General features: G+C 63.5%; 52 protein-coding genes (2 of these 52 only partly in view). 32 read left to right on the forward strand and 20 right to left on the reverse strand.

The features are described 5' to 3' along the window. From FKM97_RS13715 to fabZ, 10 genes are all read left to right on the forward strand, one after another. A protein-coding gene (locus FKM97_RS13715) for a 30S ribosomal protein S2 (protein ID WP_144292962.1) crosses the window boundary here: on the forward strand, nucleotides 1-584 show its 3' portion. It extends 436 nt beyond the left edge of the window; 584 of the gene's 1020 nt are visible here — the last part of the coding sequence; its start codon lies off the left edge, out of view; it ends in the stop codon at nucleotides 582-584. Between the two features lie 67 nt (nucleotides 585-651). Further along, nucleotides 652-1575: a translation elongation factor Ts gene (gene tsf, locus FKM97_RS13720; RefSeq protein WP_144292963.1), complete on the forward strand. Its 924-nt coding sequence runs from the start codon at nucleotides 652-654 to the stop codon at nucleotides 1573-1575. A 38-nt stretch (nucleotides 1576-1613) separates the two neighbouring features. Then, the gene (pyrH, locus tag FKM97_RS13725) at nucleotides 1614-2360 is read left to right on the forward strand and encodes a UMP kinase (RefSeq protein ID WP_144292964.1); all 747 of its coding nucleotides are present in this window, start codon (nucleotides 1614-1616) and stop codon (nucleotides 2358-2360) included. A 29-nt stretch (nucleotides 2361-2389) separates the two neighbouring features. Continuing rightward, nucleotides 2390-2938: a ribosome recycling factor gene (gene frr, locus FKM97_RS13730; protein WP_144293067.1), complete on the forward strand. Its 549-nt coding sequence runs from the start codon at nucleotides 2390-2392 to the stop codon at nucleotides 2936-2938. Nucleotides 2939-2985: 47 nt separating this feature from the next. Next, complete coding sequence (locus tag FKM97_RS13735) at nucleotides 2986-3759, forward strand: isoprenyl transferase (RefSeq protein ID WP_144292965.1); 774 nt, start codon at nucleotides 2986-2988, stop codon at nucleotides 3757-3759. 17 nt (nucleotides 3760-3776) lie between these two features. Next, entirely contained in the window at nucleotides 3777-4622 is an 846-nt protein-coding gene (locus FKM97_RS13740) for a phosphatidate cytidylyltransferase (protein WP_170240908.1), read from the forward strand. Nucleotides 4623-4676: 54 nt separating this feature from the next. Continuing rightward, nucleotides 4677-5894 carry a 1-deoxy-D-xylulose-5-phosphate reductoisomerase gene (gene dxr / locus FKM97_RS13745; protein WP_428977911.1) on the forward strand — a complete coding sequence of 406 codons (1218 nt, stop codon included), beginning with the start codon at nucleotides 4677-4679 and terminating at the stop codon, nucleotides 5892-5894. A 64-nt stretch (nucleotides 5895-5958) separates the two neighbouring features. Next, on the forward strand, nucleotides 5959-7107 hold the full coding sequence (rseP, locus tag FKM97_RS13750; protein ID WP_144292968.1) for an RIP metalloprotease RseP: 1149 nt from the start codon (nucleotides 5959-5961) through the stop codon (nucleotides 7105-7107). 132 nt (nucleotides 7108-7239) lie between these two features. Further along, complete coding sequence (gene bamA / locus FKM97_RS13755; RefSeq protein WP_246105076.1) at nucleotides 7240-9558, forward strand: outer membrane protein assembly factor BamA; 2319 nt, start codon at nucleotides 7240-7242, stop codon at nucleotides 9556-9558. A 122-nt stretch (nucleotides 9559-9680) separates the two neighbouring features. Continuing rightward, nucleotides 9681-10157 carry a 3-hydroxyacyl-ACP dehydratase FabZ gene (gene fabZ, locus FKM97_RS13760; protein WP_144292969.1) on the forward strand — a complete coding sequence of 159 codons (477 nt, stop codon included), beginning with the start codon at nucleotides 9681-9683 and terminating at the stop codon, nucleotides 10155-10157. Between the two features lie 73 nt (nucleotides 10158-10230). Here the strand turns inward: fabZ and gltA are convergent, their stop codons facing one another. Continuing rightward, nucleotides 10231-11535 (reverse strand): citrate synthase, encoded by a 1305-nt coding sequence (gltA, locus tag FKM97_RS13765; protein WP_144292970.1) that lies wholly within the window; start codon nucleotides 11533-11535, stop codon nucleotides 10231-10233. Between the two features lie 174 nt (nucleotides 11536-11709). Further along, on the reverse strand, nucleotides 11710-13137 hold the full coding sequence (gltX, locus tag FKM97_RS13770; protein ID WP_144292971.1) for a glutamate--tRNA ligase: 1428 nt from the start codon (nucleotides 13135-13137) through the stop codon (nucleotides 11710-11712). A 139-nt stretch (nucleotides 13138-13276) separates the two neighbouring features. On the opposite strand from gltX, the gene FKM97_RS13775 reads away from it, so the two are divergent. Further along, entirely contained in the window at nucleotides 13277-15502 is a 2226-nt protein-coding gene (locus FKM97_RS13775) for a ComEC/Rec2 family competence protein (RefSeq protein WP_144292972.1), read from the forward strand. Between the two features lie 921 nt (nucleotides 15503-16423). On the opposite strand, the gene lexA is transcribed toward FKM97_RS13775, so the two are convergent. The 4 genes from lexA to FKM97_RS13795 all read right to left on the reverse strand — a co-directional run bounded on the left by lexA (nucleotide 16424) and on the right by FKM97_RS13795 (nucleotide 19861). Then, nucleotides 16424-17131: a transcriptional repressor LexA gene (lexA, locus tag FKM97_RS13780; RefSeq protein ID WP_144292973.1), complete on the reverse strand. Its 708-nt coding sequence runs from the start codon at nucleotides 17129-17131 to the stop codon at nucleotides 16424-16426. A gap of 208 nt (nucleotides 17132-17339) precedes the next feature. Further along, the gene (locus FKM97_RS13785; RefSeq protein WP_144292974.1) at nucleotides 17340-17693 is read right to left on the reverse strand and encodes a YggT family protein; all 354 of its coding nucleotides are present in this window, start codon (nucleotides 17691-17693) and stop codon (nucleotides 17340-17342) included. A gap of 71 nt (nucleotides 17694-17764) precedes the next feature. Further along, nucleotides 17765-19591, reverse strand: coding sequence for a sodium:solute symporter family protein (locus FKM97_RS13790; protein WP_144292975.1), 1827 nt, complete (start codon nucleotides 19589-19591; stop codon nucleotides 17765-17767). Between the two features lie 12 nt (nucleotides 19592-19603). Next, nucleotides 19604-19861: a DUF4212 domain-containing protein gene (locus tag FKM97_RS13795; RefSeq protein ID WP_144292976.1), complete on the reverse strand. Its 258-nt coding sequence runs from the start codon at nucleotides 19859-19861 to the stop codon at nucleotides 19604-19606. Between the two features lie 163 nt (nucleotides 19862-20024). Here FKM97_RS13795 and FKM97_RS13800 point away from each other — a divergent pair, with 163 nt between their 5' ends. Continuing rightward, nucleotides 20025-20690, forward strand: a complete 666-nt coding sequence (locus tag FKM97_RS13800) for a hypothetical protein (RefSeq protein WP_144292977.1) — start codon at nucleotides 20025-20027, stop codon at nucleotides 20688-20690. A gap of 11 nt (nucleotides 20691-20701) precedes the next feature. Here the strand turns inward: FKM97_RS13800 and FKM97_RS13805 are convergent, their stop codons facing one another. Genes FKM97_RS13805 through FKM97_RS13835 form a run of 7 tightly spaced genes read right to left on the reverse strand, consistent with a single transcriptional unit; the run spans nucleotide 20702 to nucleotide 28287 of the window. Further along, nucleotides 20702-21907, reverse strand: coding sequence for a molybdopterin molybdotransferase MoeA (locus FKM97_RS13805; protein ID WP_144292978.1), 1206 nt, complete (start codon nucleotides 21905-21907; stop codon nucleotides 20702-20704). 1 nt (nucleotide 21908) lies between these two features. Next, a complete protein-coding gene (gene moaC, locus FKM97_RS13810; RefSeq protein ID WP_144292979.1) occupies nucleotides 21909-22394 on the reverse strand; it encodes a cyclic pyranopterin monophosphate synthase MoaC in 486 nt (161 codons plus the stop codon). Then, entirely contained in the window at nucleotides 22391-23209 is an 819-nt protein-coding gene (gene trpC / locus FKM97_RS13815) for an indole-3-glycerol phosphate synthase TrpC (protein WP_144292980.1), read from the reverse strand. The genes moaC and trpC overlap by 4 nt, the downstream gene beginning before the upstream one ends. A gap of 10 nt (nucleotides 23210-23219) precedes the next feature. Further along, entirely contained in the window at nucleotides 23220-24236 is a 1017-nt protein-coding gene (trpD, locus tag FKM97_RS13820) for an anthranilate phosphoribosyltransferase (RefSeq protein WP_144292981.1), read from the reverse strand. Beyond that, complete coding sequence (locus tag FKM97_RS13825) at nucleotides 24233-24817, reverse strand: anthranilate synthase component II (protein WP_144292982.1); 585 nt, start codon at nucleotides 24815-24817, stop codon at nucleotides 24233-24235. The genes trpD and FKM97_RS13825 overlap by 4 nt, the downstream gene beginning before the upstream one ends. A 30-nt stretch (nucleotides 24818-24847) precedes the next feature. Then, nucleotides 24848-26368 (reverse strand): anthranilate synthase component I, encoded by a 1521-nt coding sequence (gene trpE / locus FKM97_RS13830; RefSeq protein ID WP_144292983.1) that lies wholly within the window; start codon nucleotides 26366-26368, stop codon nucleotides 24848-24850. Between the two features lie 35 nt (nucleotides 26369-26403). Next, nucleotides 26404-28287, reverse strand: coding sequence for a SurA N-terminal domain-containing protein (locus tag FKM97_RS13835; protein ID WP_170240909.1), 1884 nt, complete (start codon nucleotides 28285-28287; stop codon nucleotides 26404-26406). Between the two features lie 232 nt (nucleotides 28288-28519). Here FKM97_RS13835 and tpiA point away from each other — a divergent pair, with 232 nt between their 5' ends. The 11 genes from tpiA to FKM97_RS13890 all read left to right on the forward strand — a co-directional run bounded on the left by tpiA (nucleotide 28520) and on the right by FKM97_RS13890 (nucleotide 40980). Beyond that, a complete protein-coding gene (tpiA, locus tag FKM97_RS13840) occupies nucleotides 28520-29284 on the forward strand; it encodes a triose-phosphate isomerase (RefSeq protein WP_144292985.1) in 765 nt (254 codons plus the stop codon). 131 nt (nucleotides 29285-29415) lie between these two features. After that, a complete protein-coding gene (secG, locus tag FKM97_RS13845) occupies nucleotides 29416-29940 on the forward strand; it encodes a preprotein translocase subunit SecG (RefSeq protein WP_144292986.1) in 525 nt (174 codons plus the stop codon). 88 nt (nucleotides 29941-30028) lie between these two features. Continuing rightward, a complete protein-coding gene (gene pyrG, locus FKM97_RS13850) occupies nucleotides 30029-31657 on the forward strand; it encodes a CTP synthase (protein ID WP_144292987.1) in 1629 nt (542 codons plus the stop codon). A 142-nt stretch (nucleotides 31658-31799) separates the two neighbouring features. Then, the gene (locus FKM97_RS13855) at nucleotides 31800-34142 is read left to right on the forward strand and encodes a mechanosensitive ion channel domain-containing protein (protein WP_170240910.1); all 2343 of its coding nucleotides are present in this window, start codon (nucleotides 31800-31802) and stop codon (nucleotides 34140-34142) included. A 16-nt stretch (nucleotides 34143-34158) separates the two neighbouring features. Next, nucleotides 34159-35031 (forward strand): VOC family protein, encoded by an 873-nt coding sequence (locus FKM97_RS13860; RefSeq protein WP_144292989.1) that lies wholly within the window; start codon nucleotides 34159-34161, stop codon nucleotides 35029-35031. Continuing rightward, the gene (kdsA, locus tag FKM97_RS13865; protein WP_144292990.1) at nucleotides 35028-35873 is read left to right on the forward strand and encodes a 3-deoxy-8-phosphooctulonate synthase; all 846 of its coding nucleotides are present in this window, start codon (nucleotides 35028-35030) and stop codon (nucleotides 35871-35873) included. The genes FKM97_RS13860 and kdsA overlap by 4 nt, the downstream gene beginning before the upstream one ends. Nucleotides 35874-35957: 84 nt before the next feature. Further along, on the forward strand, nucleotides 35958-37262 hold the full coding sequence (gene serS / locus FKM97_RS13870) for a serine--tRNA ligase (protein ID WP_144292991.1): 1305 nt from the start codon (nucleotides 35958-35960) through the stop codon (nucleotides 37260-37262). Between the two features lie 28 nt (nucleotides 37263-37290). Next, a complete protein-coding gene (gene surE, locus FKM97_RS13875) occupies nucleotides 37291-38073 on the forward strand; it encodes a 5'/3'-nucleotidase SurE (protein ID WP_144293069.1) in 783 nt (260 codons plus the stop codon). A gap of 61 nt (nucleotides 38074-38134) precedes the next feature. Beyond that, nucleotides 38135-38845 (forward strand): protein-L-isoaspartate(D-aspartate) O-methyltransferase, encoded by a 711-nt coding sequence (locus tag FKM97_RS13880; RefSeq protein ID WP_144292992.1) that lies wholly within the window; start codon nucleotides 38135-38137, stop codon nucleotides 38843-38845. Between the two features lie 143 nt (nucleotides 38846-38988). Continuing rightward, nucleotides 38989-40314, forward strand: a complete 1326-nt coding sequence (locus FKM97_RS13885; RefSeq protein ID WP_144292993.1) for a peptidoglycan DD-metalloendopeptidase family protein — start codon at nucleotides 38989-38991, stop codon at nucleotides 40312-40314. A gap of 3 nt (nucleotides 40315-40317) precedes the next feature. Further along, on the forward strand, nucleotides 40318-40980 hold the full coding sequence (locus FKM97_RS13890; RefSeq protein WP_144292994.1) for a glutathione S-transferase family protein: 663 nt from the start codon (nucleotides 40318-40320) through the stop codon (nucleotides 40978-40980). Here FKM97_RS13890 and FKM97_RS13895 read toward each other — a convergent pair. Beyond that, nucleotides 40977-42950: a copper amine oxidase gene (locus FKM97_RS13895; RefSeq protein WP_144292995.1), complete on the reverse strand. Its 1974-nt coding sequence runs from the start codon at nucleotides 42948-42950 to the stop codon at nucleotides 40977-40979. The two genes, FKM97_RS13890 and FKM97_RS13895, sit on opposite strands and share 4 nt — an antisense overlap. An 87-nt stretch (nucleotides 42951-43037) precedes the next feature. Beyond that, nucleotides 43038-43673, reverse strand: a complete 636-nt coding sequence (locus FKM97_RS13900; RefSeq protein WP_144293070.1) for a peroxiredoxin — start codon at nucleotides 43671-43673, stop codon at nucleotides 43038-43040. Nucleotides 43674-43835: 162 nt separating this feature from the next. On the opposite strand from FKM97_RS13900, the gene FKM97_RS13905 reads away from it, so the two are divergent. Next, on the forward strand, nucleotides 43836-44804 hold the full coding sequence (locus FKM97_RS13905) for an endonuclease/exonuclease/phosphatase family protein (protein ID WP_144292996.1): 969 nt from the start codon (nucleotides 43836-43838) through the stop codon (nucleotides 44802-44804). A gap of 84 nt (nucleotides 44805-44888) precedes the next feature. Continuing rightward, complete coding sequence (locus FKM97_RS13910; RefSeq protein ID WP_144292997.1) at nucleotides 44889-45182, forward strand: hypothetical protein; 294 nt, start codon at nucleotides 44889-44891, stop codon at nucleotides 45180-45182. Here FKM97_RS13910 and FKM97_RS13915 read toward each other — a convergent pair. Further along, nucleotides 45176-45478: a hypothetical protein gene (locus FKM97_RS13915; RefSeq protein WP_144292998.1), complete on the reverse strand. Its 303-nt coding sequence runs from the start codon at nucleotides 45476-45478 to the stop codon at nucleotides 45176-45178. The genes FKM97_RS13910 and FKM97_RS13915 overlap by 7 nt on opposite strands. A gap of 258 nt (nucleotides 45479-45736) precedes the next feature. After that, entirely contained in the window at nucleotides 45737-47044 is a 1308-nt protein-coding gene (gene purB / locus FKM97_RS13920) for an adenylosuccinate lyase (protein WP_144292999.1), read from the reverse strand. A 151-nt stretch (nucleotides 47045-47195) separates the two neighbouring features. On the opposite strand from purB, the gene FKM97_RS13925 reads away from it, so the two are divergent. From FKM97_RS13925 to FKM97_RS13950, 6 genes are all read left to right on the forward strand, one after another. Further along, complete coding sequence (locus FKM97_RS13925) at nucleotides 47196-47975, forward strand: ATP12 family chaperone protein (RefSeq protein ID WP_170240911.1); 780 nt, start codon at nucleotides 47196-47198, stop codon at nucleotides 47973-47975. An 87-nt stretch (nucleotides 47976-48062) separates the two neighbouring features. After that, the gene (locus FKM97_RS13930) at nucleotides 48063-49202 is read left to right on the forward strand and encodes an ABC transporter ATP-binding protein (protein ID WP_144293001.1); all 1140 of its coding nucleotides are present in this window, start codon (nucleotides 48063-48065) and stop codon (nucleotides 49200-49202) included. A gap of 33 nt (nucleotides 49203-49235) precedes the next feature. Next, on the forward strand, nucleotides 49236-50396 hold the full coding sequence (locus tag FKM97_RS13935) for an ABC transporter substrate-binding protein (protein ID WP_205014984.1): 1161 nt from the start codon (nucleotides 49236-49238) through the stop codon (nucleotides 50394-50396). 34 nt (nucleotides 50397-50430) lie between these two features. After that, a complete protein-coding gene (locus FKM97_RS13940; RefSeq protein ID WP_144293002.1) occupies nucleotides 50431-51291 on the forward strand; it encodes an ABC transporter permease in 861 nt (286 codons plus the stop codon). 11 nt (nucleotides 51292-51302) lie between these two features. Further along, nucleotides 51303-52112: an ABC transporter permease gene (locus FKM97_RS13945; RefSeq protein WP_144293003.1), complete on the forward strand. Its 810-nt coding sequence runs from the start codon at nucleotides 51303-51305 to the stop codon at nucleotides 52110-52112. Between the two features lies 1 nt (nucleotide 52113). Then, nucleotides 52114-53040: a LysR substrate-binding domain-containing protein gene (locus tag FKM97_RS13950; protein ID WP_144293004.1), complete on the forward strand. Its 927-nt coding sequence runs from the start codon at nucleotides 52114-52116 to the stop codon at nucleotides 53038-53040. Nucleotides 53041-53253: 213 nt separating this feature from the next. On the opposite strand, the gene FKM97_RS13955 is transcribed toward FKM97_RS13950, so the two are convergent. From FKM97_RS13955 to hspQ, 3 genes are all read right to left on the reverse strand, one after another. Continuing rightward, entirely contained in the window at nucleotides 53254-54786 is a 1533-nt protein-coding gene (locus tag FKM97_RS13955; RefSeq protein ID WP_144293005.1) for an acetate--CoA ligase, read from the reverse strand. Between the two features lie 86 nt (nucleotides 54787-54872). Beyond that, nucleotides 54873-56675 (reverse strand): extracellular solute-binding protein, encoded by a 1803-nt coding sequence (locus FKM97_RS13960; RefSeq protein ID WP_246105077.1) that lies wholly within the window; start codon nucleotides 56673-56675, stop codon nucleotides 54873-54875. Between the two features lies 1 nt (nucleotide 56676). Next, nucleotides 56677-57018 carry a heat shock protein HspQ gene (hspQ, locus tag FKM97_RS13965; protein ID WP_205015021.1) on the reverse strand — a complete coding sequence of 114 codons (342 nt, stop codon included), beginning with the start codon at nucleotides 57016-57018 and terminating at the stop codon, nucleotides 56677-56679. 288 nt (nucleotides 57019-57306) lie between these two features. Between hspQ and FKM97_RS13970 the strand changes: the two genes are divergently transcribed. Continuing rightward, nucleotides 57307-57409 carry the beginning of an AEC family transporter gene (locus tag FKM97_RS13970; protein WP_144293007.1) on the forward strand. The gene runs 851 nt beyond the window's last position, so the window shows 103 of its 954 coding nt (coding positions 1-103); it begins with the start codon at nucleotides 57307-57309; its stop codon lies off the right edge, out of view.

The following is a 57409-nucleotide window of genomic DNA, read 5'->3' on the forward strand; positions in this document are numbered from 1 at the left end:
AGCGCGCTCTGGGCGGCATCAAGGATATGGGCGGCATCCCCGACCTGATGTTCGTGATCGACACGAACAAGGAATCGATTGCCATTCAGGAAGCCAAGAAACTGGGCATTCCGGTGGTGGCCATCATCGACACCAATTGCGATCCCCAAGGCATCAATTTCCCCATTCCGGGCAATGACGACGCCGGCCGGGCGATCAGCCTCTACTGCGATCTGATCTCCCGTGCGGCCTTGGACGGCATCTCCGTGGCCCAGGGCGGTGCCGGCATCGATATCGGCGAAGCCGAGAATCCGATGCAGGAGCCGGTTCTTGAGGAAGTTGCCGAAGCCGATCCCGAGACCGCTCTAGCCTTCCCGGTGCTGAAGGAGCCGCGCGGCTCGGCCGACGATCTGAAGAAGATCACGGGCCTGGGTCCCACCGTCGAGAAGAAGCTCAACGATCTGGGCGTCTTCCATTTCTGGCAGATTGCCGAGATGAACGGCGATCAGCTCTCGGCTCTCGATGATGCGCTCCAGTTCCACGGCCGCGTGGACCGCGACGATTGGGTCGGTCAGGCGCGGGCCTTGATCGGCAGCGACGCCTGATGCGTCGGGCGGGCAGGGCGGCAGCGTCTTGCCCGTTTATGGACATACCGAGAATTTGAGGATTGCGATGGCTGAAATCACTGCCAGCATGGTGAAGGAACTGCGCGAGAGCACTGGCGCAGGCATGATGGACTGCAAGAGCGCTCTGGCCGAGAACGATGGCGACATGGACGCCGCCATTGATTGGCTGCGCAAGAAGGGCCTGTCCAAAGCAGCGAAGAAGTCTTCGCGGGTCGCCGCCGAAGGCTTGATCGGTGTCTCCAGCAAAGGGCTCAAGGGCGCCATCGTCGAGGTGAATTCCGAAACCGATTTCGTGGCGCGCAATGAGCGTTTTCAGGCCATGGTGTCTGAGATTGCAGATTTGGCGCTGGTCGCCCGCGGCGACGTCGATGCGCTGAAGGCCGCGAGCATGAGCGATGGCAAGTCCGTCGCCGATTATGTGACCGAGGCGGTTGCGACCATCGGCGAGAACATGAATGTTCGTCGCACCGGTTACGTCGAAGTCAGCGACGGGATCGTCGCCACTTATGTCCACAGCCAGGTCGTCCCCGGTCTCGGCAAGATCGGTGTCCTGGTCGGGCTTGAGTCCGGCGGCGACAAGGCCAAGCTGGCGGCGCACGGCCGGCAGCTCGCCATGCATATTGCGGCGGCGAGCCCCATTGCCGTCAATCCGCAGGACGTCGACTCTTCCCTGGTCGAGCGTGAGCGCGACGTGCTGGCGGCCCAGGCCAGGGAATCCGGCAAGGCTGAGGAGATCATCGCCAAGATGATTGAAGGCCGCCTGCGCAAATACTACGAAGAAGTTGTGCTTCTTCATCAGGTCTACGTCATCGACGGCGAAAACACTGTCGGCAAGGCCATCAAAGAGATGGAGAAGGACGTAGGGGCGCCGATCACGGTTGCAGCCTTTGTCCGCTTTGCCATCGGCGAGGGCATCGAGCGCGAGGCGGGCGACTTCGCCTCCGAAGTCGCCGCCGCGGCAGGGGCCTGATCGCTGCCGTCACGGGTCGTCGGGAGAGGATCGAGCAGATGGTGAACCCACGTCCTCCCTTCCGCCGCGTGCTGCTGAAGCTGTCCGGCGAAGCCCTGATGGGCGACCAGTCATATGGTATCGATATGGCTGTCGCCGATCGGGTTGCCGCTGAGATCCGCGACATCGTCGATCTCGGCGTGGAGCTCTGCATCGTCGTCGGCGGCGGCAACATCTTCCGGGGCCTGGCCGGCGCCGCCCAGGGCATGGACCGCGCCAATGCCGATCACATCGGCATGCTGGCGACCATCATGAATGCGCTGGCCCTGAACAACGCGCTCGGACATGCCGGGGTCGATTCCCGGGTGATGTCGGCCATTCCCATGCCGACGGTCTGCGAATCCTATATCCGGCCCCGCGCCTTACGCCATTTGTCCAAGGGTCGAGTGCTCATCTTCGCTGCGGGAACCGGAAACCCTTATTTCACGACTGACACCGCCGCCGCGCTGCGGGCCGCCGAGATGGGATGCACGGCCCTGTTCAAGGGCACCAGCGTTGACGGTGTTTATGCCGCAGATCCCAAAAAGCAGCCCGATGCGGAGCGCTATGACAGCCTGACCTACCAGGATGTCCTCGCCCGCGATCTTCGGGTGATGGATTCGGCAGCCGTAACCCTTGCGCGCGACAATGATATTTCGGTAATCGTGTTTTCGATCAGAACGCCGGGGAGCCTGGGGGCCGTCATGAGGGGCCAGGGCCGATGCACCGTCATCGGAACCGCGGGCGTGGCAGGGAATCGGGAATAGAGGCGAGAGCTCCGATGGTAGACGCAGCGATGAAAACCGACGAACTGAAGCGCCGTATGCAGGGTGCCTTTTCCAAGCTCAAAGAGGAATTTGCCGGATTGCGTACGGGCCGCGCATCGATCCATCTTCTGGAACCGATCACGGTGGAGGCCTATGGATCGGCCATGTCCCTGAACCAGGTGGCGAATGTCTCCGTGCCTGAGTCGCGCATGTTGAGTGTGCAGGTCTGGGATCGTGGCCTGGTATCTGCGGTCGAGAAGGCCATTCGGAACTCCAGCCTGGGGCTCAATCCCATCACCGAGGGACAGACTTTGCGGGTTCCTGTGCCCGAATTGTCTCAGGAGCGACGCAAGGAATTGGCCAAAGTCGCCCATAATTACGCTGAAGCCTCCAAGGTTGCTGTGCGCAATGTGCGCCGCGACGGTATGGAGCAGTTGAAGCGGCTCGAAAAGGATGGCGAGATCAGTCAGGATGAGCAGCGCGCCTGGGCCGACGATGTTCAGAAGCTGACCGATCAGTTCATCAAAGACATTGATGAGGCTTTGACGCACAAGGAAGCGGAGATCATGCAGATATGATCTTCGCTTGACCTAGCCTCGTGGTGCTCAACCGCGGATGGAGTTCGATGTCCCTGCGGGTAACACGACAGACGGAAGAGCAGTCGGAGAGCCAGGGAGGGTTTCCGGGGGCCGTGCCACGCCATGTCGCCATCATCATGGATGGCAATGGCCGCTGGGCGGGTCGCCGGGGTCTGCCGCGGTCGGCCGGTCACAGCAAGGGTGTTGAATCCGTGCGCCGTGCCGTCGCGGCGGCGCTGGATTTCGGCGTCGAATATCTCACGCTCTACAGCTTCAGTTCTGAGAACTGGCGGCGTCCCAAGGAGGAGGTCGGCTATCTCCTCAACCTGCTGCGCAGATTCGCCAATCGTGACGTCTCCGAGCTGCATGCTCAGGGTGTCCGCATCAAGGTGATCGGCGAGCGGTCTTCCCTCGCGCCCGATATCGTCACCTTGATCGAACGCGCCGAGGAGATGACGCAAGCCAATTCCGCCATGACCCTCATGGTGGCCTTCAATTATGGGGGCCGGGACGAACTCGCCCGTGCTGTTCGCGAGCTGGCTCAACAGGTCCTGTCGGGGCATCTTCTGCCGTCGGAGATCACTCCGGACCTGATTTCGAACCATCTCGACACCGCCAGCATCCCTGATCCGGAGCTCGTCATTCGCACCAGCGGCGAGCAGCGCCTGTCGAATTTTCTGCTGTGGCAAAGCGCCTATTCCGAATTCGTCTTTGTCGAGGAGGCATGGCCGGATTTCGATCGCGAGATCTTTGCCAGCGCCTTGAAGCAATACATGCTGCGGGATCGCCGTTTCGGTGGTCTGGCGGCGACGTCGTTGTAACGGCCGTAGCCGTCTCGATGGCCAGCAGCGGGAACACAGGAAAATGGGCTGATCTCGCCATTCGCTCGGCCTCCGCCGCTGTCCTTGTGCCGATCGTCGTCGCCGCGGTCTGGCTCGGGGGGCCGATCTTCGCGGCGTTGCTCGCCGTGGTGGGTCTCCTCATGGCGACCGAGTGGCTGAGGCTGGTCTATCCACAACGGTCTCCGGTCCAGATGACGCTCCATATCGCGGCGGTGGTCGGGGCCGTGCTGGCGGCATTGTTCATGGGGCCTTTCGTGGCCTCCGTCGTCGTGCTCCTGGCCTGGGCGGCAAGTGTGGCGCATCTGCTGATCCGGCGTCCGCCCGTCCGGTCCTGGAGCGCCCTCGGCATTGGCTATGTCGCGATCCCTGTCCTGTCGCTGCTGGCCTTGCGGTTGGATCCCGCTTATGGTCTGGCCGCCATCATCTGGTTGCTGCTGATCGTCTGGAGTGCGGACACCGCCGCCTACCTTGTCGGCAGATTGATCGGCGGGCCCAAGCTGGCCCCGCGGATTTCACCGGGCAAGACGAGATCTGGATTTGGCGGGGCTCTCCTGGGAGGCGCCATCGCGGCAGGGGCCACAGGCTTCGTGCTGCAGCTCCCGTCTTTGGCGATGCTGATGCTGCTGGGTGCGGTCATTGCCGCCATATCCCAGCTCGGCGACCTTTTTGAATCCTTGCTGAAGCGTCACGCGGAAGTGAAGGATTCAGGCCACCTCATCCCCGGTCATGGGGGCATACTCGACCGGGTCGACGGTTTGATCACTGCGGCCATAGCCGCCTGGGCCATTGGCGCGGTGCATGGCGGCTTCGAAAACATCGCATCGGGATTGCTCGTGTGGTGAAGTTGGTAACTTTACTAAAACCTTATGCGTGTAGCATGCGAGCTTGGAGAGAAGATCGTGGCATTGATTGCTGAAAGTTTTGAGCCACTTGTGGCGCCTAAGCGACTGACCGTCCTTGGCTCCACCGGCTCTGTCGGCTGTTCGACGCTCGATCTTATCGGGCGCGATCTCGATCGCTATGAGGTTGACGCGCTCGTCGGCAACTCGAACGTGCTGCGGCTTGCGGAACAGGCGCGGGCGGTGAATGCGCGCTGTGCCGTCACCGCCGACGCCAAGGCGTACACGGCCTTGAAGGCGGCGTTGTCCGGCACCGGGATCGAAGTGGCCGCTGGCCCCGACGCGGTCATCGAGGCCGCTCAGCGTCCTGTGGATATTGTCATGGCCTCCATCGTCGGTGCCGCCGGCCTCGCACCAACCATCGCCGCCGCGCGCAACGGCACCACGATCGGCCTGGCGAACAAGGAATGCCTCGTCTCCGGCGGCACCTTCTTCACCAGCACCGCAGCGCGCGCCGGTGCCAAGATTTTGCCCGTGGACTCCGAGCACAGCGCCGTCTTTCAGGTCCTCAATCCCGACCATCGCGACCAGATCTCGCGCATCATCCTCACTGCTTCTGGCGGTCCGTTTCGCACCTTTTCTCAGGCCCAGCTCGATGCCGCGGGCCCGGAGCAGGCCCTCAAGCATCCCAATTGGAGCATGGGCCAGAAGATCACCATCGATTCAGCCAGCCTCATGAACAAGGGGCTTGAGCTCATCGAGGCGTTTCATCTGTTCGATGTTGACATCGACCAGCTCGACGTCCTGGTGCACCCGCAATCCATTATCCATAGCCTCGTCGAATATCGCGATGGCTCGACTTTGGCGCAGCTTGGCATGCCGGATATGCGCACGCCCATCGCCTATGCTTTGGCGTGGCCCGGTCGCATTGAGGCGCCAGTGGCACAGCTTCGCCTCGAGCAGATCGGCCAGCTGACTTTCGAGGCTTTGGACGAAAAACGCTTTCCTGCCGTGGCCTTGTGCCTGGCGGCTCTGGCCCGTGGCGGCAGTGCCACGACGGTTCTGAATGCGGCCAACGAAATTGCCGTGGCCGAATTTTTGTCGAAACGGATTCCGTTTCCGGGTATCACTGCGCTTGTCAGTGGGGTGCTGGACCGAGCCGAGGGCGATGATATGCTCTGTCCATTGACGGCTCTTGACGATGTCTTCGCGGCCGACGCTTATGGCCGACGGATCGCCGCCGAGCTGGTGGCCTCTGGATTTTGTAGCCGGTGACGGGACGGTAGGACCGGTCCTCTGCGTTGAATGGAAGAGTTGCCGGTAGGGTAGGTGGGAGAGAATGGATTTTTCGCATATGGTCGGCTCTGGATTATGGACGACTTTGTCCTATCTTGTGCCGTTCCTGTTCGTCCTCACGATCGTCATTTTCTTCCATGAGTTGGGGCATTTCCTGACGGCGCGAGCCTGTCGCGTGAAGATCGACGCCTTCGCGGTGGGCTTCGGCAAGTCTCTGTTCACCTGGCTCGACAAGCACGGCACCCAGTGGAAGATCGGCTGGCTGCCCTTGGGCGGCTATGTGAGTTTTCGCGGCGACAGCTCTGTTGCCAGCACGCCCGACCGAGAGGTTCTCGAAGCCGCCGAGAAGGATCCGGTGGAGGCAGCCCAGCTCTTCCATAACAAGCCGCTCGCTCAGCGTGCGGCGGTTGTGGCGGCGGGCCCCATCGCTAACTTCATCGTTGCGATTCTCATCTTTGCTCTGACTTTCATGGTCGTTGGCCGTCAGGTGAGCCCGCCGATTGCCGATACGGTGCAGCCGGACACGCCGGCCGCCGCGGCGGGAATTGTGGCGGGCGACGAGATCAGGAAGGTCGATGGACGGACCATCGAGACCTTCGGGGACCTGCAGAGAATCGTCGGCGATAATGCGGGAACGCCGCTCCGGATCGAGGTGCTCCGCAACGGCCAGACGATCAATCTCGACGTAACCCCGGCGGCTCGCGAGATCACCGACCGCTTTGGCGGCAAGCATGTTGTGGGTGTGCTCGGCATCGCCCGCGACGCCAATGAGGAGGTTCGCGTCGAGCGCTTTGGCCCGGTGATGGCGCTGTGGAAGGGCACCGAGCAGACCTGGTATGTGATCACCCGCACCCTGTCTTACGTGGGTCAGGTGATCGCCGGGACTCAGAGTGCCGACCAGTTGGGCGGCCCGCTGCGGATCGCTCAGATGTCGGGTGAGGTTGCGACGATTAGTTTCCTCGCGCTTCTGAATTTGGCTGCGGTCCTGTCTGTAAGCATCGGATTGGTCAACTTGTTTCCGATTCCGATACTTGATGGAGGTCACCTTTTGTATTACGCCATCGAGGCGGTGCGGGGGCGGCCGCTGAGCGCCAGGGCTCAGGATATGGGGTTTCGAGTGGGAATGGCTTTGGTGTTGATGCTCATGCTGTTCGCGACGTGGAACGATCTCGTCCACTTCGAACTGTTTTGAATTTGACACTATGGTCGGGGAAATGGCCATGCTGGACATCATCAGGTTTTCAGCGCTGATGAAACCGCGTACAACAACTTGTTACACGCGTTTCGTCCAGGGGCGGGGACAACAACTAATGATTGGTAACTTATGCGCTACCGGTTCGTAATTGCCGCCTTTTTGGCCATGCTGTTTACCGTTCCGGGACCGATCGCGGGGATCGGCTTCGGGGTGAGCGAGGCGTATGCGCAGACTGTGTCGCGCATCGTTGTCGAGGGTAATCAGCGTATCGATCCAGAGACCGTCGAAGCTTATATGCAGCTCGGCCCTGGCGATGCTTTCGACTCAGAGCGCGTCGACCAATCTCTGAAGACCCTCTTCCAAACAGGTCTTTTCTCTGACGTTCAGATCTTTCAGCGCGGCAATGTGCTGGTGGTGAAGGTTGAGGAGAACCCGCTGATCAATCAGATCAGCTTCGAGGGCAACAGCGAGATTACCGACGTCAATCTCGGCAAGGAAGTCGAGCTGAAGCCGCGCATGGTCTTCACCAGGGCCCGGGTTCAGAGCGATGTTCAGCGCTTGACTGCACTCTACAGGCGCTCCGGGCTCTTCGCGGCGCGGATCGAACCCAAAGTCATCCGTCTGCCTCAGAACCGCGTCAATCTGGTCTTTGAGATCAACGAAGGCGAGACCACGCGTATTCAGCGCATCGCCTTCGTCGGTAATGAGGCCTTCTCCGATGGCCAGCTGCGCGATGTGATCACCACCGAAGAATCGCGTTGGTGGAAGATCCTCACCTCGTCGGACAATTATGATCCCGATCGCCTGGCCTACGACAAGGAACTGCTCCGTCGCTTCTACCTGAACAGCGGTTACGCCGACTTCCAGGTGCTGTCGGCCACGGCGGAACTGTCGCCTGACGGCGAGAACTTCTACATCACCTTCACGGTGCAGGAGGGTCCGCAGTACAATTTCGGACCTGTGGCGGTGGATCCTGGCACCACGGGCCTCAATCCGGAAGAGTTGATGACCAAGGTCAAGACCCGCGAGGGCGAGATCTACAACGCCGAACTGGTCGACAATTCCGTGGAGCGCATCACCGTCGATGCGGGCACGGCCGGCTATGCTTTCGCCAAGGTGCGTCCTCGGGTGGACCGCGACGAGGCGACCCGGACGGTTGGTCTGACTTACACTCTCGAAGAAGGCCCTCGCGTCTATATCGAGCGGATCGACATCGTCGGAAACACCCGGACACAGGATAATGTCATCCGTCGTGAAATCCGCTTGGTGGAAGGTGACGCCTATAATCGCGTTCTCGTGGACCGCGCGCGGCGGCGGATCACGGCCCTCGACTTCTTCGGCAAGGTGGACATCATCGAGCAGCCGGGCAGTGCGCCCGACCGGGTGCTCCTGACTGTTCAGGTTGAAGAGAAGTCGACCGGCACTCTGAACTTCGCAGCCGGTTACTCGACCTCTGAAGCGGTGGTGGGATCGGTGAGCGTCACCGAGCGAAACCTCTTGGGTAAGGGCCAGTTCGTCCGTTTGGCGACATCCTTAAGCTTCAAGCGTCAGGAACTGGATTTCAGCTTCACCGAGCCCTATTTCCTCGGCCGCAACCTTTCTGCCGGTATCGACGCCTATGGAACGCGGACCGACCAGCAGAATGAATCGTCATTCGATCTCAGACAGGTCGGTGCGGGCTTCCGTTTGGGCTTCCCGCTGTCGGAAAACAGCCGGGTGACCACGCGCTATAACTTCACCAACCGCAAGATCTCGGACGTCCCGGATAATGCTTCGCAGGCCATTATCCAGTCCGAAGGCACCACCAACATCTCGCTGGTGGGAGCGACTTATGTTTATGACATGTTGGACAACCCTCTGCGTCCGACTCAGGGCTATCGCTTCCAGATGTCGGCGGATATCGCCGGCCTTGGCGGCGATGCGAAATGGGCCCGCAGTGAAGTCGCCGCCTATTACTTCTATCCCATCTGGGATGGCGTGGTGCTGATGGCCCGTGGTACGGCCGGTCACATGGAGCCGCTGAGCGGTGAGATCCAGCCGGTCGACCGGTTCTTCAAGGGTGGCAACTCCTTCCGCGGCTTCGAGCGTGCCGGTATCGGCCCGCGCGATACATCGACCTCGCGGGATGACGCTCTCGGCGGCTACACCTACGGCATCGGTACCGTTGAGGTAACGTTCCCCCTCGGCCTGCCGGAAGAGTTCGGCATCAGGGGTGCGGTCTTCTCCGATTTCGGTACGCTGTTCAACGCGCCGGATAACTTCTCCTGCTCCAACGGCAAGAGCGATTGCTTGGTCGGCGACAATTCGGCGCTGCGCGCCTCAGTCGGCGCCAGCGTGATCTGGGAATCGCCGTTCGGACCGCTCCGCTTCGACTTCGCCGATGCGCTGCTGAAGGAAAAATACGACAAGACGGAATGGTTTAGGTTCAGCGTCGGAACCTCCTTCTAAGAACTTGAGACAGGCCGGCACTTCGCCGGCCTGTATCTTTTTGAGCCATCGCTTGCGGTCGTGGTGTTCTGTTGCTAGCTATGCCTCTCCAAGTCCGAGGCATCAGTAAAGGCGACGCCGACATGGCGGAGAGCACCCCAGCAGTGACACTCGAGTCGGCCGATATCGGGCGCATCATGCGCCTCTTGCCCCATCGCTATCCGTTTCTGATGATCGACAGGATCGTCGACATGAACGGGGACCTCTCCGGCGTCGGCATCAAGAATGTCACCATCAACGAGCCGTATTTCGCGGGTCATTTCCCTGAATTTCCGGTGATGCCGGGGGTCCTGTTGATCGAAGCCATGGCGCAGACGGCAGGCGGGATCGTCATCGCCAGCCGCGGCGAGGAAGGCATGGGCAAGCAGGTCTTCTTCATGACCATCGACAAGGCGCGCTTCCGCAAGCCGGTGACGCCCGGCGACACCGTGCGGGTCCATGTGCAGCTCCTGCGCAAGCGCTCGAGCGTATGGAAATACAAGGGCGAGGCTTGGGTCGAAAAGCGCCTCGTGGCGGAGGCCGAGATCAGCGCCATGCTCACCGATGGCAAGGTGCTGTGAGTGTATCCGCTTCCGCCCAATAAAAAAGCCGCCGGAGTTCGGCGGCTTTTTTGGAGTTGGACTATTCGCAGCCCTATTTCCGCATGTCGATCGGAACGTAGCCCCGCTGCGTGGCCCCCGTATAGAGCTGCCGGGGCCGGCCGATCTTCTGGCTGGGATCTTCGATCATTTCCTTCCACTGGGCGATCCAGCCCACCGTGCGGGCGACCGCGAACAGCACCGTGAACATGGATGTCGGGAAACCCAGCGCCTTCAGCGTGATCCCCGAATAGAAATCGATGTTTGGATAGAGCTTCTTCTCGATGAAATACTCGTCATGCAGCGCGAGCTGTTCGAGTTCCTTGGCCACGTCGAACAGCGGGTCATCCTTGATCCCGAGCGCGTCCAGGACCTCGTGAGTGGTCTGCTGCATGATCTTCGCGCGCGGATCATAATTCTTGTAGACCCGGTGCCCGAAGCCCATCAGCCGGAACGGATCGTTCTTGTCCTTGGCCTTTTCGATGAATTTCGGGATGTTTTCGGGATGCCCGATCTCCATCAGCATGTTCAGCGCCGCCTCGTTGGCTCCGCCATGGGCCGGCCCCCACAGGCAGGCGATGCCGGCGGCGATGCAGGCGAAGGGATTGGCCCCTGACGATCCCGCCAGGCGCACGGTGGAGGTCGAGGCGTTCTGCTCGTGATCGGCATGCAGGATGAAGATCCGGTCGATCGCCCGCGCCAGAACCTTGTTCTGCTTGTAGGGCTCGCAGGGGACGCCGAAACACATGTAATGGAAGTTGGAGGCGTAATCGAGGTCGTTGCGCGGATACATGAAGGGCTGGCCGACCGAATACTTATACGCCATGGCGGCGATGGTCGGCATCTTCGCGATCATGCGCCGGCTGGCGACTTCCCGTTGCCAGGGATCATGGATGTCGGTTGAATCATGGTAGAAGGCGGCGAGGGCGCCGACCACGCCGACCATGATCGCCATGGGATGCGCATCGCGGCGGAATCCGGAGAAGAACCGGTTCATCTGCTCATGCAGCATGGTGTGATAGGTGATCGCCGTCTCGAACTCCGTCCGCTGCGCCGGATTGGGAAGGTCCCCATAGAGCAGCAGGTAGCAGGTCTCGAGAAAATCGCCCTGCTCGGCGAGTTCGTCGATCGGATAGCCGCGATACAGCAGGACGCCCTCGTCCCCATCGATATAGGTGATCTTGGATTCGCAGCTGGCCGTCGAGGTGAAGCCGGGATCATAGGTGAAATTGCCGGTATCGGCATAGAGCGACGAGATGTTGATCACGTCAGGCCCGATCGTGCCCTTGCGGACCGGCAGATCTCTGGTCTGTCCGTTGATCGTCAGGCTGGCGGTCGGGTTCTTGACGTGCTCGTCCATGGCTCGTGCCCTTTGTCATTTCCGGATATGATACGGAGGATCGGAGAAAGAGTGCATTGCCGCAAGCAGACAAATCACTCCGACACTTCACCGTGACGGCGCCCGTATCCGTCTTCGCTACTCCAATCCGCAGATTGCCGCAAGCTCTGGCAACCGTGGAATTTTGCCTAGATTTTAGGCAGGTACGACTTGATCTCGCAACCGTCCTAAAGCCTCGTCCCGTCCCAGCACCCAGAGCACGTCGAAGATCCCCGGCGAGATATTCGACCCCGTCAGCGCCGCCCGCAAGGGCTGCGCGACCTTGCCGAGTTTCACCTGGCGTTCCTCCGCCACTGCCCTGACCGCCGCCTCCAGGCACGGAACCTCCCAGTCCGGCAGCGCCTCCAGCGCAGGCACCAGAGCTGCGATCAAGCGCCGAGCCTCGTCGTCCAGCAACTCGGCCGCCTTGTCGTTCAGCGGCAGAGGTCGCTCTGCAAACAGAAAATAGGCGTTTGCAGCGAGTTCTACCAGGGTCTTTGCCCGTTCTTTGAGACCGGGCATGGCCGCCAGCAGCTTGCCCCGCAGCGAGGTGTCGAGCTTGGCCAGCATGGCCTCTCCGCCCGCGGCATGGGGCAGAAAGGCGATCAGGGCCTCGAGCAGGGCGGCATCGTCCATGTGCCGGATGTAATGCCCATTGATGCTTTCGAGCTTGGCGAAATCGAACCGCGCCGGCGATCGGCCGACGGCGCCGAGCCCGAACCACTCGACCATCTGCTCTGTGGAAAAGATCTCGTCATCGCCGTGGCTCCACCCGAGCCGCACGAGATAGTTGCGCATGGCCTCCGGCAGATATCCCATGTCCCGATAGGCCTCGACTCCCAGCGCCCCGTGGCGCTTGGAGAGCTTCGCACCATCGGGTCCGTGGATCAGCGGGATATGCGAGAAGCTCGGCACCGTCCAGCCCATGGCGGCGTAGATATGGCTTTGCCGGGCGGCATTGGTCAGGTGATCGTCACCGCGGATGATATGGGTGATCGCCATGTCGTGGTCGTCCACCACCACCGACAGCATATAGGTGGGTGTGCCGTCGGACCGCAGCAGCACCAGATCATCCATGTCGCTATTCGGGAAGACCACGCGGCCCTGCACCTGATCGTCGATGACCGTCTCCCCTGAGAGCGGCGCCCTGAGGCGGATCACGGGTTTCACGCCTGCGGGAGCCTCGCTGGCATCGCGATCGCGCCACCGGCCATCATAGCGCGGCGCCCGTCCCTCGGCGCGGGCCTTGTCCCGCATCTCCGCCAGCTCCTCTTGGCTGGCATAGCAGAAATAGGCGCAGCCCCTGCGCATCATCTCGTGTGCGACTTCCTGGTGGCGGTCGACCCGCTTCGACTGAAACACCGGCGCCTCGTCCCAGTCGAGGCCGAGCCATTCGAGGCCGGCGAAGATCGCCGAGATGGCCTGGTCCGTCGACCGTTCCCGATCCGTGTCCTCGATCCGCAGCAGCATCTTGCCGCCGGTGTGGCGGGCATAGAGCCAGTTGAACAGGGCGGTGCGTGCGCCCCCGATATGGAGGTAGCCGGTGGGCGAGGGGGCAAAACGCGTAATGACGCTTGTGGACATGTGAAGATCCGACGGTGCAGGAGCAGGGGAAGCAGAATAGCATGTTTGGGAGGGGCCCTTACCATGAGCCGGGTGACTTTCCAAATTTCACGCGGCACGGCACGGGCGCGCCAACTCATCGCACGCCGCGGGGGCTTTCGTGTCGACTGAGACCTCATCGACCTCAGGATGGCACCGTCCTTTCGGGTGGCATTGGCCTCCCTGGCGGCAGGGGCGGCGCTGGGATCGCGTCGCCGAATTCATCCGCCGTTTGCCATCCTGGGACGGGAGGATCCTGACCGATGCGCTGCGCCGCGAGCGCGCCGGGACAATTCTCTGGTGCCCCGTCTTTCTGGGCCTTGGCATTGCCGGCTTCTTCGCTCTGGATGAGGATCCCGGGCTTCTGGTTTTAGGCCTCGCTGGCCTGCTCACGGCGAGCTGCATCGCGGTTTCCCTGATCTGGCATCGGGTGGCGACCCCGGCCTTCCTCCTCGCCTGCCTCGGCATCGGCTTCGCCATGGCCTTCATGCGCAGCGCGGCCTTGGACACGCCCTTATTGCTGTGGCCGACCGCCACCGTTCAGGTGACGGGAGACGTGAAGCTCGTGGAGGGCGAGCCCGGTCGTCGGCGGATGGCCATTCTCGACATCGTCCAGATCGAGGGATTGAGGGCCAATCCGGCACCGGCGCGCATCCGGATCGCTGTCGGCCGCAATGGCGCAGCCCTCCGTCCCGGCGATCGCGTGAGCCTGTCCGCGAAGCTCTTTCCCTTGCCGCGGCCGACCGTGCCCGGGGGGTACGATTACGGTCGCAGCCTCTGGTTCGAGGGCGTCGGGGCGACGGGAATAGGTTATGGCGAGATCCAGACCATTCCGCACGACCCATTATTCGGCCAACGCCTCCGCATCGCCATCGAGACTCTTCGCGGCAGCATCGCCGCAGCGATCCGGACGGTTCTTCCCGGCCCCAGCGGCGGCATGGCCGTGGCCCTGGTGATCGGCGATCGCAGTGGCATCCCGAAGGACGTGACCACAGCCTTCCGCATCTCCGGCCTGTCCCATGTGATCTCCATTTCCGGCCTGCATATGAGCCTGATCGCAGGCACCACCTTCTGGCTCGTCCGCGCCCTCCTGTCCCTGTGGCCCGCGCTGACGATCCGCCTTCCCGTCAAGAAGATCGCGGCGACGGCGGCCCTGGTCACCGCCTCGGGCTATTTCCTGATCTCCGGCTTCGATGTCGCCACCCAGCGCTCCTTCGTGATGATCGCCATCATGTTCTTCGCCATCTTGCTGGATCGTCCTGCGATCTCCATGCGCAATGTGGCCCTGGCCGCCATCCTGGTTTTGATCCTCGCCCCCGAGGCGGTCCTCTCGGTGAGCTTTCAGCTGTCCTTTCTGGCGGTCATGGCCCTGGTGGCCATGTTCGCAGCCTTGTATGAAAACCGCTCGAGCGACGAGACGGGCTCGGGCCCAAAAACGCCGGTCGGCGCCTCCGTGCGGTTTGCCCAAAGAGCGACCGGTGCGGCCGTCATGACGACCTTGACCGCCGGCCTGGCGACGGCACCGGTGGCCGCCTATCACTTCCAGCGCCTGGCCTCATACTCTTTGCTCGCCAATCTTCTGGCGACGCCCGTGATCGGCATCCTCATCATGCCGATGCTGCTGCTGAGCCTGGTCTTGATGCCCTTTGGTCTCCATGACTGGCCCTTATGGTCGGCAGGGATCGGAATCGACCTGCTCATCGGCATCGCCCGATGGGTCTCCTCCCTGCCGGGAGCGGAAGGCATCGTCCCCGCCATGCCTCTGTCGGCCATCATGATGATCAGCGCTGGAGCCCTGGTGCTCCTGCTGTGCCGCACGGGGCTGCGTTATACGGGCATCGGGATCGCCGTGGCCGGTTTTGCTGTCGCAGCCTTTCCTTCCCACCCGGCCATGGTGATCGACGGGGAGGGCAAAGTGGTCGCCCTTCGCAATTCCGAAGGCCTCCTTGTGCTCAGCGACGCCCGCAAGGCGACGTTCGCGGCCCGACAATGGCTGGCGCGCGACGGCGACGCGGCCTCTCCCGCTGCAGCGGCACGTCGATCGGGATTTGCCTGCGATGCCCAGGCCTGCGTCGGCACCCTGGAGGAAGTCCTGCCCGTATCCGTCGTCAAGTCTCGCGCGGCCCTGGACGAGGAATGCCGGCGGGCTGCCATCCTCATTACCGACTTCCCCGTCGACCGGCCCTGTGCGACGCCGAAGATCGTGATCGACCGTCGAGCCCTGATGCGCAGCGGTGCCCATCAGCTTGATTTGGACGGCGACGGCCGGCTTCGGGTGAAAACGGTACGAAGCGAAAGCGGCAACCGTCCCTGGGTGATCGAGGCCCAGCGCGCCAAGCGCCGGTAACGCCCGCGCCAAGCGCCGGTAAGCCCTGGGGCGAGCCCTCCAAGATTCAAACCAGCGCGGCCGAGCCCCGTGGACCGTGCGGCCAAGGGAGCGCCCGTCGCCACCAAGGCCCGCGGCGGGTGCTGCTCAGGCCCAGGGCGCGCGCGGAAGGCCCACGGCGAGAGCAGCTGAAGACCCACCCGGCACCGCCAATCCTCGTGGACCGAGCCGTCTACGGCGTACCCGCAGCAACCGAGGCCCGCGGCGAGTTCTGCTCAGGCCCACGGCGCGCGTGGCAAAGGTCGATATTGAGCGCGGCCGATAGTCCCGCCTACGGGCGCCAAGCCGTGGGACCAGTGCCGTGAAAGTCCATGCCCACACCCTTGAGACCGCGGCGAGCGAAGCTCAGGCCCCGCGACCAGCATCGCTTAGCCAGGGGAACCGAACCGGTCAACGATGGGAGCAGCGTTTTGAAACTGCTGGCAAGTTGTCTGAAACCCGACCCGGCCATCCCGCGCCCGAGACGTGAAGGGATGATCGACGCCGGCTTGGAGAACCAGGTCGGTGGTGACGACGGGGCGCTGAGGCCGCTGAGGCCGCCAGGACGCTGGAGGCGCAGTCAAGCGTCCTTCAAGACGGACGATCCGCAAATCCGCAAGGCTACGCAAACGCCAACCGCAGGCAAGGCGAACCGCTGGGAACGACAGCGCACCGGCAATGACAGCGCACCGGCTTTCACAGCGCACCGGCTTTCACAGCGCACCGGCCACGCTAACGTACCGGCCACGCGAAGGCCCGGCATCACGAACCACCGGCACAGCGAACGCGCCGCTGTCGACGATTCACCGTTGGCTCCGCCGCCAAAAAACGGCAGCGCAGCGGAGAGGCGTTGCGGAGCATCGGCAGGCTTCGTTGGCCGCCTCTCAGCCCCCCAGCCGCTTCTCAATACCGGCGGATGAGGCCGATGAGCTTGCCTTGGATCTTCACGCGATCCGGACCGAAGATGCGCGTTTCATAGGCCGGGTTGGCGGCTTCCAGCGCGATCGAATCGCCTTTACGGCGGAGGCGCTTCAGGGTGGCTTCCTCGCGGTCGACGAGCGCGACGACGATTTCACCGTTATTAGCCTGATCAGCGCGTCGGATCAGCACCGTGTCCCCATCGAGAATGCCGGCCTCGATCATGGAATCGCCTTTGACCTCGAGGGCGAAATGCTCCCCGGGGCTGAGCATGTCGGCCGGGACGCTGATATTATGGGTGTGATCCTGGATGGCATCGATGGGCACGCCGGCCGCGATGCGTCCCATCACCGGCACGATCGCGGGCTCGGCCCTGCCAGTGTCGCCCGCGGCCATGGGGCGGATCTTGCCCAGGGACCCTTCAATGATATTCGGATTGAATCGCCGCTGCGGCGCCGACGCAAGTCCGCCATTATAGGATTCGGGCAGGCGCACGACCTCGAGCGCCCGAGCCCGGTGCGGCAGTCTGCGAATGAATCCGCGCTCCTCGAGAGCGGTGATCAGCCGGTGAATGCCCGATTTGGAGCGCAGGTCGAGCGCCTCTTTCATCTCCTCGAACGATGGCGGCACGCCGGCCTCCTTCAGTCGCTCGTGGATGAACATCAGCAGCTCGTGTTGCTTGCGCGTCAGCATATCGGATCGGCCTACTTTTGGCCCGGAGCCGCAAGCCTCTTTTCGAGGCCCGACTCAAGGGAGAACAAAGACGAAACCTTTATAGGCGTTCTATATATGTTCAGCAAGGTTAAAGCAGGATTAAGGACGCCCGATCACTCAAGCTCCCGCAGGACGGCAAGTGCTCGGTCGGCTTCGCCGCGGAACACAGCCGTGGCTCAGAGGCTCTTCAGTTGAAGACTTTGTAGATGAACTGGGCGATGTCGCTCTCGAGCGGGAAGGAGAGCATGCCCATGACCGAATAGCCCAGCAGCCAGGGCATCAGATAGAAGCGGATCATGAAGAAGAACCACGCCACGTAGAGCGGCACCAGCGGGTCCACAAGGAAAGCGGGGGTGATGGGGCGGAAGACGCGCAGCAGGGGATTTGTGGCCCGCACGAACACCCGCATGAAGAAGAATTCGGAATCCTCCCGCAGGAAGAGGTTCATGGCGGCCCGGCCGATCAGCGTCCACATGACGAGACCGAGGACATAGTCCACCACGATGACCCAGAGCGGGTGGATGGTGATGAGGTGTTCCAAGGATCCCCGCCTCAAGATGCAAGCGGGGGGCGGGATCAGATCCCGCCCCCCATGTCATTGCATAAAGCCGTTTAGTGTCCGGCTGCAAGCATTGTGCGGCCGCCGGGGATCCGGACCTCGTCGACCATGTCCTGGATCTCCTTGGACGGCACTCGCGTCATCAGCGAGACCGCGACCATGGCGACCAGGCTGACGGCCATGCCGACGATGCCGAAGCGGACGTCGTCGATGCCGAGCCAGGGCGTCATGATCTTGTTGAAGACCAGATACAGATAGAGCGATCCGGCGACGAAGCCGCCGACCATGCCGGCGATCGCCCCTGGAGCATTCGCCCGCTTCCACCAGATGCCGAGCACAAGGGGGAAGAACAGTCCCGAGCAGGCGAAGTCGAAGGCCCAGGCCACGGCGCCCAGGATCCCGGTGAGCTTGAGCGAAGCGATGAACGCCGCCGCGGCTCCGATGAAGAGCAGCAGCACGCGGGCAACAATCAGGCGCCGGCGCGTGTCGGCCTTGGGATCGATGATCTTGTAGTAGAGATCATGCGACAGTGCGTTGGCGATGGCGAGCAGCAGCCCGTCCGCGGTCGACATGGCGGCCGCAAGGCCACCCGCGGCCACGAGGCCCGAGATCACATAGGGAAGGCCGGCAATTTCAGGCGTGGCGAGCACGACGATGTCGGGCCGCATGAAGAACTCGTTCAGCTGCACGATGCCGTCGCCATTCTGGTCGACGACCGCGAGCATGCCGACGGAGCTCCAATGCTTCACCCATTCGAGGTTCGAGACGTCGGCGAAGGCTTTGCCGATGACCGAGGTTGCCAAGGTGGGATCCAGAAGCTGCAGCTTCGTCAGCGTGGCCAGGGCCGGCGCCGAGAAATAGAGCAGGAAGATGAACAGGAGCGACCAGCCGACCGAGCGGCGGGCTGAGCGGACCGTTGGCGTTGTGAAGTAGCGCATGAGGATATGCGGCAGCGAAGCGGTGCCCGCCATCATGCAGATCGCCAGTGAGACCATGGCCCAGCCATTGCCCGCTGGGTTGTTCTGCGGGTTCACCAGGACCGACAGGCCGGGGATGGGTTGCGCCGCCGGTGCCAGGCCGTACTGGGCCTCCAGCTCGGTGATCCGGGCGAGGGCACCGCCATAGTTGAAATGCGGGATGATGCCGAAATCCTGGCGGTTCGACATCCAGATGATGGGCACCAGATAGGCGATGATCAGCACGATATACTGCGCAACCTGGGTCCAGGTCACGCCGCGCATCCCGCCCAGCATGGAGCAGATGAAGATGCCGAGCAGGCCCAGCCAGACGCCGAGTTCGAAGGGGATGCCGAGCGTCTGTGCGGCGATCGTCCCGGTGGCGTTGATCTGTGCCGTCACATAGGTGAAGGACGCGACCACGAGGATGATTACTGCGCAGAGGCGCGCGGTATTGCCGCCATAGCGGGTCCCGACGAAGTCCGGCACGGTGTAGCAGCCGAACTTGCGCAGATAGGGTGCCATGAGGGAGTTGACGAGCACATAGCCGCCCGTCCATCCGACGATATATCCAAGATAGGGATAGCCGCCGAAATAGACCCCGCCCGCGAGGGCCACGAAGGAGGCGCCGGACATCCAGTCCGCCGCTGTGGCCATGCCGTTATAGAGTGCGGGGACTTCCCGGCCGGCCACGTAATAGGCATCCACTTCCGCAGTGCGCGACAGCCAGCCGATGATGGCATAGATGGCGATGGTGAACAGCAGGAAGCCGACGCCGATGACTTCGGCGCCGACGCCGAGACTTTCCAGGACCGCCATGAAGGCGAAGAAAATCAGAAACCCGACTGTATAAAGAGTATAGACCAACCCAAGGTTGTCTATGAACCGCTTGTCGCGGACTGCTTCCTCATTGTTGTTAGCCATTGGTCCGCCCCCCTATTCGATTCCGAATTCGTCATCGATGCGATCCTGCATCCAGTTCTGGATCCAGATCAGTGCGACGAAGGCGATGAGCGATCCCTGTACGCTCATGTAGTAACCCAGAGGAAATCCGAGAAAACTAAAGGAATTTAGGGACGCAGCGTTCCAGGGAATGATGATTCCGAAAAGCGCCCACAGCGCGAGGACGACATAGGTCAAGTTTCTGGTCTTGATCCAGTGGCGATCCATGGCACCAGTGTCTGTACTGGACATGTAATGTTCCTCCCCTCTCTCAAATGCAAATGTGTTCCCTGCATTTCGAGGCCCGCTTCCTAAGTGGAATCGGTACCTGCACAATGATTACAAGCGGATTTCAATTGCGCAAATAAGCCTATCGTAGCATTCCATTGTTGTTTTCGATGTTTCATCTGGAGCCATGAAGCAAATCCCGGCCCAATTGATCGACGCTGCCAGGTGGGTGATAGATCTCGCAGCCGGATTCTCGTCGCGCCACGACACGGCACCCATCGACACGGTTCAGCGCCTCTTTCACTTCGCCAGCACCCGCTCGGCTCTGGTCACCCAGAAGAAGCTCTATGGCTATCTGAAGGAGCGCATGGGGATGGGCTATCCGAAGATGTTCGAAGACGAGGTCTTCAGCGTCTCCATCCGGATCGCCAACATGAACATCTTCGCGGCGTCCTTGTCCGACCTGACCATCCATGCGGTGGCCCATGTGGCGCCCTCGCGGAGCGAGGCGCCGGCCCGCGATCCGATGGCCCGTGCCTGCTACCGGTCAGGGCTCGCCGACAACAGCGAGAGCGTACAGGATCTGGATGCACCTCGGGCATGGACGGCGGCGTTCGAGCAGCGCCTGGCGGAAACCCATTGGGAGAACATCGCCGCCGGCGCCAGCGCCTTCACGCACAGCCCCAAGGCCCTGGTGGAATGGGCGCCCATCGCGGAAGATCTGAAGAAATACGACCGTGAGATCGTCGAGAGCTCGATGCGCTTCGCCTGGAACGAGATCCGCGAGGATTTCCGCAACCGGACCGATGCGCCGGCCGTCCTTGCCGATTGGTACCGGAAGCCGCAGGGCTAAGCGGCAACGACTCAGAAGTCGAGCCGCAGGATCTCCACCGCGCTGCCGGCCTCCGCGGTGGGGGCATGGGGCGGCCGGATGATCAGGCAGTCGGCATTGGCGAGGCTGCGCTGCATGGAGCTGTCCTGGATCTCCATGGCCCGGGCGCAGAGCCGTCCGCCGGCGTCCCGCACGAGCTTCGCCCGGATATAGTCTTGCCGCTCGTCATTGGCCTTGAGCCCCTCCGCCAGCGGCACGGTCTCGACATCGTCGCCGGCGGTACGACCGAGCAGCGCCATCATCAGCGGATGCAGGAACACCCGGGCGCAGACCAGGGCCGAGACGGGGTTGCCCGGCAGGCCCAGGACCCGCTTTCCCTCCAGATGGCCGAACATCAGCGGCTTCCCCGGCCGGATCGCCAGCCGCCAGAAGGCGAGCTTCAGGCCCGATCGGACCAGCGCCTCCTGGACCAGGTCGTGATCGCCCACCGAGGCGCCGCCGATGGTGACCAGCACATCGGCATCGAGGCCCCGCTCGATGGCAGCCTCCAGTGCCGGAAGCGTGTCGCCGACGATGCCCAGATCGACGGCCAGCCCTCCAAAACTGCGTACGAAGCTGCTGAGAGCATGATTGTTCGAGGACAGGATCTGGTCGTCGCGGGGCAGCGAGCCCGGCTCCACCAACTCGTCCCCGGTCGGCAGGATGGCGATCACCGGCTTGCGCCGCACCGCGAGATGCGCCTGGTTGGCGGAAGCCGCGAGCCCGATATGCCGCGCCGTCAGCAGAGTCCCCGCCGCGATCAGCATGTCGCCGCGGGCGACGTCCAACCCCTTCTTCCGGATGTGGCGCGGCCGCGATTCCGCTTCGTTCACTTGCACCCTGTCGCCATCGGCGGTGACGTTTTCCTGGACCACCACGGCATCTGCGCCCTCCGGCACGGGAGCACCGGTGAAGATGCGCACGGCCTCTCCCGGCTTCAGCCGCTCGGCAAACCCGTGTCCCGCGCGGGAGAGGCCCACCAGCTTGAGCATCGGCGTCTTGCCCACCACGTCTTCGAAGCGGACGGCGTAACCATCCATGGCGGAGGCATGGAACGGCGGCTGATCGCGCTCTGCGATGACCGGCATGGCCAGCGTCCGCCCCAACGCGTCATCCAGCGCGACGATCTCCTCGCCCACGGGCACCACGTCCGCAAGGATCTGGCGCAACGCGTCTTTCACGGGCAGGAGGTTTGCCATCTCAGCCTTCTTGGTAATGTCCGGATTTCCCGCCGAGCTTCTCGATGACGCGGATGTCGCCGATGCGCATGCCGCGATCCACCGCCTTGCACATGTCGTAGAGGGTGAGGCAGGCGACGCTCACCGCCGTCAGCGCTTCCATCTCGACCCCGGTCTTGCCATTGACCTTGACCCGGGCGGTGACGTCGATCCGCGAGGCGTCGCGGTCGACCTCGAACTCGACAACGGCCTTCGTGATGCCGAGCGGATGGCACAGGGGAATCAGCTCGTGGGTGCGTTTGGCGGCCATGATCCCGGCGATGCGGGCGGTGGCGATGACGTCGCCCTTTTCGGCGTCTCCGGCGAGGATCATCGCCAGGGTTTCCGGCTTCATCCAGACGCTGCCGCCGGCCAGCGCCATGCGCGCCGTCTCCGCCTTGTCCGAGACGTCGACCATCATCGCCCGGCCCTTGTCGTCGAGATGGGTGAGGCCGCGGGACTCTGTCATGATGAGCCTTCCTTGTCGCTGCTTGCGCCCTGGAGCAGCATCCGCGTCGCCGCGGCGACGTCGTCCTGCCGCATCAGGCTCTCGCCCACCAGGAAGCTCAAGACATGGGCGCGCGCCAGCCGCTCGAGATCGGCCGTCGTGAAAATCCCGCTCTCCCCTACGATCATCCGGTCCCTCGGGATCATCGGTGCAAGCCGCTCGGTGGTCTCTAGCCGCACCTCGAAGGTTTTCAGGTCGCGGTTGTTGATGCCGATCAGCGGCGAGTCGAGCCGCAGGGCGAGCGCGAGTTCCGCCTCGTCATGCACCTCCACCAGCACGTCCATCCCGTACTCAAAGGCTGCGGCCTCGATCTCCCTGGCGAGGGCGTCGTCGATCATCGCCATGATGATCAGGATGCAGTCCGCACCCCACACCCTGGCTTCCGCGACCTGGTAGGGATCGAGCAGGAAGTCCTTGCGCAGCAGGGGAAGGGCGACGGCTGAGTGGATCTCTCGGAGATAGGTGAGGTCGCCCTGGAACGAGGGTCCATCCGTGAGCACCGACAGGCACGTCGCGCCGCCGGCTTCATAGGCCTGTGCAAGGGCAACGGGGTCGAAGTCGGCGCGAATCACGCCCTTGGACGGGCTTGCCTTTTTGATTTCCGCGATGAGCGCGAAGGACCCGTTTCGGACCCGCTCCTGGAGATGGCGGGCGAAACCGCGGCACGCCCCGGCCTCGCGCGCATCCCGGTCCAGGGCCGCAAAGCTCGTCCGCGCTTTGCTGGAGGCGACCTCCTCGCGCTTATAGGAGGCGATTCTGTCCAGGATGGTGGTCATCGGCCTGTCGCTATTCCTTGTTCGAGATGAAGACGAGCTGCTCCAGCACGGTCGCCGCAGCACCCGAGTCGATGGCCTCGGCGGCCAGGGCGACGCCGTCCTTCAATGTCGCGCATTTGTCGGCGACCACGAGAGCGCCGGCTGTCGTCAGCAGCACGATGTCGCGAAACGCACTGCGGCCGCCCGCCAGCACGGTACGGATGGCTGCGGCATTCTGCTCGGCGTCCCCACCCCGAATCTCCTCCAGCGACGCCCGCGAAAGTCCGGCATCTTCGGGAGTGATCTCGAAGCTCCTCACCGCGCCGTCCTTCAACTCCGCCACATAGGTCGTGCCCGTGATCGTGATCTCGTCGAGACCGTCGGAGCCATGGGTGATCCAGACGCGGTCGGATCCGAGATTGCGAAGGACATGAGCCAGGGGTTCGACCCAGGCGCGCGCATAGACGCCGACCACCTGTCGCTTGACGCCGGCGGGATTGGAGAGGGGGCCGAGGAGGTTGAAGATGGTTCTTGTGCCGAGCTCCACCCGGGATGGGCCCACATGGCGCATGGCGGCGTGATGGGCGGGGGCAAACATGAAGCCCACGCCTGCGCCCTCTATGCATTCCTGGATCTTCGCCGGCGATGTATCGATATTGACCCCCAGCGCCATCAAGGCGTCTGCGGCCCCCGATTTCGAGGACAAGGCTCGGTTGCCGTGTTTCGCGATCCTGAGCCCGGCGCCGGCCGCGACCAAAGCCGAGCAGGTGGAGATGTTGAAGGTTCGGCTGCCGTCGCCGCCGGTGCCGACGATGTCGAGGGCATCGGCCGGGGCACTCACGCGCGTCATCTTGGAGCGCATGGTCTCCACCGCGCCGGTGATCTCGTCGATCGTTTCGCCGCGGACCCGCAGCGCCATGAGGAAGCCGCCGATTTGCGACGGCGTCGCAGCCCCCGACATCATGATGTCGAAGGCCTGCTGGGCCTCCTCCCGGCTCAGGGGCTGCCCGTCTGCGGCTTTGGCGATCAGAGGCTTGAAGTCGGTCATTGCTTCGCGGTCACACCGGCGAGGTCCAGGAAATTGCGCAGCAGCTGGTGGCCATGTTCGGAGGCGATGCTCTCGGGGTGAAACTGGACCCCATGCACGGGATGCGCCTTGTGCTGCAGCCCCATGATGAGTCCGTCCTCCGTCTCGGCCGTGATCATCAGCGCGTCCGGCAGGCTGTCGCGATCCACGATCAGCGAATGATAGCGCGTGGCCTGGAAGTCGCTGTTGATGCCGCGGAATACGCCCTGACCCTCATGGTGGATCTTGGACAGTTTCCCATGCATGACATGGGGTGCGCGGATGACCTCGCCGCCATAGACCTGTCCGATGGCCTGGTGGCCAAGACAGACGCCAAGAATGGGGATGCTCGGGCCGGCGCGCTCGACCAGCTCGACCGAGATCCCGGCCTCCTTCGGAGTGCAGGGACCGGGGGAAAGCACGATCGCCTCGGGCTTCAGCTCCATGACGCCGGAGGCCGAGATCTTGTCGTTGCGATAGACTTGAACCTCAGCGCCGAGTTCGCCCAGATAATGCACCAGATTATAGGTGAAGCTGTCGTAATTATCGATGAGGACGAGCATGGGCTTCCTCCACTGTGACGGGTTGGGGGGTCATTGTCCCATCCCGGCTTCCCCGGCGAAGCGCACCGCTTCTTCCGCAGCGCGGAACAAGGCCTTCGCCTTATTGACGCATTCCTGATGCTCGGCCTCCGGATCGCTGTCGGCGACGATGCCGGCTCCGGCCTGGACATACATTTTTCCGCCTTTGAGAATGGCCGTTCTCAGGACGATGCAGGTGTCCATGTCGCCACTGGCTGAGAAATAGCCGACGCAGCCGGCATAGGGGCCGCGCTTTTCCTTCTCCAGCTCCGCGATGATTTCCATGGCCCGAACCTTTGGGGCGCCCGACACCGTTCCCGCCGGAAACCCCGCCACCAGGGCGTCGATCGCATCATAATGGGGATCGAGCTCGCCTTCCACATGCGAGACGATGTGCATGACCTGGCTGTAGAATTCCAACGCGAACTGGTCCGTGACCTCGACCGTGCCGATCTTTGCCACCCGCCCCACGTCGTTGCGGCCGAGGTCGAGCAGCATGAGGTGCTCCGCCCGCTCCTTCGGATCGGCCAGCAGTTCCTTCGCCCGCGCTTGATCCTCCGCCGGGTTGGAGCCGCGCGGCCGGGTGCCCGCCAGCGGCCGGATGGTGACCTGGCCTTCGCGCACGCGCACGAGGATTTCGGGGCTCGAGCCGATGATGGAGAAATCGCCGAAATTCAGGAAATAGAGAAACGGGGAGGGATTGACCCGCCGCAGCGCCCGGTAGAGCGACAAGGGGCTGAGGCCGAAAGGTGCCTCGAACCGCTGGCTGAGGACGACTTGGAAGATGTCGCCGGCGAGGATGTAGTCCTTGGCCCGGCGGACCATCTCGCGGAATTCATCCGCTGAGGTGTTCGATGCGGCCGGCTGCACCGGTGCCACGTCCGCTTCGATGTGAAGATTGTGGTCGAGCGGACGGTTCAGCGCCGCCATCACGTCGCTTAGCCGCTCCTGTGCCCGCGCATAGGCGGCTTTCGCCTTGACCGAGGGGAGGGGGAAGACCGGCGTGACGATGGTCACTTCATCCTTCACAGAATCGAAGATGGCCATGATCGTGGGCCTGATCAGGATGCTGTCCGGGACGGCGAGGACGTCCGGGCCCGGCTCCGGCAGCCGCTCCATGAACCCCACCATGTCGTAGCCCATATAGCCCAGGACGCCGGCCGCCATGGGAGGCAGATCGGCGGGCAGGTCGATGCGGGACTCCGCCATGAGCTCTCGCAGGGCGTTGAGCGGTGCCTCGGCGATTTCCACGAAGGGCCCCTCGGGATCGGCCAAGGCTCCCCGATTGATGAAGGTCTTGCCGTTCTCCACCTTCCAGATGAGGTCCGGCTTGATGCCGATGATCGAGTAACGGCCGCGCACGGCGCCGCCTTCTACGGATTCCAGCAGCAGGCTGTAGGGTTCATGGCGTGCGATTTTGAGCATCGCCGAGACCGGCGTCTCCAGGTCTGCGACGAGACGCGCCGAAACGACCTGCGCCTCGCCCCGCTCATAGAGGCGGGCAAAGGCTTCGTAGTCTGGTGTGGAAAGCATGATGTCACGTCACTGGATGGAGGGCAGGGGATTGGTCAGGATTGCGGTGAACTGATCCTCGACCAAACCTCATTGTTCATCGTGACGCCCAGATCCTTCTCCAGGTCGGCGACATATTCGCCGAAGATATCGCCGGACAGGCTCTGCTCGAGCGTCCGTTGCAGCGCGGCGGCCTGCGGTCCGTCCGGATCGAATGCCGGGACGGCGATCTTCGTGGTCTGGATGAGCTGCGTGGTCTTTGTCTCCGGGTCGTTGGCGACCCCCACGCCGCCTTCGGGTGTGGCGAACAGGGCGGCGACGCCGGCCTTGGTCAAGCCGGGCGCTTCGCCATTGCGTTTGAGGGGGGGGGTGGTTTGGGGAGCCAGGGATAGCTCCTGCGCCAGTTGATCGAAGCTCTTCGCACCGCTGCGGACCTCGGTAGCGTAACCCTCGGCCTTCGCCCTCAAGGCCTCGCCGGCACGCTCTGTGGAGATGAGCTTGATGATCTCGGGCCGCACCTCGTCCACGGACTTCGCCGCTTCAGGCGAGATGTCCGCGACGTCGAACCAGACGAAGCCCTCGTCTTCGGTGCTGACGGGATCGTTCTCGACCCCCACATCGCTCTCGAAGGCGGCTGCCACGACGCGGTCGAGGGCAGGCAGATTGGTGATCGGCGCCCCGTCCGGGCCCTTGCCGCTGCGGTCGACCCCATCGATCTGCAGGACCGGCAGGTTCATCTTCTCGGCGGCCTCGCGCAGGCTCGCACCGCTTGCCCGTTCATCTTCGAACTCATCGTGAAGCGTCCCGATCCGATCCGTGGCCTTTGCGACCTTGAGCGACTGGAGCAGCTTGTCCCTCACCTCGGCCAGGGGCGTCACCTGCCCGGGTTGGATGTCGGTCACTTTCAGCAGCATGACCGAAAGCCGTCCCTCGACGGGCTGGCTGACCTGGTCCTTCTGGAGGGAGAAGGCGGCGTCGGCGAGCGCCGTGTCCGGGATCTGTCGCTTGGTGACCAGACCCATGGTGTAATCCGCCTCCGTCAGCCCCTGCTCCTTCGCGAGGGCGACGAAATCGGCCCCCGATTGCAGCTTGGCGCGCGCGGCCCGGGCGGCGGCCTCGTCCGCAAAGGCCATCTGCAGGACTTGGCGCTTCTCCGGCACCGAGAACTGGTCCAGCCGCTGTTGATAGGCGGCCTCGACTTCGGCCTCCGGAATCTCGATGCCTTTGGCGACGTCCTCCGGCTCCATCGCCACCACGGTCAGGGTGCGGAACTCCGGCGCAGTGAAGCTGCGCTTGTGCTCATTGTAGTACTCGGTGATCTCCGCCTCGGTCGGCGCGGGAATGTTTTCGAGGGTCGGGGCGGGCAGGGTGATATAGGTGCCGACGCGTTCGCTGGCCTGGTTCTCGAAGGCCGCCTTGATCAGGGTCTCCGGCACCTGGAACTGGCGATCGACGGCGCTGGCGATGGACTCCCGCAGCATTTGCGTCCGCTCGAGCTCGAGGTACTGGGCCTCGGTCAGGCCGTTCGCCCTCAGCACTTGCAGGAAAGTGCTGCGATCGAACTCGCCGCGCGGGTTGCGGAAGGCGGGGATCCGGGCCGCCCGCTCGGCAATGGCGATGTCGGGCACGGCCAATCCAAGGTTCTGGGCCTGCACCTCGAGGGCGGTGTTTCGCACCATCTCGTTCAGCACCTGCAGGTCGAAGCCGAATTGCCGTGCCTCCTCGAGGGTGATGGACCGGCCGAGTCGTTGCGACAGCGACCGCATCTGCTGCTGCAGCGACTGCTGATACTGCTCGACCCCAATCTCGCGATCGCCGACCGTGGCCACGGCCACGTTGCGCGGCCCTGTGAAGATGTCCGAGACGCCCCAGACCGCGAAGCTCATCGCAATGAGCGCGATGAACAGTTTAGCCACCCAACCGGCGGCTTTGCTTCGCATGACAGAAAGCATCTCTCGGGTCCCAACCTTGCAGGCGCGCCAAAACCCTTCTCCGGCGCGGAGGCCGCATCATATGGATCGCGTGCCCTGGGGGCAAGTCCAGCGCCCCACACATATGTGCAATTGATTGCGGATGCTTGCGTCTTTAGGACGTACGGGCTTCACTGTCGCCCTGGGGACAGGCGCGGGGGTCGGATCCGTCCTCTCGCGGGATCTAAAACATGGATGGAGAATGGTTGCCACAACCCTAATGCCGCTCGTCGTCGGCAACTGGAAAATGCATGGCCTATCGGCCTCGCTTGCCGAAATCCGCTTGCTGGCCGCCATGCTGGAGGGCGTGGAACTGGCATGCGACGTCGCGATCTGCCCTCCGGCGACGCTGCTGCGGTCGGTCTCCGAGGCTCTGGAGGAGAGCGTCATCGCCGTCGGGGGTCAGGATTGCCGTCCCGAGCCCTCCGGTGCCTACACCGGCGACGTCTCCGCCGAGATGATTCGCGACGCCGGCGCCACCCTGGTGATTGTTGGCCATTCCGAGCGGCGCGGTTTTCACGGGGAAACCGATGAGCTGGTGAGGGAGAAGGCTGCCGCTGCCCATCGCGCCGGTCTGGTGAGCATCATCTGTATCGGCGAGACGGAGGCCCAGCGCGATGCGGGAAACACCCTCGACGTCATCCGAAGCCAGCTCGATGGATCGGTGCCCGCGACGTCGACGGCGGGGAACACCGTGCTCGCCTATGAGCCCGTCTGGGCCATCGGCTCGGGCCGGACCCCGACGGAGGAGCAGATCGGCGAGGTTCATGATGTGATCCGCAGCCATCTGACCTCCGGCCTCGGCCGTGACGCGGACGAAATTCGGCTGCTCTATGGTGGCTCCATGAAGCCTCAGAACGCGGCATCCATTCTGAAAATTCCCAATGTGGACGGTGGTTTGGTGGGCCAAGCGAGCCTGAGTGCAAAGGACTTTCTTGGGATCATCGCGGTCTTTGCGCCGCTGTGAACATCCTGGTCGGATGCTTGATCTCGCACCGACGGGCGACCAAATGGCAGTTTGCACTGGGATATGTTTCGCGCTAAAGCCTGCCGCCGCGTGACGGCGCCGATCCTGGCGGCGCGAACTGGGTTGAGAACATGGAAGAGGTTATTCTCGTCATCCACCTGCTCGTGGCGATCGGTCTCGTCGCGGTCGTGCTCTTGCAGCGCTCCGAGGGCGGCGCTCTGGGCATCGGTGGCGGCGGCGGCGGGTCCATGTTCTCCAGTCGCGGTGCTGCGAATCTTCTCACGCGGGCCACGGCCATTCTCGCGGCCATGTTCTTTGTCACATCCATGGTGCTGACCCTCATTCACAGCCGTGGCGGCGGCGGTTCGGTCTTCGATCAATTGATGCAGCGCGAGGCGCCTGCTGGCCAGGCCCCGGCGGGCGCACCGGCCGGCGGTGGCTCGGTGCTGCCGAATCTGCCATCAGCGCCCAGCTCATCGGCGCCGGCACCCACAGCGCCAAGCTCATCGGCACCGGCACCCACGGCGCCGAGCTCGTCAGCGCCGGGTTCATCGGCGCCGAGTTCATCGGCGCCGGCAACGACGTCGCCAGCACCCTCGAGTGCACCGGCGTCACCTGCGAGCCCGGCTCAGCCGCAAGTTCCGGCGCCGAATTGATGTCTGGTGAACACGACGCAAAACCTCTTGCGCATAATGTCGATTAGCGCTGGTGGAAATTTCTGAATCTGGTGTACGTTGCAGGCCCATGGCGCGGTACATATTCATTACCGGCGGCGTGGTTTCCTCACTCGGCAAGGGGCTCGCTTCCGCAGCACTCGGTGCTCTTCTCCAAGCGCGTGGTTATTCCGTGCGGCTGAGAAAGCTCGATCCCTATCTCAATGTCGATCCGGGGACCATGAGCCCCTATCAGCATGGCGAGGTCTTCGTCACCGATGATGGTGCCGAAACCGACCTCGACCTTGGCCATTACGAACGCTTCACTGGCCGTCCCTGCACGAAGCAGGACAACATCACCACGGGCCGGATCTATCAGGAGATCCTGAGCAAGGAACGTCGGGGCGATTATCTCGGCGGCACGGTCCAGGTGATTCCCCATGTCACGGACGCCATCAAGGCGTTCATTCTCAGCGGCAATGAGGAGTTCGATTTCGTCCTCTGCGAGATCGGGGGCACGGTGGGCGACATCGAGGGCCTGCCGTTCTTCGAGGCGATTCGGCAGTTGCGCAACGAGCTGCCGCGCGACAGCTGCGTCTATATCCATGCGACCTTACTTCCCTATATCGCCAGTGCCGGTGAGCTGAAGACGAAGCCCACCCAGCACTCCGTGAAGGAACTGCGCTCCATCGGCATTCAGCCCGACATTTTGCTGTGTCGCAGCGAACGTCCGATCCCCGAAGGCCAGCGCAAGAAGATCGCGACCTTCTGCAACGTGCGCGAAGAGGCGGTGATCCCGGCTCTGGACGTGAAGTCCATCTATGACGTGCCGCTGACCTATCACCGCGCCGGACTGGATTCCCAGGTGCTGGCGGCTTTCGGATTGCACGCCGATCCTGCCTTGCCCCTGGCGCGCTGGGAACAGATCGCCCGTCGCGTCCATGAGCCGGAAGGCCAGGTGCGCATCGCCGTGGTGGGCAAGTATACTGGTCTTCTGGATGCCTATAAATCCTTGAACGAGGCCCTGGTCCATGGCGGCATCGCGAACAATGTTCGGGTGCAGCTGGACTGGATTGAGGCGGAAATATTCGAGCGCGAGGATCCGTCTCCCTTTCTGGAAGGGGTTCACGGGATCCTTGTTCCCGGCGGCTTCGGCGAGCGTGGTGCCGAGGGCAAGATCGCTGCCGCGACCTTTGCGCGGACGCGCAAGGTCCCCTATTTCGGGATTTGCTTTGGCATGCAGATGGCCGTGATCGAAGCCGCCCGCAATCTGGCCGGCATCGCCAGGGCCAATTCGACCGAGTTCGGGGCGACCGAGGAACCGGTCGTCGGCGTGATGACGGAATGGATGCGCGGCAACGAGCTCGAGCAGCGTCGGGCCAATGGCGATCTGGGCGGCACGATGCGTCTCGGTGCCTATGACGCGACATTGGGGCGAGACACCAAAGTCGCGGCGATCTATGGCGACATTCGCATCTCCGAGCGTCACCGTCATCGCTACGAGGTCAATCTCCGCTACCGCGATCGGCTTGAGGCGGCGGGCCTTAGGTTTTCCGGAATGTCTCCGGATGGCCTCCTGCCGGAGACCGTGGAGCTTCCCGATCATCCCTGGTATGTCGGCGTTCAATATCATCCGGAGTTGAAATCCCGGCCTTTCGCGCCCCATCCGTTGTTCGCATCCTTCATTGCCGCCGCCGTGGAGCAAAGCCGCTTGGTGTGACGGTCGGCCTTCAAATGGCCTTGGTCCTCCGTGATCAACCGATGCGAAAAGCGCGCTGGTGCGCGTCCTCGATGATGCAGGGCAGATGAAAGCGCGAGCGGTCCATCCTTCGATATGTCTGCTGAGATGGTTGATGGCCTTCATGGCCATCACGATGGTTTTGGCTGCCCCTGTCTTGGCGCAGGATGCCGTGCTGGAGCGCGTGCAGCGCCAGGTTCAGCCGCTGACGCAGGAAATCGAACAGCTGAAGCAACAGCTGGCGCGGCCGGACATCAGCACCGGCGACCTGAATTCCACCAGGGCCAGGATCGAGACCATCCGCACGGACACCCTGCGGATGAGCGAGCAGTTGCAGCCTCTCCTGAACGCGGCAAATCAGAGCCTCGATCAATTGGGGCCCTTGCCCGAGGGGGAGGTGCAGGAAGCGCCCAGCGTCGCGGAGCAGCGCAAGCAGTTGACGGCGCGACGGGATGCCATTCGTTCGGTGCAGGCGCAGTTGGACCTGTTGCGGGTGAGTAGCCAGCAGCTCTCCGAGCAGGCCTCGGAAATCCAGCACAGCCGTTTCTTCCAGAAGGTCTTCATCACCGATCGATCGGTGATGGATCCGCGCCTCTGGCTTGAGGGACTGAACACTGTCGACCCCTTCGTCACGCGGTTCCTGACGGTCTTCAACAACTGGTGGAGCAGGTTGGTCGGCTCCCTCACCGGCTTCTCGCTCATCCTTCTGTTGGGTGAGCTCGCTGCGGCGATCGCGGCCGCCGTGGTGACCAGACGGGCCTTGAAGTGGCTGCTGCAGCCGCGACGCAACAAGCCCAACCCTACCGATCTGGAACGCTTGTGGAACGTTCCGGCGAGGGTGATCGTCGTCTCGGCCTCGATCCTGGTAGGCATCCTGCTCATCTACTTCGCACTGTCCACCACCATTGAGACCAGCCAGCAGGCGACTCGCATCTACTGGACCCTCGCTCTGTCCTTTGCCTTCATGGCGGGAGGGCGTGCTTTCGTGCGCGCGATGCTCTCGCCGCGGAACGGCACATGGCGGGTTGTTGAACTGTCCGATGGGATGGCCCATCGGCTGTGCCAGCTGCTCGAATTGCTGATCATCCTGCACATGACCGACGCAGCGCTGCGCCGGCTGACGGAAATTCTCTTCATTCCTGTGCAGTTTTCCATCGCTCAGAGTGCCGTAAACTCGATCCTGACGGCTGTGCTGCTTGTCTTCATTCTGTTGACGGCGCGCCGTCCCGAAGATCCGGCCGAGGATCACGCGCCCTCGAGCGTCCAAGGGCGATTCGGGTGGTTTGCCAATCTCTCGCTGCTCTATTGGGCCCTCGTCGGCATCATCTGCGGCGCCCTTCTCCTCGGTTTTATTGCCCTGGCCCAATATGTCAGCCAGCAAATCGTGGTGCTGACGGGCCTGGTCGTCATCCTCATGCTGATCCGGTATCTTGCGGATCAACTTGTTTCCCACGGCTTGAAGCCCCACAGCCTCGTGGGCCGCTTCCTTCGGAGCGCTTTGTCGCTGAGCAATCGCGGGGTAGATCGCTTCGGCGTCATCATCACCACCCTGGTGGATTTCGGCCTCGTCTTCGTTGGCCTGCCGCTTGTCATCCTCCAGACCGCCGTCACCTGGGTCGACATCACCAGCTGGATGAACACGGCCTTTTTCGGCTTTCGCCTCGGCGGCCTCACGATCTCGCTCTACACCGTCGTGGCGGCGGCGGCGGCCTTCGTCATCGGCTTCCTCCTCACCAAGCTCTTCACCCGGTGGCTCGATGCGCGCGTCCTGTCCCGCACCCAGCTCAACAAGGGCGTGCGGGACAGCATTCGCACCGGTGTCGGCTATCTCGGCCTCATCCTGGCGGCCCTCTTCGCCCTGACCTATGCCGGGCTGAATTTCGACAATCTGGCCATCGTTGCGGGTGCTCTCGGTGTCGGTATCGGTTTCGGTCTGCAGAGTATCGTCAACAATTTTGTCTCAGGCCTGATCCTTCTCGCCGAACGGCCGATCAAGGTCGGAGACCTGATCAAGGTCTCAGGCGGCCAGGGGATCGTGAAGCGGATCAATGTGCGCTCGACGGAGATCGAGACGGGAGAGAAGTCCTCCATCATCGTGCCGAACTCCAGCCTGATCACCGAATCGGTCCAGAACTGGACGCACTCCGACACCATGGGCCGGATCGCCATTGCGGTGCGGGCCGATCCCGCCGTGGACCCCGAGACGGTGATCAAGCTTCTGGTCTCTGCAGCTCAGAAGCATGACAAGGTCTTGCCGTTCCCTGCGCCCATGGCCCTGTTCCAGAATTTCGGCGCGACGGCCAACGAGTACGAGCTTTACGGCTATGTCGCCGACGTGCTCACGGTGGGCGGTGTGGCCAGCGATGTGAGGATCGCCATTGCCAGGCTCTTTGAGGAGAACAAGATAGGGATGCCCTTCGGGCCCCAGGAGCTTAAGATGGTCGGCGACGGCAAGCCGCCGGTGTGATGCGAAAGGTTCGATCATGAAGGGTATCGACCATCTGGTGCTCTGCGCCGATGATCTCGACATGGCCACGGCCCGGTACAAGTCCATGGGGTTCACGGTGATGCCGCGGGCCGTCCATCCCTTCGGCACCATGAACAATCTTGTCCAGTTCGACGGCTCCTTTCTGGAGCTCGTCGCCCTCAACGATCGCTCCATCATCCCCGAGCATGGCGAGCGTTTCTTCAGCTTCGCCGCCTTCAACCGGGATTATCTCGAGGAGGGCGAGGGCTTTTCCATGCTCGTCCTCGATTCGGACGATGCCCGCGCCGATCAGCAGCGCTTTACCGAGACCGGCATCTCCCGCTTCGACCCCTTCGATTTCAAGCGCCTGGCCACACTTCCCGACGGCGAGCAGGTGACGGTGGGATTCTCCCTGGCCTTCGCGACACATCAGGCGATGGAGCGTGCGGCCTTCTTCGTCTGTCAGCAGCAGGCCCCGCAACATTTCTGGAAGCGCGACTATCAGATCCATTCCAATGGCGCGCTGGGTTTGGGCGATGTGCTGATGCTAAGCGACGAACCGCAGCGCTATGCGCCGTTCATGTCGGCCTTTACCGGGGTCGAGCCGCAAGTCACCGCGCCCGACGACATCTGCTTTCCCCTGCAGCGGGGCGGGGTCCGCATGCTCACTCCGGAAGCCTGGGACGTCCATTTCCCGGCAGCCTTTGCCCCGGACCTGGCCCGGGGCCCGTGCTTTGCCGGCTACACGGTGCTCGTCCGCGATCTCGCCCAGGCGACCGAATCCCTCGATGACGGCCATATCGCCTATCTGCGTGACGGCGAGCATCTCATCGTGGCCCCCGACGATGCCTTCAACACCATGATCCTGTTCCAGGCCCGGCGCCCATGATCAACGCGACCGTCAACATCGGCGCCGTCCCCTTCGGCAATGACCGGCCCCTCGCGCTGATCGCGGGACCCTGTCAGCTCGAATCGCGCCAGCACGCCTTCGACATCGCCGGCGCCCTGAAGGACATCACCGGCCGCCTGGGGCTCGGGCTCGTCTACAAGACCTCCTTCGACAAGGCCAACCGCACCAGCCTTTCCGGCAAGCGCGGCCTGGGCCTTGCAGCCGCCTTGCCGGTCTTCCAGGACATCCGCCGCGAGCTCGCTCTGCCGGTCCTCACCGACGTGCACGAGATCTCTCAATGCGCCGAGGTGGCCGAAGCCGTCGACGTCCTGCAGATCCCGGCCTTTCTCTGCCGCCAGACCGATTTGCTGATCGCTGCGGCTGCCACCGGCAAGCCGGTCAATGTGAAGAAGGGCCAGTTCCTCGCGCCCTGGGACATGCAGAACGTGGTCGCCAAGCTCGAGGGCGCCGGGGCCTCCGACATCCTGGTGACGGAGCGCGGCGCCTCCTTCGGCTACAACACCCTCGTCTCCGACATGCGCGCTTTGCCGATCATGGCCCGCTTCGGCGCGCCCGTGATCTTCGACGCGAGCCATTCGGTGCAGCAGCCGGGCGGCCTCGGCGGTTCCTCGGGCGGTGATCGCGACTTTGTGCCCGTCCTCGCCCGCGCAGCCGTGGCCGTGGGTGTCGCCGGCATCTTCATCGAGACCCATCAGGATCCCGACCGCGCCCCCTCCGACGGCCCCAACATGGTTCCCCTGAAGGACATGGAGGCCTTGCTCGCCCGCCTCATGGCCTTTGATCGGCTGGCCAAGGATCAAGCCCCCGGCACGTCCAGATAATTCGGCTCGTTGCTGGACGCAGCACGCTCATTATGCCTATACAGCGGGCCATGGCTTCTCCCTCAATCCCGTCCTGCTAGGCCCATGTTCGACATCAAATGGATCCGCGACAATGCTTCGGCCTTCGATGAGGGGCTGAAGCGGCGTGGCCTCGAGCCGCTCTCGAAGGAGCTTCTGAAACGCGATGACGCGCGCCGCGCCGCCATCACCGCCGCCCAGGAGGCCCAGACCCGCCGCAACGCCCTGTCCAAGGAGATCGGCCAGGCCAAGGCCGCCAAGGAGGAAGACCGCGCCCAGCTCCTGATGGTCGAGGTCGCAGCTCTGAAATCCGCCATGCAGGAGGCCGAGGAGCGCGAGCGCGTCCTCGAGGCCGAGCTGCGCGCCGCCCTGTCCGAGATCCCGAACATTCCCCTCGACGAGGTCCCCGACGGCGCCGACGAGCACGGCAACGTCCTGCTCCGCGACCACGGCACGCCGCGCCGGTTCAATTTCGCTCCGAAGCAGCATTTCGAGCTCGGCGAGGCCCTGGGCCTCATGGATTTCGAGACCGCCGCGCGCCTGTCGGGTGCCCGCTTCGTGGTGCTGAAGGGCGCGCTCGCCCGCCTGGAACGCGCCCTTGGCCTCTTCATGCTCGACCTGCACACCACCGAGCACGGCTACACCGAGATCTCTCCCCCGCTCGTCGTCCGCGACGACGCCATGTTCGGCACCGCTCAGCTGCCGAAATTCCTGGACGACCAGTTCTCCGTCCAAGCGGGTCGCACGGATGCAGGTGAGCCATCGCGGTGGCTCATCCCCACTGCCGAGGTCCCGCTCACCAATCTCGTCCGCGAGCAGATCCTCGAGGCCGACGCGCTGCCCTTGCGCTACACCGCCTTCACCCCTTGCTTCCGCGCCGAGGCGGGGGCGGCCGGCCGCGACACCCGCGGCATGATCCGCCAGCACCAGTTCTCGAAAGTCGAGATGGTCTCCATCACCACGCCGGAGGCGTCCCGCGAGGAGCTCGACCGCATGCTGACCTGTGCCGAGACGGTGCTGAAGCGCCTCGATCTGCCCTACCGGGTGATGACGCTCTGCACCGGCGACATGGGCTTTGCCTCGCGCCTCACTTACGACCTCGAGGTCTGGCTCCCCGGCCAGGATGCCTATCGCGAGATTTCGAGCTGTTCCGTCTGCGGCGATTTCCAGGCCCGCCGCATGGAGGCGCGCTTCCGGCCGAAGGGCGGCAAGCCCCAATATGTCCATACCCTGAACGGCTCGGGCCTCGCCGTGGGCCGCACCCTGGTCGCGATCCTGGAGAACTACCAGCAGGAGGACGGCTCCATCCTTATCCCCGAAGCCCTGTGGCCCTATATGGGCAAGATCGAGGCGATCCCTGCCCATGTCTAAGAGACTCACAACCCCCGACGGCCAGCCCCTGCGGATCCTGGTGACGAATGACGACGGCATCTACGGCCCCGGCCTGGAGGTGCTCGAAGCCATCGCCAACGAGCTCTCCAGCGACGTCTGGGTCGTGGCCCCCCAGGCCGAGGAGAGCGGGGCGTCCCACTCATTGACCCTGGCGGAGCCGTTGCGCCTGCGCCAATACACCGAGCGCCGCTTCGCGGTGAAGGGCACGCCCACCGATTGCGTGGTCATGGCTCTGAAGAAGGTGATGCCGGAGCCACCGCATCTGGTCCTCTCCGGCGTCAACCGCGGTCAGAACCTGGCGGACGACGTCACCTATTCCGGCACCATCGCTGCGGCCATGGAGGGAACTGCTCTGGGCGTCATGTCCTTTGCCCTGTCTCAGTCCTACGGCTTCCAGAAGCGTGAGAAGGGCGAGAAGCCCGTCATCCATTGGGAGACCGCCAAGCGTCATGGAGCCGACGTCGTTCGCAGGCTCTATGGCTTGCCCTTGGGCGCCGGCACGCTGTTGAACATCAACTTCCCCGATTGTCCGCCTGAACGGGTGACCGGAGTCGAGATCACGACCCAAGGCAAGCGCGATCAGAACCTGCTTCTGGTGGATGAGCGCATCGATGCCCGGGGCAATCCCTATTTCTGGCTGGGCTTCAAGCGCGAGATGAGTAATCCTGCTTCGGGTACTGATTTGCGTGCGATCATGGATGAGGCGATTTCGGTGACCCCGCTTCATCTGAATCTGACGCAGATCGAAGTAATGGATACTCTGCGCGAGGCCCTGGCGAAGAGCGCGTGAATGTGACCGGTTGCACGGCGAGCGTATGATCTCTCGGGTGGCGCTCTGACAAGGCAACAACATGCCGAAGCACAACGAACATGGCCGCACGCCGGTCCCGCCGGAGCCGAACTCCAAAGGGGTGCAGCCGAAGCCGGGCGATTACGCGAAGATTCAGCTGATCATGAGCCTGCGCAATCAGGGCATCCGCAATACGGCTGTCCTCGACGCCATTGAGCGCGTGCCCAGGGAGCTCTTCATCGAGGCGCCCTTCGGCGAACAGGCCTATGCCGATCAGTCACTGCCCATCGCCTGCGGTCAGACGATTTCTCAGCCCTTCATCGTCGCCTTCATGACCGAGAAGCTTGAGGTCACCGATCGCATGAAGGTCCTCGAGATCGGGACGGGCTCTGGCTATCAGACGGCGGTGCTCGCTCATCTCTGCCGTCGTGTTTACACAATTGAGCGGTATCGCCTTCTCCTGAGAGCCGCGGAAGAGCGGTTGGCGAAGCTGAAGCTGACCAATGTGACGTCTGTTTCTGGCGATGGGACTAAGGGGTGGAAGAGCCAGGCCCCGTTCGATCGAATATTGGTGACGGCCGCTGCCGCATCCGTGCCGGAGGCCTTGATTGATCAGTTGCGGGTCGGCGGAATCATGATCATTCCGGTCGAAACCTCGCCCGGTCGCCAGGAGCTCCAGCGGATCATTCGCACGGAGCGGGGCTATGATCGCCAGTCGTTGTTGCCGGTGAGGTTTGTACCTCTGGTTGCAGGATTGCCCAAGGAAGGGTGATTTCCAATGCAGGAAATCAAGATCCTTGAGGACTGGCTCAGGGCGCGGTGTTCAATGTTTAAGGCCGCCGCAACCTTAAGTGTCTTTTAACTTAACTCATTCACTATGTTGCTCGATTGGTTCAGTTGCGGGAGTTCAGATTAATGCGTTGCTCCACCATTAGCCCCTTGCGGGCAAGGCGCGTTGCACGGCTTGCAGGCGCGGTGGCGCTGGCCGGCCTCTCGGCGGCATGCAGCGCGGATATGAGCCGCTTCGGTCCGGCCACCACGGGATCGACGGGTGGCTATGCGACCTCGGCCGCGCCGGTGAGTTCGGCGCCGACTGATGCGGTACAGACGTCTCAGGTCCCTCCGGCCGGTGGGGGCGCCTATTCCACGGGCGCCTATCAGGGTGGCGGCGCTTACCAGCCGCCGTCCGGCTACGCATCCGCTCCAGCCTCGGCCCCGGTTCCCACCAACACCTACGCCGCCACCAGCGGCGGCGGCAATCAGATCACCGTCCGCTCCGGCCAGACCCTGTATGCCGTCGCTCGCGAGAATGGCGTCTCCGTTAACCAGATCGTCGCAGCCAACGGCCTGACACCGCCTTACGAGGTGCGCGCCGGTCAGATCTTGCGGCTGCCGGGTGGGGCCAGCGCAGCGGCGGGAGGCAATGGCAGTGTCTCCGGCGTGCGGAACGCGAGTGCCTCCGCTCCTCTGAGCGCGGGCGGCAGCCATACGGCCAAGTCGGGAGAAACTCTCTACAGCCTTGGCCGCGCCTATAATGTCTCGCCCATGGCCATTGCTGATCTCAACGGGTACACCACCTCCTATCAGCTGCGGGTCGGCGAGACGGTGAAGATCCCCAACGGCGCCTCCGCCATGACCGAAAACGGCCGCAGCCAATCGACGGCCGCGGGCACCAAGGTGGCATCCCTTGGACCCACCAGCATGGCAGCCGCACCCGGTCCCTCTACTCTGGGAACATTGAAGACCGATGGTTCCGGCGCTGTCAGCGGGAATGCGCTGCCACAGCAGGTGCCCTCGGCGTCTCCGGCGCAATCGGCATCGCTCCCGGCGCCCGAGACGCGCAGCGCGGCGAGCTTCCGCTGGCCGGTGAAGGGTCGCATCATCTCCAAATATGGCGATAAGCCGAACGGCTCCCGCAATGACGGCATCAATATTGCGGTTCCGGAAGGCACCAGCGTCAGGGCTTCCGAGAACGGCGTCGTCGCGTATTCGGGGAGCGAGTTGAAGGGCTTCGGCAATCTGGTTCTGATCCGCCACGAGGGCGGCTGGGTTACGGCCTACGCCCACAACAAGGAACTGCTCGTGAAGCGTGGCGAGCAGGTCAAGCGCGGTGACATCATTGCCAAGGCCGGCGCGACCGGGTCCGTGACCAGTCCGCAGGTCCATTTCGAAATCCGCAAAGGGGCTCAGGCCGTTGACCCCATGGGCCATCTCGGCTCGACCTATCTGGCGAGCGACTAAGACATGCTGACGGTCTGGGGCCGAGCCAATTCGATCAATGTCCAGAAGGTCATGTGGACCATTGGTGAGCTCGGTCTCGAGCATGAGCGAATTCCAACCGGAGGTTCGTTCAAGGGCACTGACCGTCCTGAATATCGGGCGATGAATCCTGGGGGATTGGTTCCGACCATCAAGGATGGTGAGACGATCCTCTGGGAATCCAATGCGATCGTCCGCTATCTTGCGTCCCGCTATGGCGGAGAGCCCCTCTGGCCCCTTGACCCCGCAAAGCGTGCCGACGCCGACCGCTGGATGGACTGGAGCCTGTCGGAGGTCAGTCCGAGTCTGACACCGGTCTTCTTCGCGACGGTGCGCAAGCCGAAGGCGCAGCATGATGCGGCAGCGATCGCCCAGGCCGCCGAGCGGCTGCATCCGGTCTTCCGGCGCATCGACGACGTGCTCGGACGGAGCGAATTCATCGCGGGCCCGGCGCTGACCATGGGCGATATCGCCATTGGCGCCTATGTCGCCCGCTATGTGCGGATGCCCATCGAACGGCCCGCTTTGGCCAATGTCCAACGCTATATGGACGTCTTGTCCTCTCGGCCGGCCTTTGCGAAGCACATCCTCATTCCCTTCGGCACCTGCGCTGAGGAATGGGATGCCAATGAGCGCAAATTCGGCTAGTTCGCGAAAACCGGCGGCAGGCTCGCTGAGGGGTCCCTGTCGAAGAACCCATAGGGTCGCAGGACGAAGCCATGCCACATGGTGGGCAGGATCGGCCAGTCCTCGGGCCGCGTCACATGCCGGAAGCCCACCGTGTACCAGAACACGAGATCCTGATTTTCGATCGGCTCCGGCGGGGTGACGAAGCGCGGCAGTCCGTCGTCGAGGGTGACCAGCGGAAAGTCGCCGACGGGGTAAAGTTCTGAAGGATTGGCCCGGCTCACCCACAGGGTTGAGGCGGAGAATGCCGCCCGCCTCTGGGCGGGATCATCGGCCTTCAGCATCGACGTGGCGGTGCCGTGTTCCGGCATGATTTCGTAGCCGGGGGCATAGCCGAGCGCCGTCCGCCGATCCGGATTGATGACCCGCCAGATCTCCCCGGCCGCTCCGTGATGCGAGCCCGAAACCGGCCCCTCTTCTCTGATGATTTCGGGCTGCAACCGCCAGAGGCTGCCACGCACATTCTCTGCGGGCAGCTGTTCCGGGACGAACCGCTCGGCGACGAGCGTGTTCTGCGGCCCGTCAATGTCGAGATCCAGCCGGAAGGCGAAATAATGATCGTGATAGGGAGCGACCGTGCGCGGGGCGACGAGAGCGCCATAGCGCGTCTCCTCAGCTGCTGTGGGGGAGGCGAGGCTGTCTGCCGTCACCGTCTTGACGGCATCGATGCCGGTTGCGCCCACCCGCGTGGTGATCGCCCCCCGGGAGGAGAAGACATAGTCGACGATGTAGTCGTAATTGCCGATGGTGGGGATGGTGCGCACCACCAGTTCCACCTCCGCGCGGGCATCGGTGGTCCCGTTCTCCGCCGAAAAATGGCGCCAGGCCGGTGAGCCTGTGGCGCGCTCGAAGATGCACAGGGCGCTGTCGGCCTTGAACATGCCGCCTTGGTCGCTGGGCATCAGGAGATCGAGATAAAAGGAGTCTGTGGGACAGTCCTTGCCTTCCGCCAGCGTCGACACGAGATAGCCCAGCCCCAATTCCCCGGCGTCGAGATAATTGCGCGTGTTCCAGCCCAGGGCGGGATCCATATAGGGCACGAACAGCTCGGCCAGAGCCATCTGATAGGCGACGAGCCGCTTCTTCTGTTGGTCCTGGAATCGCACCAGGGATACAACCAGCCCGCTTCGCCGGTCGGCACGGAGATGAAACGACCAGTTCTGCCATTCCACTTCATAGGCCCCGCTCACGCGAATATTCGTGCCCGAAGGCGAGGCGTTGATCACCGGCTTCTGAGCGGGCAGGGGGGACGGCGCCGGAACGGGGCCTTCGGCGGCGGGCCGGATGACCGGCGCTTCGACCTTGACGTCGATCACGGCGCCGGTATCGGCATCGACGATCCCGAGAATGCCCTCGATGGAGCGGCTCACCTGGGGGCGGGGCTCCGTGCTGTCCTCATAGCAGGACACGCGCAGGATCCGGCGCGCCCCATAGGGCTCCTTCGGAAAGGCGCCCGGCGGCATCGGCGTGCAGCTGATCCCGGAGAGATCCTGATATCCCGCCTTGCGCATGGCGGCCTGCCAGCGCGCATCGGCCATGAGCTGGTCCCCGGCCGCCGCCCATTCATGCTGCATGATCGACGGCTGCGCGTCGGCCACGACCTCCCGCGAGACGATGGTACCGGCCCTGAGATCGACGACGATCCTGGTGGTCTCGGCCGATTTCCGGGTGACGACGAGCGCGCGTCTGGAGAAGGCCTGCCCCGGCGTCCAGGCCAGGACCTCCCCCTTGGGCGGCTCCAGCAGCGTCATGGTGGGGAACATTGTCTGCCCATCGGCGAGGCCGGCACCCTTCACAATGGCCACCGTCCGCTCGATCTCGGCGAAGCTCAGGCCATCCAGGGGATGTGGGGCCGCCGTCTCCTGTGCGCCCGCGGGGGCAAGCGACAGCACGAGCAGCAACGCGGCGAAGAGGGGGGAGATCAGGCGCATGACAGCTGGATAGAGGCAGTCCGACCTCGCCCACAAGAAAAAAGGCGCCCGCAAGGACGCCTTTTCATCAGGGCTGACCCGCCTGTCTCAGCCCTTCGGCTGCTCGACCAGCCGCAGATAGGGACGCAGCGCCTTCCAGCCTTGCGGGAACTTCTTCTTGGCATCCTCGTCGCTCACCGACGGCACGATGATCACGTCGTCGCCATTCGCCCAGTTGACCGGGGTCGCGACCTGATGCTTCGCCGTGAGCTGCAAACTGTCGATCACCCGCAGGATCTCGTCGAAATTGCGGCCCGTGGCGGCCGGATAGGTGAGGGTGAGCTTGACCTTCTTGTCCGGCCCGATCACGAACACCGAGCGCACCGTCATGGTGTCGCTCGCATTGGGATGGATCATGCCATAGAGGTTGGCGACCTTGCGGTCGTGGTCCGCGATCAGGGGGAAGTTCAGCGCATGCCCTTGGGTCTCCTTGATGTCATCGGCCCATTTGTCGTGATTGTCGATGGCGTCCACCGAGATGCCGATCACCTTGACGCCGCGTCTGTCGAACTCCGGCTTGAGCTTCGCCGTATAGCCGAGCTCCGTGGTGCAGACCGGGGTGAAATTCTTCGGATGCGAGAACAGGACCCCCCAGCTATCGCCCAGCCACTGGTGGAACTGGATCTGGCCTTCGGTCGTCTCCGCGGTGAAATCGGGAGCGGTATCGCCCAGCTGCAATGACATCATCTGGCCTCCATGCCTGTTTGAAAATGGCGCCTCATGCGCCCGGAAATCGCATTCGTTCTTTTATACGAACGTTTGTCCCGGATAAAGAACTCTCTTCCCCGGAACGGTTCGGCTATAAGCTGGCTCTGGCCTCCGTGAAAATCCAGACCTGCATCCCCGATGATCCCCTCGACTTCCTTGATTGTCGTCTCCACTGGCATCCTTGCGGCTCTGGCTGTCCTGGTTTTGGGCTATCTCGGCACGCTCTGGCTGCCCCTCGACATCCTGGCCAATTTTCGCCTGCATGCCGCGGGCGCAGCCCTGATCTTGATGGTCGCCCTGCTTGTCCCGCGGCTGTGGTTCACCGTCTCCCTGACCGGCTTTTTGATCCTGATGATCCTCATCGGCCTGTCTGCGCACTTTGCCGTCGCCATTCAGCCGGCCGAGCGCGCGCCGCTTCAGGGTGAGCGTCAGGTGAAGCTCCTCTCCTTCAACAGCTGGGCCTCCAATAACGATTTGGCCGCCATCGAGCAGATGCTGCGCGGCGCCAACGCCGATCTGGTGGTCATGCAGGAGGTTTTCTCCGACAAGCAACCTCTCCTGAAATCCCTGGCCGACCTGTATCCGTTTCAAGAAAATTGTAGCGGCAAGGCCGGCTGTCAAATGGTGATCCTGTCCAAGCAGCCCATCCTCGCCACGCGCTTTGAGATCCTCTCGGACGATCTCCCCGTCCTCTCCGCACAATTCGGTCGCGGCTTCGGGGGCCTGAAGCTGATGACGGTGCACACCCTGCGCCCGCCGCGAATCTATGACCAGCAGCGCCAAATGGCAGCCTTGGCTGCTCGGGTGCGACAGGAGACGGCCACGCCCCTCATCATCGCAGGCGATTTCAACACCACCCCCTTTTCGCTGCTCTTCGACGACTTCGTTCGCGCCAGCGGCCTGACCGCGTCGCAAATCTGGCCGACGTGGCCAGCCTGGCCCTTGCCTCTGCCGCAGCTGGCCATTGATCACATGTTCTTCGGTGGCAGCGTCAGGGTGCTCGACGCCGCACTGCCCGCAACGGCGGCCGCCTCCGACCACTTGCCGATCCTGGCCTCCTTTGCGATTCGTCCGGCCCCCGAAGCAGCAGTGGTCACGAAGCCTTAACCACGTTCCTTAACAACGAGTTTGCGACGATTGCGTAGAATGCCTCAGAGTTCGGTCGTCAGTGGCGTTGAAACGGAGTTGCGTATGTCGCATTTGCGCTTGGTGCTATCCGAGGAGGATACGGCCGAGCGCCGCAGCGCGACCTTGTTTGCCAAGGCCACGCACCTGGATCGCGTCGGAGCTTCGTCCCGAGACCAGATCGAGGCGCATGCCTGCCTCACCTTGGCGGCACTCGCCGGCCATGCCGATGCGCGCCGTTATGCCCGCGAATTGGCCAGGAGGATGCGCCAGGATGACGTCGTCAGATCCCACCGGCAGGCGATGGCTGATGCGGCGGGCCGATCACCCGCCGACCACGGCCAGTGCGAATCTCAGTGATTGCCCCACAAGGCATTGACGGAGTTGGGTGTCGTGAGATCGTGATCGATCAGCCGGTCGAGCTGCTGGAGGAACAGGCGCTCGCGGTGCTGTGACTTCCAGATCTCGGTCTCGCGGATATCGGCCATGGCATCGATCTGGTCCTGCGTGCTGTTGAGGGCAGGCAGCTGCTCGCTGTTGGGACCATAGACGTGGCCTTGCGGAATGAATTGCTCCGCCGCGTGAGTCGAGACCATCAATCCGGAACTGAGCATCAACGCAAAGGTTAGACCGGCTGCATTTAACTTGAACGACATTCTGATCTCCCTCGCGCATCCGACCTGCCGCGCGTCACGGCAAGCCGTCGCTCACTCCTGGATATATAATCACAGCGGGTGATGCGCACCATCATGATTTCGCCTTAGTCCGCTCTTTGGACCACCCTGCTGCAACCGTGCAACGCACCAGGTTAAAATCTCGTGCGCTTCAATTGGTTGCAGCCTGCGATCCGCCCGTCGGGCGTTTGTGAAATCCGAGCAGGAGAGGGGGAAACGACGGCTTCCGACCCCTTCGGATCAATGCGTGCCGAAGACACGCTCGAAGATCACGTCCACATGCTTAAAATGATAGCCGAGATCGAACAGCCCCTCGAGGGCGCTGTCGGAGAGCAGGGCGCGGACTTCGTCATCGGCTTTCAGCAGATCGAGGAAATTGCCTTGCCCCCGCCAGACCGGCATCGCGTTGCGCTGCACGAGCCGGTAGGCGTCCTCCCGCTGTGCGCCTGCATCAACCAGGGCCAGCATCACCCGTTGGGAATGGATGAGGCCCCCGAGCCGGTCCAGATTGGCTTTCATCGTCTCCGGATAGATCACCAGGCGTTCCATGACGTTCGTCAGCCGGACGAGGGCGAAGTCGAGATGGATGGTCGCGTCCGGCCCGATGCCGCGCTCGACGGAGGAATGCGAGATGTCCCGCTCGTGCCAGAGCGCCACATTCTCCAGGGCGGGCGTGACCGCGGAGCGCACCAGGCGGGCGAGCCCCGTGAGGTTCTCCGTCAGCACCGGGTTGCGCTTATGCGGCATGGCCGACGAACCTTTCTGGCCTGGTGCGAAATATTCTTCAGCCTCCAGCACCTCCGTGCGCTGCAGGTGACGGATTTCTGTCGCCAGCCGCTCGACGGAGGAGGCGATCACCCCCAGCACGGCAAAGAACATGGCATGCCGGTCCCGCGGAATGATCTGGGTGGAGACCGGCTCCGGCGTGAGTCCCATGGCGCGCGCTACATGCTCTTCAACGCGGGGATCGATATTGGCGAAGGTGCCCACCGCACCCGAGATGGCGCAGGTCGAGATTTCCTCCCGCGCGTTCACGAGGCGGGCGCGGGCGCGGGAAAATTCCGCATGGAAGGTCGCCAGCTTGATGCCAAAGGTCGTCGGTTCCGCGTGGATGCCATGGCTGCGGCCGATGGTCGGCGTCAGCTTGTGCTCCAGGGCTCGCCGCTTGAGCGCGGCCAGCAAGCCGTCGATATCGGCGAGCAGGAGGTCGGCCGCTCGCCGGAGCTGGACGTTGAGGCAGGTGTCCAGGACGTCGGATGACGTCATGCCTTGATGGACGAAGCGCGCCTCTGGCCCGACGATCTCAGCGAGATGGGTGAGGAAGGCGATCACATCATGGCGCACTTCGCGCTCGATTTCGTCGATACGCTCGACATCGAAGGTCGCCGGCATGCCTTTTTCCCACAGCGTGTCCGCTGCGTCTTTGGGAACCAGGCCAAGATCGGCCATGGCGGTCAGGGCGTGGGCTTCGATTTCGAACCAGATTCGGAATTTGGATTCCGGCGACCAGATCGAGGCCATTTGTTCACGTGTATATCGGGGGATCATCAACGGCCTCGTGGCAATGGAATGCGATGTGCCGCCTGCTTATCAAATCGGCGGGGCGGGCTCAATGTTGCGGGAAGCCAGGAACGAGATTAGGACTGCGCCAGTTTTCTTCGATAGTGGGCGGGGCCGCACCGGAAAGGTCGAGAATGAGATGACGGATGATGCCATGGAAGAGCACCGGGAAGACACTGATTTCGCCGCCATGATTCGCACCCATGTGCAGAAGCGTCCGCTTCCGAAGCGCTTCTACAAGCAAGTCTCGATCTCCGACTCCGGAGCGGGGCTGGCGATTGAGCTCGACGGGCGCCCCGTGCGGACACCTCTCAAGCATCTTCTGAGCCTCCCGAATTCGGCGATGGCGAAGGAAGTGGCCGCCGAATGGGAGGCGCAGGCGCAGGAGATCGACCCCGCCGCCATGCCTCTGACGCGCTTGGCGAACACCGCAATCGACCGGGTTGCGCCGGATCTGGGGCGCATCGTCGATGAGATCCTGGCTTACGCCGCCAGCGATCTCCTGTGTTACCGTGCTGAAGATCCGGATCCTCTCCGGGCTCGGCAATGCATGATTTGGGATCCGGTTCTGGACTGGGCGGCCGCCTCGCTGGGCGCGAGTCTCGTGCGGACGACGGGGGTCATGCCGCGCGAGCAGCCGGCCGAGGCGCTGGCGGCCCTGCGGAGGCATTTGGAGACTTATGATGCCTTTGAGCTCACAGCGCTCCATAACATGACCACCTTGTCCGGCTCGGCGATCATCGCCATGGCGATTGCCGAGGGCCATCTTCTGCCTCAGCCGGGCTGGGAAGCGGCACATGTCGACGAAGACTGGCAGGCGGAGCAATGGGGCTATGATGCCGCCGCCGCACGCCGCCGGGCCTTCCGTTGGGCGGAGTTTTTCTCGGCCGTCCACCTCCTGTCCCTCGCCCGCACCTGACCGGTTTCTCCCTCATCCTTCTTGCCACTTGTCTCCGATGGGTCTTTGGCCGAAGAATGGCTCCGGGGTAAGAGGTCATAGAGTTTCATGGGGTTGTCATCGGCCGTTCAGGACGAGGGTCCCGTCATAGAATTTCGCCGGGCGTCGAAGCGCTTCGGGGAGGTGGTTGCCGTCGAGCCCATGGATCTGGTGATCCGCAAGGGCGAGTTTCTGTCCCTCCTGGGACCGTCGGGCTGCGGTAAGACGACGTCCCTGCGGATGATCGCAGGCTTCGACCAGCCCAGTGACGGGGAAATCCTCATCGAGGGCATGCGGGTCAATGGGGTTCCCGCCCATAAGCGCCCGGTGAACATGGTCTTCCAGCATTATGCCCTGTTCCCGCATCTCGACGTCGGCCGCAACGTCGCCTATGGCCTGAAGCAGAGGTCGCCACGACCGAGTGCTGCCGAGATCGCCTCCCGGGTGACGCAGACCCTGGCCATGGTGCGCCTCAGCGGCTTCGAGCATCGCCGGGTCTGGGAACTCTCCGGTGGCCAGCAGCAGCGTGTGGCTCTCGCCCGGGCGCTCATCAACCAGCCCAGGGTGCTGTTGCTGGACGAGCCTCTTGCCGCCCTCGACCGCAAGCTTCGCCATGACATGCAGATCGAGCTGCAGAACCTCCAGCGCGATCTCGACATCACCTTCGTCCTCGTCACCCACGACCAGGAGGAGGCCCTCTCCATGAGCCACCGTGTCTGCGTCATGCGCGAGGGCAGGATCGTCCAGATCGGCTCGCCTCAGGAGCTCTATGATCGCCCGGTCTCGCGCTATGTCGCCGATTTCGTCGGCAAATCCAATTTTTTCGAGGGCCGGGCGCAAGCGCGGACCGGCGATCTCGTGGACGTGCTCCTGGCGGGCGACAAGAGGGTGTCGGCGCGGGATTTCGGCCGGGAGCCGGTCGCGGTTGGCAACCGGATCGCGGTCAGCATCCGCCCTGAGCAGATGATTCTGGTGCGGGATCCGGCGGGCCTTCCCGATGGCACGGCGGTCGCCGCCGATGCGCTGGTCTTGAACCGCATCTTCCTCGGCGAGCACACCGAATATCTCGTGCGAGCGGAGCATCTGGGCGAGTTCCTGGTGATGACGCCGCGGCAGGTGGAGCAGGTGGAAAGACCCTTCGACGTGGGCGACCGCGTGGCCGTCGGCTGGCGGCCGGGCGCGGCGCTGATCTTGCAGCTGAACAGTTGAAACGCGGGAAATTCCGCAAATGGGGAGAGCATCATGTCAAGCAATGACGACAAGCCGATCACGGCGCGCCGCTTCATGGAGGAGCTCCGTCGCTATCAGCGCGGCTCCGTGACCCGCCGCCACTTCCTCGGCGTGACCGGCCTTGGCGCGGCCATGGCGGTGCTCGGCAGCGCGGTCCCGGCATTGAAGCCGCGGGCCGCTTACGCCTTCGGCGACCTCGGCGACACGCTCGCCTTCACCACCTGGCCCAATTATTTCAATCAGAAGAACATCGACGATTTCACCGCGCTGACCGGCGTCAATGTGCAGATCTCCGTCTTCGGCTCGAACGAGGAGATGCTGGCCAAGCTGCAGGCCGGCGGCACCGGCTGGGACGTCTTCGTTCCCACCAATTACACGATCTCGACCTACAACAAGCTCGGCCTGATCGATGCGCTCGATACGGCGAAGCTGCCCAATTACGATCCGGCCTCCCAGGAGAGCCGCTTCACCGGCGAGGCCACCATCGACGGCAAGCTCTATGCGGTGCCGAAGGACTGGGGCACCACGGGCTATGTCATCAACACCGAGAAGGTCACCGGCGACATGACCTCCTGGAAGCAGTTCTGGGACCGCACCATGGACGACCTCTCAGGCCGCGTCATGGTCCATGACTACCAGCTCACCACCATCGGCAACGCCCTGAAATATTTCGGCTATTCTTTCAATTCCGTCGATCCCGGCGAGCTCAAGCAGGCGGAGGACCTGCTCATCAAGGCCAAGCCTCACTTGTTTGCCATCAACAGCGACTACCAGCCCTCTATGCGCAATGGCGATGCCTGGATGTCGGTCTGCTGGACGGGGGACGCCTCCCAGCTGCACCGCGACATCCCGGCCATGCGCTACGTCCTGGGCTCCGAGGGCGGCGAGATCTGGACCGATTTCTATGCCATCCCGAAGGATGCCCCCCACAAGGAGGCGGCCTATGTCTTCGTCAACTTCATGCTGGATCCCTTCGTGAATGCCCGCGAGGTCCAGGCCCATGGCTATCCCAGCACCGATTCGAAGACCAATGCGTTGCTGCCGGACAAGATCCTCAACGATCCGATCCTCTATCCGGCCAAGGACCTGCTCTCGAAGCTGGAATTCGGGGCCGCCGCGACCCTGACCGACCCGTTGCGGGCCGAGATCATGGCCCGGTTCAAGTCCGCGTGATTTCGCGTCACGCGCAGGGAAGAAGGGGCCTCTCATGACGGCGGCGACGCGATCGCGCATCGGCACCGCCGCCATGGTGGCTCCGGCCGCCCTGTTCTTCATCGTCCTTCTGGTGCTGCCTCTGGTGGTGGTGCTGGTCTATTCCTTTGGCCTGCGCGCACCGGCGGGCGGCTACCAGCCGGGCTTCACCCTCGACAATTATCTGAACCTGCCGGCCCGCGCCGCAGCCTTCCTCAACACGATCACGCTCGCCCCCCTGGGCACGCTCGTGACGGTGCTGATCGCCTATCCTCTGGCCTATTTCCTGGCGGTGAAGGTCTCCCCGCGCTGGCGCACCCTCCTGCTCGTCCTGGTGATCGTGCCCTTCTGGGCAAGCCAGCTCCTGCGCATCTATGCCTGGATGATGATCCTCGGCAATCGCGGCATCCCTTCGCTCCTCTTCGCCGCCGGCCTCGGCGACATCCGCCTGCTGAACACCCCCTTCGCGGTCTTGCTCGGCATGGTCTACGGCTATCTGCCTTTGATGGTCTTCCCCATCTATGTGAGCCTCGAAAAGCTTGACCGCCGTTTGCTCGAGGCCTCCGCCGACCTCGGGGCGAGCCCGTTCCGCACCTTTCTTCAGGTGACGCTGCCGCTCTCGCTGCCGGGCGTCGCCACCGGCTCCATGCTGGTCTTCATCCTGCTCATGGGCGAGTTCATCATTCCGGCCTTCTTGGGCGGCGGCAAGGTCTTCTTCATCGGCAATGCTTTGGTCGATCTGTTCCTCCAATCGCGCAACTGGCCCTTCGGCGCCGCCGTCTCGGTGGCTCTGGTCGCCATCATGCTGGTGGTGATCGTGATCTATATGCGCTTCATCCTCGGCCGCAGCGGCACCCGCCGCATGGTCCTGAGCTAGGGGCGGGCGCCATGCGCTGGTATGCGGCCCTCATCTACGCCTTTCTCTATCTGCCCATCGCGCTGATCGTCATCTTCAGCTTTAACTCGGGCCGCTATGCCATGGACTGGGAAGGGTTTTCCCTCTCCTGGTACGCCACGGCCTTCGCCAATCCCTTGGCTGTGAAGGCCCTGTGGACGAGCCTCACCATCGCCGCCGTCACGGCGGTCCTGGCCTCGATCCTCGGCACGCTCGCAGCCCTCGGCCTCGAGCGCGTCACCCCCCGGGTGCGCCGCAGCTTCGATGCCGCCATCTACATTGCCGTCATGGTCCCTGGCGTGGTCATCGGCATCGCCACCTTGATCGCTTTCGTAACCGTCTTCGACGCCGTGAACCCGGTGCTCGCGAATCTCCTCGGCACCGCCGCCCCGAAATTCACCATGGGCCTGCCCACGGTCATCGCCGCCCATGTCATGTTCAACCTGGCCGTGGTCGTGCTCATCGTGCGCGCCCGTCTCGCTGGCATGGACAAGAGCCTCCTGGAGGCCTCCGCCGACCTCTATGCCACCCCCTTCGGCACCTTCCGCCAGGTGATGCTGCCGCTCCTGATGCCGGCCATCCTGGCGAGCCTGCTCCTGAGCTTCACCTTCTCGTTTGAGGATTTCATCATCGCCTTCTTCGTCGCCGGCCCCAACGTCACCCTGCCGATCTACATCTATTCCTCGATCCGCCGCGGCATCACCCCGGAGATCAACGCCATCGGCACGGTCGTGCTCGCCGTGTCCTTCACCCTCCTGATCCTCGCGCAATATCTGCTGCGGGAGCGGGCGCCCCGGGCCTGACATGTCATTGCGCCGCCTGCTGCCGTCCCCCAATGCGATCTTCGTCTTCGAGGCGACCGCCCGCCATCTGAGCTTCTCGCGCGCCGCCGAGGAGTTCAACGTCACCCAATCCGCCATCAGCCGCATGATCGCCCGCCTCGAAACCCATCTCGGCACGAAGCTGTTCCTGCGCTCGCCCGTCGGCGTCAGCCTCACCGATGACGGCCGGCAGCTCTATCACGCCGTGACCGCCGGCTTTCAGCAGATGGAGATGGCCCTCGACGACATCCGCGCTCGCCAGGGCGAGGAGGGCACCGTCACCCTGTCACTCTCCTCCGCCTTCGCCATGCATTGGGTCATGCCCCGGCTGGCCCGCTTCCAGACGAGCCTGCCCGGCATCGACCTCCGCTTCCAGCTCGCCCGCGGCGAGCCCGACGGCCCCCTTGACGGCGTCGACCTCGCCATCCGCTACAATGCGATCGCCAATGAGGAGCAGCAGAGCTGGGTCCTGATGGAGGAGATCGTGCTGCCCGTCTGCAGCCCCGCCTACCGCGCCGAGCACGGCCTCCTGGACGAGGCCGCGGGCGATCTCACTCAGCACACCTTCGCCCATCTCTCCGGCTCCACCCGCATCCCCTGGACGCGCTATCTTGGCGCTCATGGCTATGGCCAGCCCCCCGGCAGCCGCAGCCTGACCTTCTCCGACTACACCCTCGTCCTGCAGACGGCGCTGCGCGGCCGCGGCATTGCGCTGGGTTGGTGGCACGTGGTGGCCGACGACATCGTCCATGGCGACCTCGTCCCCGCCGCCCGCGGCGTCATGCGCACCGGCCACGCCTACCACCTCGTCGCCACCACCCGCCGGCCCCTGCGCAAGCCCGCCGCCCTCGTCCGCGACTGGATCCTGGAAGAAATGGCCGCCCTGCCGACCCAGACGATCGGCGGGTGAGGGCCTGGCGATCGCGGCCCGTCCGCCCCCGCACCGTCATCCTCGGGCCTCTCCTCTCCCGTCATCCTGGGGCCTCTCCTCTCCTGTCATCCTCGGGCTTGACCCGAGGATCCAGGGGCCAAGGTCACCACGCTTTCCCCTGCGGTCCTGGATCCTCGGGTCAAGCCCGAGGATGACGAAGGGGCCTGCCGGCCCTGTCCTCCGCGGCTGCACTCACCCCACCAGCCCCGCCAGCGCCCGCCGTTGCACCTTGCCATTCGCCGTACGCGGCAGCTCAGCGACCACATAGAGCTCCCGCGGCTGCTTGTAGGCGGCAAGCTCCGTGGCCGCGAACTGCTTGAGCGCGGCCACGTCGATCTGCGCGCCCGCAGCGGCAACGACGAAGCCCGCGATGATCGAGACCTCCGCGCTGACTTTGATCTCGACGACGGCGGCCTCCGCCACCGAGGGGTGGCGTGCCAGCACGGCCTCCACCTCTAGCGGCGAGACCCGGTAGCCGAAGGCGTTCATGAGATCGTCGTTGCGGCCCTCGAAGTGCAGATATCCGTCCTCGTCCAAACGACCGAGATCGCCGCCCACGAACCACTCGCCGCGGAATACCTGCGCCTCTTCCTCCGGTCGCTCCCAATAGCCCAACATCAGCCCCGGATCGGACCGGTGCACGGCGATCAGCCCCCGCTGGCCGGGCGGCAGCGGCGTGGTGCCGCCGGCGACGTCGAGGATCGCCACGCAGCGTCCCGCCTGCGGCTTGCCGGCAGAACCCAGCCTGGGCGCCACCTTTGGCGACGCCGACACATAGGTCGAGATCTCGCTCATGCCCAACGCCTCATACAGCATCGTCCCGGTGCGCTCACGCCAGGCGAGGGCGAGCTGGGCGGGCAGGGACTCGCCGGCGCAGAGCCCGTGGCGCAGACCGCCCAAACGGCCCGGCGAGAGGTCGCAATGCTTCAGCATCTGCCGGTAGAGGGTCGGGACCGAGGCCATCAGCGTAGCGCCATGGCGCCGGATCAGGCGAGGCCAGACACTGATGTCCTTGGGGCCGGTATAGACGATGGCGGTCAAGCCGTTGGCCCAGGGGTCGAACAACCCGCTGCCGAGCGTATAGGTCCAGTTGAAGGCGCCGCTATGCAGCACCACGTCGTCCGGGCGGTAGCCATACCAGCCCTCAACCATGGGCCGTCGCCCCCAGACGCTGCGCTGGGCATGCAGCACGCCCTTGGGCCGGCTGGTGGTGCCCGAGGTATAGATGAGGAAGGCCGGGTCCTCGCGCGCCGTGTCGGCGTAAGGGCCGCGCGGTCCCGCCTTCATGCGGTCGAGTTCCGCGGGCCCGATGATCTCGATGCTGTCGTCCAGCGGCGGCAGCGGCAGCGTCCCGTCCGTAACGATGGCTGCGGCGCGGGAATTGCTGATCATGAAGGCCACTTCCGCTTCCGACAGCAGCGCGGAGGCGGGAATGGGCACGAGGCCGGCCGCATTGAGGGCAAAGAAAACAAAGGCGTAGTCCGCGCTGTTGCCCATCCGCATGAACACCCGTGCGCCCGGGTCCAGGTTCAGCGCGCGAAAACCCTCGGCCAGGCGGAGCACCCTGTCCTCCAGAGCTGCAAAGCTCCAGACCTCTCCCGGGCCGTCCGCATCACTGGCGACGACCAGCGCCCGTCTCGAGGGATTGGCGGCCGCACTCTGAGCGAGGCAATGGCGCGCCAGGTTGAAGCGGGCAGGCGGCGGATCGGCGGGAGTGAAATTCATGGACAGAATCCTCGGCGCGAGCCCAGATCAGACATGCGGCGCGAGCGCTCATATAGACGCGGGCGCGCCTGGTCCTCCAGCCCTGATTACGGGCTCGGCACCGCCCACCAACTGTCGATCTGGTAACCGTAGAGGGGAGTGACGTCGGGATGCTCGATCGGTGTCCAGCGCCCCACCCATTGCGCCGGTGCGTAGAACAGCGGCACCACATAGATGCCGGAGCGCAGCACCCGGTCGAGCGCGCGCGTCGCGGTCACCAGCTCCGCCCGGGTCCGCGCGGCGATCATCGCGCCGATGAGCGGGTCAATGGCCGGGGCCTTGGCGCCCATATAGTTTCGCGTGCCCGGATGGTCCGCCCCGAACGAGCCCCAATAGAAAGCCTGTTCATTGCCCGGCGACAGAGAATTGTACCAGGTATACGGCATCATATCGAAATCATAGGTCTCGATGCGCTTCTGGAATTGACTCGAATCAACCTGCCTAACTGTTGCGGTGACGCCGATTTTTGCCAATGAGCGGGAATAGGCCAGTGCCAGCCGCTCCTGGTCGCGGGTCACCGTCAGGAGCTCGAAACTCAACGGCTCCCCGCTGTCGATTCTGCGCAGGGATCCCCGGTCGATCCCGTAGCCCGCCTGGCTCAGCAGCTCCAGGGCGCGCTTCTGGCTGTCCCGGTCGCGCCCGGTGATCGAGCCGCCCGGGAGCCGGTAGCGGCCATCCATGATCGCCGGCAGCACGGCGTCGGGGTACTCCGCGAGCAGGACCCGTTCCTCGGGGCTCGCCGGCCGGTCGGCGGAGGAGAGCTCAGATCCCGAATAGAAGCTGTCGGTGCGCTCGAACAGATCGTAATAGAGGTTCTTATTGATCCAGGAGAAGTCGAACAATTCGAGCAGGGCCTCGCGCACCCTGATGTCCGAGAAGGGCGGACGCCGTGTGTTGAACACGAAGGCCGCGGTCGGTGCCGGCAGCTGGGTCTCGAAGGCCTCCTTCACGACCTCGCCGCGGCGCGCGGCGGGAAAGTCGTATCCTGTCGTCCATCGGGTCGGATCGGAATCCGCCTGCACGTCGACGAGCCCTTTCTTGAAGCTCTCGAAGGCGGAATTTGAATCCCGGAAATAGAGGACGCGGATCGCGTCGAAATTGTAGCGACCGCGATTGACCGGAAGGTCCTTGCCCCAATAATCCTCGCGCCGCCGATAGGTGATTTCCGCCCCCGGCTTCACCGCCTCGGTTGCATAGGGACCGCTCCCAACAGGGGCCTCCAGGGTGGCGGCGTCGAAGCGTCCCTCGCCATAGCGATGCTTCGGCAGGATCGGCATCAGCCCGAGGATGAGGGGCAGCTCGCGGTCCGTCGCATCTTCGAAGACGAAGGTGATGGCGCCGGGCGCGGGTCGCTCGATGGCCACGACTTTTCGATAATAGATACGGCTGTTGGGGCGTCCCTTTTCGCGCTGGACGGCCCAGGAGAACTCAATATCGTCGATTGTGACGGGTGTCCCGTCCGAGAATGTTGCAGACGGATTGAGACTGAAAGTTACAGAACGGCCGTTTTCCGCCAGTTCGACGCTTTCCGCCAACAGGCCGTAAAGCGAAAATGCTTCATCACGACTACGTGTCAGCAGACTTTCGAAGACATAGTCCCGCAATCCCGTGGGCGCGAGGCCGCGAATGATGAAGGGGTTGAGGCTGTCGAACGTGCCGATGGCCGAGAGGTTGAGACGGCCGCCCTTGGGTGCGTCGGGGTTCACATAGTCGAAATGGCGGAAATCTGCGGGATATCGCAGATCTCCATGCATCGCGATGCCGTGGGCCGGAGCCGCGGCGAGGTCGTTGGGCAGGAGAGGGAGAAGGGCAAAAATCAGCAGCAGCGCGAGGCGGGCTGCCGCGCGCACCTTAGTGCTGGCTTCTCGCCGGCAGGTGGTAGATGCCTTGAGACTCGTCGAAACGGTCAAAGAATTCAGGCACTTGCGGATGCCGGACCGGTTCGCCGCTATCATCGTCGAGGAGGTTCTGCTCTGACACATAGGCGATATATTCGCTATCATCGTTCTCAGCGAGCAGATGATAAAAAGGTTGGTCTTTTCGTGGCCGGACATCCTCCGGAATGGACAACCACCATTCCTCCGTATTGGCAAAGGTCGGATCCACGTCGAAAATCACGCCGCGAAATGCAAAATGGCGATGCTTCACAACCTGGCCGATTTTAAACTTGGCTGTCCGGTGGATCTCCGAAATGACGCCCTGGGAAGGGAAATTCGCCTCGGACCTCCCGGAATCCACGCTCTGATTTTCAGTGCGGCCATGTGTCGGCACGACAGGATCTCCTTCGGTTTTCCGAGTGCAAGACGCTTGCCAATCTCAATTCTGGCCCAACCCCAGGCCCGGCTCCCCACAAGCGCTCGCACGGCATAGGACATCTTTTGCATTGCACGCAAGCCTGTAACATGTGTAACAGCCAAGTTGACGCGACACAATCGGGCCTCCCGATACGGGCGAAATCAGCCATTTTTGAAGCGTAGGGCCGTGACGGACGTCCTCAACCTCTCACTGCCGCTCTTCGGACTGATTCTCCTCGGCTACGGCGCTGCGCACATCTTGCGCATCGAGGAAAAGGGCTTGGCATGGC

It is taken from the genome of Rhodoligotrophos appendicifer, assembly GCF_007474605.1.
GTDB lineage: Bacteria > Pseudomonadota > Alphaproteobacteria > Rhizobiales > Im1 > Rhodoligotrophos > Rhodoligotrophos appendicifer.

What these genes read in the sequence shown, in the direction of transcription:
- tsf (WP_144292963.1), top strand. Translation starts at nt 652, where the DNA reads ATGGCTGAAATCACTGCCAGCATGGTGAAGGAACTGCGCGAGAGCACT.
- pyrH (WP_144292964.1), top strand. Translation starts at nt 1,614, where the DNA reads ATGGTGAACCCACGTCCTCCCTTCCGCCGCGTGCTGCTGAAGCTGTCC.
- frr (WP_144293067.1), top strand. Translation starts at nt 2,390, where the DNA reads ATGAAAACCGACGAACTGAAGCGCCGTATGCAGGGTGCCTTTTCCAAG.
- FKM97_RS13735 (WP_144292965.1), top strand. Translation starts at nt 2,986, where the DNA reads ATGTCCCTGCGGGTAACACGACAGACGGAAGAGCAGTCGGAGAGCCAG.
- FKM97_RS13740 (WP_170240908.1), top strand. Translation starts at nt 3,777, where the DNA reads ATGGCCAGCAGCGGGAACACAGGAAAATGGGCTGATCTCGCCATTCGC.
- rseP (WP_144292968.1), top strand. Translation starts at nt 5,959, where the DNA reads ATGGATTTTTCGCATATGGTCGGCTCTGGATTATGGACGACTTTGTCC.
- bamA (WP_246105076.1), top strand. Translation starts at nt 7,240, where the DNA reads ATGCGCTACCGGTTCGTAATTGCCGCCTTTTTGGCCATGCTGTTTACC.
- fabZ (WP_144292969.1), top strand. Translation starts at nt 9,681, where the DNA reads ATGGCGGAGAGCACCCCAGCAGTGACACTCGAGTCGGCCGATATCGGG.
- gltA (WP_144292970.1), bottom strand. Translation starts at nt 11,535, where the DNA reads ATGGACGAGCACGTCAAGAACCCGACCGCCAGCCTGACGATCAACGGA.
- gltX (WP_144292971.1), bottom strand. Translation starts at nt 13,137, where the DNA reads ATGTCCACAAGCGTCATTACGCGTTTTGCCCCCTCGCCCACCGGCTAC.
- lexA (WP_144292973.1), bottom strand. Translation starts at nt 17,131, where the DNA reads ATGCTGACGCGCAAGCAACACGAGCTGCTGATGTTCATCCACGAGCGA.
- FKM97_RS13790 (WP_144292975.1), bottom strand. Translation starts at nt 19,591, where the DNA reads ATGGCTAACAACAATGAGGAAGCAGTCCGCGACAAGCGGTTCATAGAC.
- FKM97_RS13795 (WP_144292976.1), bottom strand. Translation starts at nt 19,861, where the DNA reads ATGTCCAGTACAGACACTGGTGCCATGGATCGCCACTGGATCAAGACC.
- FKM97_RS13800 (WP_144292977.1), top strand. Translation starts at nt 20,025, where the DNA reads ATGAAGCAAATCCCGGCCCAATTGATCGACGCTGCCAGGTGGGTGATA.
- FKM97_RS13805 (WP_144292978.1), bottom strand. Translation starts at nt 21,907, where the DNA reads ATGGCAAACCTCCTGCCCGTGAAAGACGCGTTGCGCCAGATCCTTGCG.
- moaC (WP_144292979.1), bottom strand. Translation starts at nt 22,394, where the DNA reads ATGACAGAGTCCCGCGGCCTCACCCATCTCGACGACAAGGGCCGGGCG.
- trpC (WP_144292980.1), bottom strand. Translation starts at nt 23,209, where the DNA reads ATGACCACCATCCTGGACAGAATCGCCTCCTATAAGCGCGAGGAGGTC.
- trpD (WP_144292981.1), bottom strand. Translation starts at nt 24,236, where the DNA reads ATGACCGACTTCAAGCCTCTGATCGCCAAAGCCGCAGACGGGCAGCCC.
- FKM97_RS13825 (WP_144292982.1), bottom strand. Translation starts at nt 24,817, where the DNA reads ATGCTCGTCCTCATCGATAATTACGACAGCTTCACCTATAATCTGGTG.
- trpE (WP_144292983.1), bottom strand. Translation starts at nt 26,368, where the DNA reads ATGCTTTCCACACCAGACTACGAAGCCTTTGCCCGCCTCTATGAGCGG.
- FKM97_RS13835 (WP_170240909.1), bottom strand. Translation starts at nt 28,287, where the DNA reads ATGCGAAGCAAAGCCGCCGGTTGGGTGGCTAAACTGTTCATCGCGCTC.
- tpiA (WP_144292985.1), top strand. Translation starts at nt 28,520, where the DNA reads ATGGTTGCCACAACCCTAATGCCGCTCGTCGTCGGCAACTGGAAAATG.
- secG (WP_144292986.1), top strand. Translation starts at nt 29,416, where the DNA reads ATGGAAGAGGTTATTCTCGTCATCCACCTGCTCGTGGCGATCGGTCTC.
- pyrG (WP_144292987.1), top strand. Translation starts at nt 30,029, where the DNA reads ATGGCGCGGTACATATTCATTACCGGCGGCGTGGTTTCCTCACTCGGC.
- FKM97_RS13855 (WP_170240910.1), top strand. Translation starts at nt 31,800, where the DNA reads ATGGCCATCACGATGGTTTTGGCTGCCCCTGTCTTGGCGCAGGATGCC.
- FKM97_RS13860 (WP_144292989.1), top strand. Translation starts at nt 34,159, where the DNA reads ATGAAGGGTATCGACCATCTGGTGCTCTGCGCCGATGATCTCGACATG.
- kdsA (WP_144292990.1), top strand. Translation starts at nt 35,028, where the DNA reads ATGATCAACGCGACCGTCAACATCGGCGCCGTCCCCTTCGGCAATGAC.
- serS (WP_144292991.1), top strand. Translation starts at nt 35,958, where the DNA reads ATGTTCGACATCAAATGGATCCGCGACAATGCTTCGGCCTTCGATGAG.
- FKM97_RS13880 (WP_144292992.1), top strand. Translation starts at nt 38,135, where the DNA reads ATGCCGAAGCACAACGAACATGGCCGCACGCCGGTCCCGCCGGAGCCG.
- FKM97_RS13885 (WP_144292993.1), top strand. Translation starts at nt 38,989, where the DNA reads ATGCGTTGCTCCACCATTAGCCCCTTGCGGGCAAGGCGCGTTGCACGG.
- FKM97_RS13890 (WP_144292994.1), top strand. Translation starts at nt 40,318, where the DNA reads ATGCTGACGGTCTGGGGCCGAGCCAATTCGATCAATGTCCAGAAGGTC.
- FKM97_RS13895 (WP_144292995.1), bottom strand. Translation starts at nt 42,950, where the DNA reads ATGCGCCTGATCTCCCCCCTCTTCGCCGCGTTGCTGCTCGTGCTGTCG.
- FKM97_RS13900 (WP_144293070.1), bottom strand. Translation starts at nt 43,673, where the DNA reads ATGTCATTGCAGCTGGGCGATACCGCTCCCGATTTCACCGCGGAGACG.
- FKM97_RS13905 (WP_144292996.1), top strand. Translation starts at nt 43,836, where the DNA reads ATGATCCCCTCGACTTCCTTGATTGTCGTCTCCACTGGCATCCTTGCG.
- FKM97_RS13910 (WP_144292997.1), top strand. Translation starts at nt 44,889, where the DNA reads ATGTCGCATTTGCGCTTGGTGCTATCCGAGGAGGATACGGCCGAGCGC.
- FKM97_RS13915 (WP_144292998.1), bottom strand. Translation starts at nt 45,478, where the DNA reads ATGTCGTTCAAGTTAAATGCAGCCGGTCTAACCTTTGCGTTGATGCTC.
- purB (WP_144292999.1), bottom strand. Translation starts at nt 47,044, where the DNA reads ATGATCCCCCGATATACACGTGAACAAATGGCCTCGATCTGGTCGCCG.
- FKM97_RS13925 (WP_170240911.1), top strand. Translation starts at nt 47,196, where the DNA reads ATGACGGATGATGCCATGGAAGAGCACCGGGAAGACACTGATTTCGCC.
- FKM97_RS13930 (WP_144293001.1), top strand. Translation starts at nt 48,063, where the DNA reads ATGGGGTTGTCATCGGCCGTTCAGGACGAGGGTCCCGTCATAGAATTT.
- FKM97_RS13935 (WP_205014984.1), top strand. Translation starts at nt 49,236, where the DNA reads ATGTCAAGCAATGACGACAAGCCGATCACGGCGCGCCGCTTCATGGAG.
- FKM97_RS13940 (WP_144293002.1), top strand. Translation starts at nt 50,431, where the DNA reads ATGACGGCGGCGACGCGATCGCGCATCGGCACCGCCGCCATGGTGGCT.
- FKM97_RS13945 (WP_144293003.1), top strand. Translation starts at nt 51,303, where the DNA reads ATGCGCTGGTATGCGGCCCTCATCTACGCCTTTCTCTATCTGCCCATC.
- FKM97_RS13950 (WP_144293004.1), top strand. Translation starts at nt 52,114, where the DNA reads ATGTCATTGCGCCGCCTGCTGCCGTCCCCCAATGCGATCTTCGTCTTC.
- FKM97_RS13955 (WP_144293005.1), bottom strand. Translation starts at nt 54,786, where the DNA reads ATGAATTTCACTCCCGCCGATCCGCCGCCTGCCCGCTTCAACCTGGCG.